The sequence below is a fragment of the Flavobacterium anhuiense genome, assembly GCF_900101855.1.
GTDB classification, from domain to species: domain Bacteria; phylum Bacteroidota; class Bacteroidia; order Flavobacteriales; family Flavobacteriaceae; genus Flavobacterium; species Flavobacterium anhuiense.
In genome coordinates this window covers 980582-1038252 of record NZ_FMVC01000001.1, presented here as the reverse complement: position 1 = coordinate 1038252, position 57671 = coordinate 980582, and the positions used below count along the sequence as shown (strand labels likewise).

Here is a 57671-nt window from a genome sequence, read left to right as displayed (position 1 = left end):
GCGTTTGGTAAGCTGCAATTTTATCTTTTGCATATTCCCCTTTCCAGAAACGACGACGGCATAAACGAACGTACCAGTTACTTAAGTTTTCCTGAACGAAGTCAGAAATTGCTCTTGTCGCTTTTGTTGGCTCATAATCTTCGTAGCATTCGTCAACAAATTTGATTAACGAATGCAATTCAGAAATAATCCACTGGTCGATTTCTGGTCTTTCGTTTAACGGAATTTCAGCTTCAGCATATTTAAATCCGTCGATGTTAGCATATAACGAAAAGAAAGAATAAGTGTTGTATAAAGTTCCGAAGAATTTACGTTTAACCTCAGCAATTCCCTCAAGGTCAAACTTCAAGTTATCCCACGGATTTGCATTCATAATCATATACCAGCGTGTAGCATCTGGACCGTTTTCTGCAATGGTTTTAAACGGGTCTATAGTATTTCCTTTACTCTTAGACATTTTAATTCCATTTTTATCCAAAACAAGACCGTTTGAAACTACGTTTTTGTATGCAATTTTATCAAAAACCAAAGTTCCGATAGCGTGTAAGGTATAAAACCATCCACGAGTTTGATCTACTCCTTCAGCAATGAAATTCGCTGGAAAATCTTTGTTCCCGTCAATTTTATCTTTGTTTTCAAAAGGATAGTGCCATTGCGCATAAGGCATTGCTCCAGAATCGAACCAAACGTCGATTAAATCACTTTCGCGCTTCATTGGTTTTCCAGAAGCAGAAACCAAAGTGATAGCATCAACAACATTTTTATGCAAATCGATTAAATCATAATTTGATTCAGACATATTTCCGATTTCAAATCCTTTAAACGGATTTTCTTTTTGGAAGCCTGCTTCAATCGATTTTTCGATTGCATTGTACAATTCTTCAACAGAACCGATAATAACTTCTTCTGTTTTATCTTCTGTTCTCCAGATTGGCAAAGGAATACCCCAATATCTAGAACGAGATAAGTTCCAATCGTTGGCATTTTTAAGCCAATTTCCAAAACGTCCTTCACCAGTAGATTTAGGTTTCCAATTGATAGTTTCGTTCAGGTCGAACATTCTATCTTTTACGTCGGTTACTTTAATAAACCACGAATCTAACGGATAGTATAATAACGGCTCGTCTGTTCTCCAGCTATGCGGATAACTGTGCACGTATTTTTCAACTTTAAAAGCTTTGTTTTCTTCCTTAAGACGAATAGCGATTTCAACATCTACAGATTTCTCTGGAGCTTGTCCTGCATCGTAATATTCGTTTTTAACATATTTACCAGCTAAATCACCTACATGAGAAGTGAATTTTCCTTGTAAGTCAACCAAAGGCACTGCGGTTCCGTTTTCGTCTAAAACTAACATTGGCGGAACTTCTGGTTTTGCTTCTTTTGCTACTTTAGCATCATCTGCACCAAAAGTCGGCGCTGTATGCACGATTCCTGTCCCGTCTTCTGTTGTAACGAAATCTCCAGAAATTACTCTAAACGCATTTTCAGCATTTTGGTACGGCAATACGTAAGGCAATAATTGTTCGTAACGGATTTCTACTAAATCTGCTCCTTTTGCTTCTGTTAAGATTTTGTATGGAAGTTTTTTGTCGCCGTTTTTTACATTGTCAAAATCAGCGTCATCTTCACTTACGAAATATCCTTTTCCGAATTGTTTTCCAACTAAGTTCTTAGCCAAAATCACATTGATTGGCTCAAAAGTATATTGATTGAAAGTTTTTACTAAAACATAATCGATTTTTGGACCAACTGTCAAAGCTGTATTTGACGGAAGCGTCCAAGGAGTTGTCGTCCAAGCTAAAATGTGGATATCTCCAAATCCTTGTAAAAAGCTCGGAAGCGTTTCTGGCAAAGTTTTGAATTGCGCTACAATCGTAGTATCCGTAACATCTCTATAAGCTCCTGGCTGATTTACTTCGTGAGAAGACAATCCTGTCCCTGCTTTTGGAGAATATGGCTGAATCGTATATCCTTTGTACAACAAACCTTTATCGTAGATTTGTTTCAAAAGCCACCAAACAGACTCCATGTATTTTGGTTTATAAGTCACATACGGATCTTCCATATCAACCCAATACCCCATTTTTTCGGTCAAATCATTCCATACGTCAGTATAACGCATAACGGTTTTTTTACACGCTTCGTTATATTCTTCGATCGAAATTGTTTTACCAATATCTTCTTTTGTAATTCCTAATTCTTTTTCGGTACCTAATTCAACAGGCAGACCGTGAGTATCCCATCCAGCTTTTCTTTTTACCTGAAAACCTTTCTGAGTTTTATATCTGCAAAAAATATCTTTAATCGCTCGTGCCATTACGTGGTGAATACCAGGTAATCCGTTTGCTGAAGGCGGACCTTCAAAAAATACGAAAGGTTCAGCACCTTCTCGAGTGGTTACACTCTTTTCAAATATATTTTCTTTCTTCCAAAAATCAAGAACTTCAGACGCTACAGTTGGTAAGTCAAGTCCTTTGTATTCAGTAAATTTTGTACTCATTTTATCATTTTCTTAAACGAGGTGCGAAAGTAAGAAATTTTGAACTATTGACCGCCAATTTCCTTAAATTTCACAAACTTTTGTTGAGATAATAGATACAAAAACATAAGAATTGGTTACTTTCTGACATTATTCTCATTTTTCTGAGCATAATAAATCAAAAAACAACCAATTCTTAAAATAACTTCCAACAAGCTAAAAGTCTTATTTAAATCCTCCGAAATAAACTTCTTTCATAAAAATTCTATTTCCAAAAACGGGATTTATTTCTACTTTTTCGCGTGTTTCCTGATAAAAAGTTTCGCCATTAAAATCTTCGATTTCATAATTGATCTTATGAGGAATTTTTCCGGAATTTAAAGCTGCTACAGGGCGATAATCTCCAAATAGTTTTCTTTCAAAAAAACTTTTATTGCCATTGTCAAATTCTGTTTTTTCTGTTGAAACTATATTAAAGTTTTCTTTATCAATAAAAACATGATAATCAGTTTTGGGAATTGTTCTGTTTCCCGAACTCAATGTTTTTTCAAAATAATTTAAATGATAACACATTTTTCCCTCGTATATTTCTTCACCCAGAACTTCAAAATTATTCCATAAATCGAGTCTTAAGTCGGTTAGAAAGTTTACCAAATCAACATTTTTAGACAAATTGCTGTAATCGTATGATGTTAATTTTGCCCATTTGGCATTGAGTCCAGTTTCACGATCGTCATGACTCCAAGCTTCTGGTCCGTTTACGATTTCATAATAAGCTTCAGGCATTTTTTTCTTAAGAAGATAATGCGATGTTGTTGCCCATTTTTCTTCTGTCTGCGGAATATTTGTCCCTTCAATTGAAATCTTAGAAAATAGATGTGCTTTTTCTACTTTTTTCAAAGCTTGGCTTCCTCCCAAATTATCAACTACTTTAGCCAAAATATTTGCATTTAATTGATATGGTATAGAATCAAGCAAATTAAGTCTTTGCGTTTTAATCTTTTCCAGATAAGCTTCACGATTAGATTTTTCGATTTCCCATTCTGCATCTTGCTGCTGAATCTTTTCAAAAAATGCTAATCTTTTTTCTTCTTTCTCTTCCGCTATTTTAAGACCTAATTTTTGAAGATCTGCAAAACGTGTAGTGTGGCTTCTTATTTTTTTATCGACAAAAAAGCCATTATTCACTTTTTTAACTATTGAAGATCCTCTTGAATCCTGCTTATCATTCTCAATAAGCAAATTAGCATACAGTAACGCTTTTTCTCTATTTTCAAGTAAATAATAAGTTTCTGCTAAATTGTTTGTAACTATGAAACGAATATTTTCGTTTGCAGGAGAAAGTGGATATTTTACCAATAGACTTTCCAAATATTGCAAATGAGGCGACAAAGTTTTTTCGTCTAAACCTTTTTCAAGTGTCACTTTTTGCATCTGAACTGTAATTTCATTTTCAAATGCCAGCAACTTCTCGTACTCAGGATGCGATTTTGAAGTTACAAATTCAAACTTTATTTTTTCTTCACCGATAGTGTATCTTAATTTATAATTAAGGTAATTTTGTATTGCTTGAACAGAACTGTAAATTACTGTGTCTAATCCTAATTCCGCAACAGTGTAATTACCGTCTCTTTCTGCTTCTGCAATTTTTTTATTATTCATCTCAACGGCAGCCTTCAAATTGTCTTTTTGACTACCTACAGCGATTAAATAGGATTCCACTGTATTAAAATCTTTGGTCAACAGAAGCTTATCTGCGCATTTCGCCTCCATTTTTATTTTTACACTATAATTGGAAAATGCCTGAAACTTCCATCCGTTTTTCTTTTTATCAAAAATACTGTCAATTTTAGTGGCTTTATATTGCGGAAGTTCAATGGTTAAATAAATTCTTAGTTTTCCGTTTGCAGGATCTTTTATGAAGCCTTCTATATTAAAATAGTTTTTTTTCAATATCGGTTCTTCTTGTATTAACTGCTTATCCATTTGATAGAAAGTGGTCTGAGTTAATGCATTATCAAGAATAGGAAATTCTGGGTAGTTAATTACTGGTATGTAGAATTTCTTTTTTTTAGAGCTTATTTTTTCTTGCGCCTGAATTGAAGCAATTACAAGCAAAGCTATAAGGAGTAGTGTTTTTTTCATAGGCAAAAAAAAGCCATCAAAATCAAATCCTGATGGCCTGTATCTTTTTTTATTTTTCTTTTCTATTGAAGATCTGAATTGACTTATCAGAAACATAAAAAATATTCTGAGTCGCAGGATCTACTTCGTAAATTGGCTTGTTGTTGTTGAAGATAATTTTATCAACTTCAACTCCATCAACTTTACTCACTTTTACAAGAATTTTTTCTCCAGAATCTGCCTTTGCAAAGATATAAGAGAAGTCTCTGTTTTGTTTCATTGCATTAAAACGAGAGTTAAATTTAGCCGCTACTACGCCAAGTGCCGCTGCTCCAGCCGCATAAGCTTTTGCTTGATCTTTATTCGTTTTATCTTCTTTCTTTAAAACTGAAGTTCTCATATTTCCATCAGAATCACGGTATGTCATTGTTACTTCAGAGCCTTTAAATTCACTCACACCAGCTCCAACTCCTAAACCAATACTTCCAACAATAGCAGCACTTTTTATAAGACGTCTTGTTCCTTCTCCTGGCTGTGAATAAGTAAGGTGATATTTAACTGTACCATCCATATTAACTCCCATAACTTCAAGTGGACCTGAAAGCACAACACCCCAAGGAAACTGCTCGATACTGTTTAATTCTTTTTCTCTTTTGATATTTACTTTAGCAAAAGGCTCTGGCTTGTCGCTAATGCTAGGATCAAATTTGTATAATTTCTCGTCATTATATACTAAGTAAGAATTTGTAGTTTCATCGTAAGTAGGTAAAACTGGACGATTTTTATCAAAATTGATATTACGTTTCCAAAGTTTAACTCCGGTTTTATAATCTACCATGTTTCCGTAAGTTCCTGTAAGGTACATTACTTTTTCGCCAACTTTCCCTAGGTAGTAAATTGGATCTTCTTTATCATCAGAAATTTCAATGAATTTTTTCCAAAGTTTTTCTCCGTCTTTGTTAATCAACATCATTTCATTTTCTGCAACGTACAAGAAATCTTGATCGATTGGAATTACTCTTTTCAATCCATCTCCACGAGCGTCTTTTTTCCAAATTTTCTCTCCTGTGTTTAAGTCAAAAAAGTTAAATCCGCTGTAGTGCGCAACTAATATTTTTGTTCCCCAATCTTCAAGATAAACCACTCTCTTTGTTTTGATAGATTCTTTCCAGATACTTTTTCCAGTTTCTGTATTTAATACATTTAAATATTGTTTTGTAGAAAAAGTTCCTGTATTATTTACTACAACAATATTTTTATCATTTTGCGTTAAGAAAAATTTAGAATAATCTTCTTCACCTTTCCAGTTTAACTTTCCAGTAGCTCTGTCAAAAGAATACAATTTTCCGTATAATAAATAGTAAATTACAGATCCATGTACTTTTGCTACGTTTGTATTTACTGATTCTTTAAATGAAAAACTAAACAAAGACTTTGCCTTATCAACAGTTGTATTCCATTTTAATTCGCCAGTTGTCATATCCAATAATGCAATTGCCATATCTCCATCTTTTTTCAAAGTAAGCAGATACTCATTTGTTTCAGGAATAAAATCTGACTGTGTAACCCAGAAAGACTCTTTTGCAGAATTATAAACTACTTTACCTGTATCAGTATTGATAATAAGATATTTACTTTCAAGATAAGCTTCTACATATGGACTTCCAGGCACATTAGTTAAAGTACTTTTATCCGCGAAAAGTTTTGTAAGATCAGTATCGCCTGCGATATCCAATACTGATCTGCCTCCAAAATCTTCTTTAGTTAAAGTCCATACAACTTTTTTAGTTTCAGGATCAAGACCTTTAATAGATGCGCCTTCTTTAAAGACAACAATTCCAGTAACTCCATTCTGCACCAAATCTTGGACAGCATTTTCTGTTGTAACTATTTCATCATATTTTCTTTGGGCAATTGATGAAACCGCTACCGACAGAAGCAAAATAATCGAAAATGTAATTTTCTTCATGGTAGATTTTTTTTTAAATTATTGGTTTTAGATATTTATGAGAAATTGCTTTTACTAAAAAATGGGATTTTTTTAGTAAAAATTAACTGAGCAAATATATAAAAATAGGAATGCTATTTATGAAAAAATTTCTTTCAAAATATCTAGCGATTTTGGACGCTTAAAACCCTCTAAATGAGAAGAATAAAAATCAATTAAAACCTTTAGCAAAATTTGTCTCTCACTTACATTGAAGATTTTTTGGCTATTATCAAACTTTAGTTCGATAAGTTTTTTTAACAAAGTGGTTTCGTGCTCCGAAAGAGCGGTAGAATTGTGGAAAACCGTAAAAACACCCTCATTCATTTCAAAAAAAGGAAGGTCAATATCTGAAAGATCAGGATAAAATCCGAGGTATTTTGTGATTTCTAAAAGAAGAATTAAGTGAAAGTTAGAAATTTCGTCATGATGATCCAGCCAAGTCAATGCCGTTTCTAAAAACAAGAAAAGCTGTTCGTTTTTTTCTTCTTCCTGAATAGAATAATGGAGCATTTCTGAAAGAAACATTACCATGGTACTTTTTATAATATCGGTATGAATACTCTGAAACGGAACGGCAGTTTTTATTTCTTTAAAATTTTCAAGTGTTCCTTTATTTTTATGAACGGCTTCAATTTCTAAAATCGAAAAAGGCTGAAAATACGCAATCTTCTGACTGGCTTTTCGGCTCGAAAATGCATCGCGTACAAAATAAGATTTCAGTCCGCTGGAAAGTGTAAAGCATTTTACAATCAAGCTTTTTTCTTGAAATTTTAAAGATGAAATTACTATGGCTTTGGTTTTGACGAGCATTTTTAATTTTAGATTGTAGATTTTAGATTTTAGATTTCTATCCAAAACTAAAAACTGTGACTGTTGCAGAAAACTGCGACTGAATACTAACGAATTATCATTACTTTTTTGACTTTCGTTTCTCCTCCGTCTTCTGCAGAAATAAAAACCATATAAACGCCAGAGGCAACTTTATATTTGCCAAAAGCAGTGGTGTCCCACTCGATTGTTCCGCCTTCCGAAGTTGTTTCGTAAACTAAATTGCCTGCAATATCAGTAATTTTGATATTTGCTTTATCAATTAATCCAGCAACTTTTACTGTTCCATTATAATTTGGACGAACTGGGTTTGGATAAACGTATACATTACTCAAATCATCGTTTGCATCTGTTGCTATTCCGTTAAACGAGACTAATCCTTTATTGGTTGCTATAAAAACTTCTCCGGTTTTAGCATTTATCTTGATATCGTTTACATAATTGCTCGGCAGCGGAGAATTGTTTATAGTAAAATGATATTTGGTTTCCTGACCATTTGGCGAAACCATAAAAACTCCAGAATCTGCAGTTCCAATCCATTTATTGTTTGCTCCATCAACTGCTATTGAAGTAATAAACTGTTCATACAATAATTCCTGTGCCAAATCGTCTTCGGTAATAATGATAGGATTTGCTTTTAATTGATTTTCCGATTGAAAACTGGAGACATTAGACAAAACTCTCAGCCCTTTTGTTGTTCCAATCCAAAGTTGATTTTTTGTGTCTAATGCTAATGTTCTCACATCGGCTATAGGTAGATTGCCAGCATCAACACCAAAAGTCATTTTTTTGAACGTATTAGTGCTTTCATTAAACCCAACGACGCCACTTTTTAGGGTTCCAATCCACTTTACATTATTTCGGTCTATGGCTATACTCGAATAGTTTTCTTCTTCGGCATTGTCTATAATTGAAGTCATGGCATAACTTCCCCATTGTCCATTTGTTTTTAAAACTTTCAGTCCATTTTTAATTCGGCTGTTTGTTACCCAAAGATTTGCAGATTTATCAAATGCTGTTGCATTAATACGAACATCAATATAATTTGGTCCTTCTGTAGTTATAGTTTCTAAACCGCTATTTTTTTCGTTGTATAAAAAATTAGGCACATCATTTTCAACTTTTACCAGACCAGAAAAGAATGAACTCGCATAAACTTGTTTTTCATTATTTGGATTAACAAGAACTCTTGTAATTGATTTTGCGTCATAAACTTCGGAATACGGGATGTTCAGCCAACCAGAAGCATTATACCTGCTAATTCCGTAATTATCTAAAGGATAAGGATTATACGAAACATCATAATCGCCGTAAACTGTCCACAAAACACTAGAACCTGCATCTATTGCAAAAATATTATTTCGAACTGGTCCAGCTGGCGTATTATTCTCAAAAGCGGCTACATTATTAAGAGAAGAAGCAAATAGACCTTTTTCTTTTGTCCCAATAAAAATCTGATTTCCAACAGCGGTTGCACAACTAAAATTCAAAGTATTGTCTAAGACCTGAGAATTTGAAATTTGTCTATTCAACACCATTTGATTATTGTACACATAAACCGTATTGGCAGTTGTAACAAACAAATTATGATTTTTTGCTCTCGTGTCTACAGCAGGCTGAGGCAATTGCAAAAACCCAACAAAAGTATTTGAGTTGAATCTGTGAATATATCCTGAATCATTTATTGCGATAAGCTCAGTATCCAAAGTCTCTACGCTAGACCAATTTCCTCCATTTACAAGCGACCACTGATTGTAATCTATAAGATTAGCATTTGTCTTATCTGCTTTTCTAATCCCACTTGATGTTGCAGCAAAAATAAATCCATTAAACAAAGTGGTTTGTTTTACGCTTATTTCAGCTCCGTTGTCACCAATAAAATAAGTATCGCCAAATTGCGAAGTTTTCAAATTGAATTGCACAATTCCAAAATCACAAGAAACATAAACCAATCCATTATCTTCCATAAAATGATTGATCTTTTTTGTATTTGCGGGCAATTGTTTGTTAATGATATCAACTACTTTTAGAATACTTCCGTCAATATCATTAATCAAAATCATCAAACCATTTTCGTAGCCGATCAATGTTTTTTTGAATATCTCGCTGTAATAAACCGCAGAAATGGTCTGACCAGATAGTCCTTCAACTGTAGTTGTGGTTTTAAGAATATTTGTTGCTGTATTTTTTGAAAACAATGCATTTTCTGAGGCCGCAAATACGCTTGTAGCCGACTCCGAAATATCTTTTATTTCATTAAACGAAAAATATCCCTGCCAAGACAGTTTGCCCTGCGCTCCGCAAAACTGAATGAGAAGTAAAAAGAAACTGCAGAAAAATACTTTTTTCATCATTTAATGTATTCAATTAAGGCAAATATACTACAAACGAGATTTTATTTAATTTTTAGTACAAATAAAATACCCTCGATATCTTATCCAGACAATCGAGGGTATTTCTTATAGTAGTAAGTAAATCTTAAACAACACCTTGTGCAAGCATCGCATCGGCAACTTTTACAAATCCGGCAATGTTGGCTCCTTTTACGTAGTTCACATATCCGTCTTCTTCAGCACCGTATTTTTTACATTGGTTATGAATACCAATCATGATTTCTTTCAATCTCAAGTCTACTTCTTCACTTGTCCAGTTTAGACGAATTGAGTTTTGAGTCATTTCTAATCCAGAAGCGGCAACACCACCAGCGTTTGCAGCTTTTCCTGGAGCGAACAACACTTTATTGTCTAAGAAAAGTTTAATAGCATCTAATGTAGAAGGCATATTTGCAGCTTCAGTTACACATAAAACGCCATTGTCGATTAACTTTTGAGCATCTTCCCCATTCAATTCGTTTTGAGTAGCACATGGAATTGCGATATCTACTTTTACTTCCCAAGGACTTTTTCCTTTATGGAAAACAGCATTCGGATATTTCTCTAAATATCTTTCTGCTTTATTATCGCCAGTAGCTCTCATTTCAAGCATATGATCGATTTTTTCTCCAGAAATTCCTTCTTCATCATAAATGTATCCGTCAGGTCCAGAAATCGTAACTACTTTACCTCCTAATTCATTTACTTTTAAAGCTACTCCCCAAGCTACGTTTCCGAATCCTGAAATCGCTACTCTTTTACCTTTAATCTCGTGTCCGATAGTACGAAGCATTTGATCTGTAAAATAAACTACTCCATATCCTGTAGCTTCTGGTCTGATTAATGAACCTCCGTAAGCTAAACCTTTTCCAGTTAAAACTCCTGTAAATTCATTTCTAATTCTTTTATATTGTCCGAACAAATAACCAATTTCTCTTGCTCCAACACCAATATCTCCAGCTGGAACGTCAAGATCTGGACCAATATGACGGCATAACTCTGTCATGAATGACTGACAGAAACGCATAATTTCTCCATCAGATTTTCCTTCTGGATCAAAATCAGAACCTCCTTTACCTCCACCCATTGGAAGAGTTGTCAAACTGTTCTTGAAAACTTGTTCGAAAGCAAGGAATTTTAAAACTGATAAATTTACTGTATGGTGAAATCTGATTCCTCCTTTATAAGGCCCAATTGCAGAGTTCATTTGAATTCTGAAACCTCTATTGACAATAATTTCTCCTTTATCGTCTACCCATGGAACTCTAAATATTATTGATCTTTCCGGTTCAGCGATTCTTAAAAGGATATTCTTTCCATCATATTTTTTACGCTCAGATATAAACGGAATTACTGTTTCAGCAAATTCTCTAACAGCTTGAAGAAATTCTGGCTCGTTTGGATTTTTTGACTCAATAAGAGCCATAAACTCATTTATTTTTTGTTCCATCTTTGAAATAAATTTTCAGATAATTTAGATTTAATTTTCACTCTTATAAAAATAAGAAACTATGTTTAAGAAAACGTTTTCGTTTTAACTGACAAAGATATAGCAAATAATGATTCGATGTTACATTTTTCACTTTTTTGAATCGATTTGTGTTTTTTGCAAACATTCCAAAAAAAACACATTTTTCATGTAGGTGTTTACATGCAAATCACCTTTCAAAAGTTAGTAAATTAAGTATTTTGTTACTTATTTTTCAATACAGCAATTTAATATTTTGAATCGATTAGGTTTTTTATATATTTGCCGTGATTTGTAAGCCCCTAAAAAATGCCTAAACACCTATTTATCACATTATTTGCCTTCTTCGGCATTTCAACTGCTGTATCAGCACAAGGATTAGCCCAAGAGATCGGAATCTATGCAGGACCAGTAACTTTACAGTCCGATTTTGGAGAAAGAAACAACTTTGATAATAATGTCGGAAACACAGGTTTTGGCATTGGAGTCATGCACTTTATAAACTTTTCTGCCAATAACAATAGAGAAAATTATTTTACAGAACATTTCAAAGTAAGATCTGATCTGTCTTACAGCAGAACTACCCTAAAACACCATGGACAATGGGTGGAACACAAACCTAACGGATTATTTGCAACGCAGTTAAGAAACATGCATGCCAGCTCAAGCATTGTAAGTTTGGGCACACAGCTAGAATTTTCTCCTTTTATGAAAATTCACGATTTCGAAAACTCAGTTGGTAGCTTCAGTCCGTATGGAGCTTTTGGGGTTCAAGTGAGCTATTATTCAGCTAAAGTTGGATCTCGATTAGGCGATATCACACTTCCTGCTAATACTCCAGGAAAATACTTAACCCCATCTGACGGACGTGCACATGGTTTCTCAACTGAAACTGGCGTTGCTTTAGCTGCTACAGCAGCTGTCGGAGTCCACTATAAACTGACTGACATGAGTGATTTGATGTTTGAAACTCGTTTCCATATGTACAGCTCAGACTGGATTGACGGATTGAACCCAAACAAAGATATTTACAAAGAAAACAAATCTAACGACTGGCAGGTTTGGTTTAACTTTGGATACATCTATTATTTGGAATTCTAAAAAAAATCAAATCCCAAAATATAAAAATCCCAAATTCCAAAGTAATCAAAATTGGAATTTGGGATTTTAGTTTTTATTGGAATTTTAAGAAAGTGCTTGTTCCAAATCGGCGATTAAATCTTCTGCATCTTCAATACCAACGCTTAATCGAACCAAATCATCAGTAATACCAACTTCTGCTCTTTTATCTGCAGGAATAGATGCGTGTGTCATTAATGCTGGGTGATTTGCCAATGATTCTACTCCACCTAAAGATTCAGCAAGAGTAAATACTTTCAGTTTTTCTAAAAATGAGATAGAATCTTCTTTTTTACCTGATTTAAAATCGAATGAAACCATTCCGCCAAAAGCTTTCATTTGCTTTTTAGCAATTTCGTGAAAAGGATGATTCTTTAAACCTGGATAATAAACCGTTTTAATCTTTGGATGATTGCTTAAATATTCAACCACTTTTTCTCCATTTTCACAATGTCTTTGAACTCTTAAAGCTAAAGTTTTAATCCCTCTTAAAACCAAAAAACTATCCATTGGTCCAAGAGTTGCTCCAGTTGCAAACTGCTGGAAATGCAATTGATCTCCAAGCGCTGCATCCTTTACAATTAAAGCTCCCGCAATAACATCTGAATGTCCGCCTAAATATTTTGTTGCAGAGTGCATTACAATATCTGCGCCTAAATCCAAAGGTTTTTGTAAATATGGAGTTGCAAAAGTATTATCTACAGCAAGAAGAATTTTTTTCTCTTGAGTAATTTTAGCTATTTCCTGAATATCTGCCAATTTCATTAGCGGATTGGTTGGCGTTTCTACCCAGATCAGTTTCGTATTTTCGTTGATTAAACTTTTCAATTTTTCGATATTCGTCATATCAACAAAATGAAATTTAATACCTGAATCTTTGTAAACACGAGAAAACATTCTGTATGTTCCTCCGTATAAATCATCCATTGCAATGATTTCGTCTCCAGCTTTAAAAGATCTTAAAACACAGTCTGTCGCAGCTAGACCAGAAGAAAATGCCAATCCGCGAGTTCCGTTTTCAATACTTGCCAAAGCATCTTCTAGGGCAGTACGGGTCGGATTTGAAGCTCTACTATATTCGTAATCTGCCAAAGGTTTTCCTGGGCTTGTTTGCACAAATGTTGAAGTCTGATACACTGGCGGCATTACTGCACCTGTACTTGGATCGTGATGCTGTCCTCCGTGTATTACTTTTGTATTGAATTTCATATAGTTATAAATTTAAATTCCTTAATTCTTTTACAAATTTACCGCTTAATTTATTTTATCCTGACACAACTTCTTACCTTTGTAGATAATTAACACTTTTTGATATGAAAAATTACTTATTTATAATCTTTTTGTGTTTGATTTTTACAAGTTGCAAAAAAGAGCTTTCATTTGAAAATGAAACGTTTGAAGAGAAATCTACTATCCCGTGCTCAAATGACTGCCCGAAAATCACGATAGAAGTTCCAATTGCTAAAAATATTAAAGTAACATCAGACAGCATTAATAAAAAAGTCTTTGCTGTTATAAAAGAGATTGTATTTTTCGAAGAAGATTCCGTCAAAGTCGATGATTATAGATCGTTGGCTAAATCTTTTATTGCTTCATACGAAGAAATGCATCAGAAATTCCCAAATGACACTTTTGGTTGGGAAGCAAAAATTATTGGAAATGTCGAATTTGAATCCGATCAGGTATTAAACCTTAAAATTGATCACTATACTTTTACTGGAGGCGCTCACGGATATCAAGGCTATCGATCATTATTATTTGATAAAAAAACTGGAAAGGCAATTTTCAACAAACAATTATTTAAAAACGAAAATGAGTTTAAAGCTTTCGCCGAAAAAACTTTTAGAGCAAAATATAAAATTCCAGAAAAAGCCAATATTAATGCTACTGGTTTGATGTTTGAAAATGATAAATTTCAACTGCCTCAAAATATCTTTTATACCTCTGCAGGTTTACTTTTATATTACAACTCATACGAAGCTGCATCTTACGCAGATGGTCCAAAAGAACTTTTATTCCCATATGAAGAAGTAAAAAAATACTTGAAATATCATTGATTAAGGTGCTAAGTTACTAGGGTTTTATGCCGTTTGTCTAACACAATCTTTGTCGACATACTGGATGTAGATGCACTGCAGTGCGTCTCTACAGAAAAAAAACTTAGAACCTTAGCGTCTCAGCAACTTAGAACCTTTTTCTACTGAACATCATATTTCATTTTGCGCAAAACCCGTAAAGATTCCTTAAACGAAGTATAAACCTGTTTATAAGGTTTCAAAAGTAATTTGGCGTCTATCAATTTTTGTCTGGCATCTTCGAAACCATTCAAATAGCAAATCATAAAAGTGGAAGGCAAATTCTCCAGATCTTTCATTTCACGATCAGATAATGATATCTCTTTCTCCAGTTTTCTTAGCAGAGCTATATTAGAATTATAAATGTGATGCAACATTTTTCTGTTGAATTCTGGTGGCTGAAAAAGCATTTGACGATCAATTTTATAATATCCGTTATCGAAAAAATGAATCGTTTGCTCTTCAAGCGGATAATAACTCGTTTTATCATTCAACCCCAAAGGAACATATTCTGTGATGGTGAAAGTATCATCATTATAATCGATCGTAACAACGTCTTGTGCAGAATAAAAAAGTTTAATCTGTTCGTTTATCAATTCAATATCGACACGCGACAAATACGTTTTTTCACGAAGTTTTTTTGGAACTCCAGCCCAGCATATTACAAACAACTCTTTAAAAACATGATATTTTGGCGACATATCCTTATGCCTGAAATTCATAAAATCGATAACGCCGTCTAAAGTATATTGAATGCTGTTTCGAGAACTATTTTCAATCCCGATTACCGTTTCTGTATTTTGATTGCTTTTTTCGATTTCCTCGTGTTCTTCTAAAGGAATCGAATTGCTGCCGCGTCTTATGAAAATACTGTTGGCCAAAATGGTATGGATTCCTTTTTTAAAGTAAGAGATTTTACTTTTGGGTTTTATGGTGACAAGACCAACTACCTTATCTTTTGGAAGATTGGGAAAAGGGACGTTTTCGTATTGAATTTTCGGTGGATTTTCTAAAAAAGCGTTAACTAGATTCTGAATTCGGCTGTCATCAAAGAAATCATCGCCTACAATTTCATTATCTTGATCTTCTACTCCAACTACGATATAAGAATTATTGTTCGGATTGGAATTGGATAATGCGCAAATGTGCTTTAAAAACTTTCCTTTTCCTTCTCTGGAATGAAGATTCAATTGCCTTTTCTTATCATAAAAACTGCTTTCGTCATTATGAGCGAGGAGATTTTTAATTAAAAGGCGCTTATTAATCATTTTTCTCAGATTATTTAGACTTGCTTAGACTTTTAGACTTCTTAGATTTCAATTATAACCAACTTCGAATCTAAGAAGTCTAAGATAGTCGAAAAATTTTAAGCCAATCTCTTTTTAACAATTGTCGAAGACGCCTGAGCCGTACTCATGACAACCAAATCTGCAATATTTACATGATAAGGTCTTGAAACCACAAAATGAATAATATCGGCAATATCTTCAGCCTGTAATGGATCAAATCCTTTATAAACATTGGCTGCTCTTTCAACGTCACCTTTAAAACGGACTTCGCTGAATTCTGTTGCAACCATTCCTGGATGAATGCCTCCAACTCTAATTCCAAACGGATTCAAATCGATTCGCATTCCTGCTGTAATAGCATCAACAGCATGTTTAGAACCGCAGTATACATTTCCGTTCGGATAAACTTCTTTTGCCGCTGTTGAACCAATATTAATGATATGCCCAGATTGTCTTTCAACCATCTGCGGAATAATTGATTTAGAAACGTATAAAAGTCCTTTTACATTAATATCAATCATCGCATCCCAATCATCTAAATCTCCATTTTGAATCGGATCTAAACCATGTGCATTTCCCGCATTATTAATTAAAACGTCAATTGTCGAAAAATCGTTTGGTAAAGAGCCTATTTTTTCTAAAACTTCTTCTTTATTTCGAACGTCAAATGCTAAAGAATGCACTTCTGTAAAAGCAGAAAGTTCTTTTTGAAGTTCTTCTAAACGGTCTGTACGCCTTCCGCAAAGCACAACTTTATAATTATTTCTTGCTAAAATCTGAGCAGTTGCTTTTCCAATTCCGCTTGTAGCACCAGTAATTAAAACTGTTTTTTTCATTGTAAACTATTTATTTTTTGATACACAATAAAGTAACGTATCAATTTTAGGATTCAATTTTCATGTTTAATACAAACCTAACTATCTTAAGATTTGATTAATTCAACACAAAAATACGGCATAAAAGCACTAAATGAATTTCGATCTGCGTTATTAATTTACTAATTTAAAAAAAAGAGACTTATGAAAACAGTAAACCTCAAATTTAGAATTTTCCTCTTGGCTTCATTATCTGCCCTATTTCTAGCAAGCTGCAGCAGTAGTGATGGTAATGATGGCACACAAACTTCAAAAGTTAGTGTACGAATGACAGATGCACCGGGTGATTATGACCAAGTAAACGTTGAAGTTTTAGACGTTAAAATTAAAAGCAATTCTGAAACTGGCGAAGATGGCTGGGTTAGTATAGGAAACATAAAACCTGGAGTATATAATTTACTAGATTTAACTGGCGGTGTAAATGTGCTTTTAGCAGATAACGAAGTGCCTTCAGGCTATCTAGGTCAAATTAGATTAATTCTTGGAGACAAGAACACTGTTGTTAAAGACGGTGTAACCTATCCTTTAAAAACACCAAGTGCGCAACAATCAGGTTTAAAATTAAAAGTTAACCAAACATTGACAGCTGGTGCAACTTATGACTTTTTATTAGATTTTGATGTAGAGCATTCTGTTGTTGTAGAAGCTGGCGGTTCTGGCAACTTCAATTTACATCCTGTAATCAGAGTATCTACAACTGCAACATCAGGAATAATTAAAGGACTAGTAACGCCTTTCTCTTTCCAGTCTTTAGTATCTGTTCAAGTGGGAGACACAACTGTTTCAGCATATACAGATGAATTAGGAGCGTTTCAGCTAAATGGTATTCCAGCAGGAACTTATTCTGTAACCATTACGCCAGATGCAAGTTCACAATTACCTGCTTTAGTTGTTCCTAATGTGGTGGTGGTAAACGGACAAATCACAAACATGAACACTCTGGTTTTAAAATAAAAACTCTAAACCATAAAAAAAACAGCTATTCTAAAACGCAGAATAGCTGTTTTTTTATGGTTATTCATTTAAGAATTAAAAATGACTTTTAAATCTGTGAATGTCTTTAATCTGTGAAAAAATATTTTAATTCTTATTTTTCCATTCTTCTAAATTCAACACCATATTGAGTGCTGTCCAAGTTTCTCCATCAACTTCCCTTAAATATTTTTTATCGGGATTTAAAGTAAAGCCAACTTTTTCATAACACTTTTGAGCTCCTATATTAAAATCGAAAACATTCAATTCAATGTTTCTTTCTTTCCTGTTTTCAAAAATATATTCTAACAATAAAGTCACCATTTGCTCGCCAATTCCTTTTCCTCTTTGGTTTTTATCCATAATCAAGATTCGTCCTAATTTTGCAAAACCATCGTAAAAATAAATCTCGCAATGTCCAATAGTGTTTCCATTAGAAACATCTGCAACTCTAAAAGCAATTCTATTTTTATCAGAAAGTGTTTTATCTATTTGGCTTTCCGTTAAGGGAAAAGTGAATTCTGGTCCGCCAAATTGCATTAAATCTTTTGCGTTTTTGACAGAATTAATCAATTCAGAATAATCTTTTTTCTCAAATTTTTCTAGGTGTATCATTTTTCAGAATAGTAAATTAAGGCACATCGTCGCCCATGCTTTCTGTCCAAATAGCAAACCAGTCTTCTTTGTCCATTTCTAATTCAACAGCTTTTGATAAAGATTGAATTCGAGCAACGTTAACCGTTCCTGCAATAGGAATAACTTTTGCCGGATGTTTTAAAATCCATGCTAATAAAAGTGTATCTGCTCCTAAATGATATTTTTCTAATAAAGTTGAAAACAGTTTTTTCAAACGGCGTGTCTGTTTGGTATCTTCCCTAAAAACAGTTCCAAGCGGATTCCATGACAATGGACGAATTCCGTTAGTCTGCATATAGTCTAAACTGCCGTCAAGCATTGGCTCGTAATGCGTTGCCGAAAATTGCACTTGATTATAGCTAACTTCTGTTTTCTGGCGAATCAATTCTGTTTGCGAACTGGTAAAGTTTGAAAGACCAAAATCGATAATTTTCCCTTCTCCTTTTAACTTCTCAACTGCTTCTGCAATTTCATCAGCCTGCATTAACGGACTTGGTCTGTGGAGCAAGAAAACATCTACATAATCTGTTTTCAAATTCTTCAAAGAAGTTTCTACAGACTTAATGATATAATCTTTAGAATAATCATAATGTTTAATTTTGTTTTCAGGGCGTTTTTCAGCAATCATCTGAATGCCGCACTTGGTAATTAGTTGTAGTTTTTCACGATCAATTTTACTGGCGTGAAAGGCTTTTCCAAAATCGGCTTCGGTCGTATACGAACCGTAAATATCCGCGTGATCAAAAGTCGTAATTTTGTTTTCGATACTTACCTGTATCATGTTTTCCATTTCTTTGGTTGTAAGGTTTTTATCCCAAACTCCCCAATTCATAGTGCCCGAAATTATAGGCGATAAGACTGTTTTGCTCATAATAATTATGCGTTATTTTTGGTAATAATTATGCTTTAATAAAACATAATCATCAAAGTTCTTAAAAATATAAAAATAGATTCACAATTAGTCCTTAAAATTAGGTCATTGGTCGAAGTTTTAACCATTCTTTAACATCTTACTTCTCAAAAAATATTCAATTTGCACTCTCAAAAATTAGGCGTAAAAATCAAGGTTTTAAAAATATTTATATGGAAGAAAATACAACGACTTTAGACATTAGAGCGATAAATGAAAAAATTGAAAGAGAAAGTGCTTTTATAGACCTTCTTACAATGGAAATGAACAAAGTTATTGTGGGTCAGAAACATATGGTCGAGCGTCTATTGATCGGATTACTTGGACAAGGGCATATTTTATTGGAAGGAGTTCCAGGTCTGGCAAAAACTTTAGCCATCAATACGCTTTCTCAAGCGGTTCAGGGTTCTTTCAGCCGTATCCAGTTTACGCCAGATTTACTGCCTGCCGATGTTATCGGAACCATGATTTACAACATTAAAGCAAACGAGTTTTCAATTAAAAAAGGACCGATTTTCGCCAATTTCGTACTTGCCGATGAGATTAACCGTGCTCCAGCAAAAGTTCAATCAGCACTTTTGGAGGCAATGCAAGAGAAACAAGTTACAATTGGAGATTCTACATTCAAATTAGATCGTCCTTTCTTGGTATTGGCAACGCAAAACCCAGTGGAGCAAGAAGGTACTTATGCACTTCCTGAAGCGCAAGTTGACCGTTTCATGCTAAAAACTGTTATTGATTACCCAAAAATTGATGAAGAGCGTTTTGTTATTCGTCAAAACTTAAAAGGATCTTTCGAAAAAGTAAATCCAGTGGTTTCTGTTGACCAGATTTTACGTGCGCAAGAAGCGGTTCGTGAAGTTTATATGGACGAAAAAATCGAGAAATACATCTTAGATATTATTTTCGCAACACGTTACCCAGAAAAATACAAATTAGCCGATTTAAAACCGCTTATCAGTTTTGGAGCTTCTCCTCGTGGAAGTATCAATTTGGCTAATGCTGCTAAATGTTATGCTTTCATCAAACGTCGCGGTTATGTAATTCCAGAAGACGTTCGTGCAGTTGTTCACGATGTGCTACGCCACAGAGTTGGAATCACTTACGAAGCAGAAGCAGAAAACATTACTTCTGTAGACATTATCAACAAAATCGTTAACGAGATTGAAGTACCTTAAAAAGTTGATGGTTGATAGTTTTTTGTTGATGGTTTATGCGCCATCAACCAACAACCCTAAACCATAAACCAAACAAAAAATGGATACAAAAGAGCTTTTAAAAAAAGTACGGAAAATAGAAATCAAGACCAAAAGATTGAGTAATCACATCTTTTCGGGAGAATACCACTCTTCATTTAAAGGACGAGGAATGACGTTTAGCGAGGTGCGTCAATACCAATACGGAGATGATATTCGTAACATCGATTGGAATGTAACCGCACGCTATAATGAAGCTCACGTTAAAGTATTTGAGGAAGAACGCGAATTGACCATGGTTTTAATGGTTGATATTTCGGGTTCGGAATCTTTTGGTTCTAAAAATCAATTTAAGAAAGACGTCGTAACCGAAATTGCGGCGACGATGGCTTTTTCGGCTACACAGAATAATGATAAAATTGGTTTAATACTATTTTCTGACACTGTCGAATTATATATTCCTCCCAAAAAAGGACGTTCGCACGTATTGCGTATCATTCGCGAATTGATTGAATTTGAACCAAAAAGCCATAAAACCGATATTGCTCAGGCATTAAAATTCTTATCTGGAACTCAGAAAAAGAAAGCCATCATTTTTATGATTTCTGATTTCATGTCTGATTCTTACGAACATACTTTAAAAATCGCTTCAAAAAAACATGACATTACAGGTGTTCGTGTGTATGACATTCGCGAAGAAAAAATTCCAAATTTAGGAATGGTAAACATGCTAGATGCTGAAACTGGAAAAATTCAATTGGTTGATACAAGTTCTAAGGCCGTTCGTATGAATTACGAGAAGCATTATCAAGAGAAACTAAATTACTTTAAAGATACTTTTCGTAAATCTGGAGCAGGAATTGTAAATACCAGAGTAGACGAAAATTACGTTACTAAACTATTAGGCTATTTCAAATCACGATAAATATAATTTTAGATTGCAGATTTTAGATTTTAGATTTTTTAAAATTGAGAATTTAAATTCTGATAAATTAATGCCATTAAGCAATCATTTTAGACTAAAATCTGAAATCCAAATCAAATGAAATTTAAACTTTATATATTTTTATTTTTACTTACTTCTACTGTTTTTGCTCAAAAACAGGTAGAAACTAGTATTGATACCACCAAAAACAAAATTGGTGCTGAGTTCAAGCTGACACTTAAAACGGTTGTGACTTCAACAGCAAAAGTTGAATTTCCGAAACTTAAAAATATTGGTCCGTTAGAAGTTATTCAATCGTATCCGATAGATACGGTAAAGAAAGATGCTACTAATTACGAACTCATAAAAAAATATGGTTTAACACAATTTGATTCTGGACATTATACAATTCCAAGCGTTAAGATTTTAATCGATAAAAAACCTTTTTATAGCGACTCTATTAAAGTTGAAGTTGCCAACGTAAAAGTCGACACTTTACAGCAGAAAATGTATGATATCAAAGATATTACTTCGGCTGATGAAGGAACGGGAAATTGGTGGATGTATGTTTTAATTGCTTTAGCTATTATCGGAATTGGAGTTTTCGTTTATTGGTATGTTAAAAAACGCCAGCTCAAAAAAATCGAAGAGGAAGTTTATAAAACGCCAATTGAAAAAGCGACTAGTTTATTAAATAACCTAGAACAGAAAGAACTCGTTCAAAAAGGTGAAATTAAAGAATACTATAGCGAATTGACTGATATCGCCAGAAATTATATTGAAGAAGCCATTCATATTCCAGCAATGGAAAGCACCACTTCTGAATTGATTCAGGCTATCAGAATAGCATCGACTCAAAAGAAAATGACCCTTACACCAGAAACGGTTGAAAATCTGGAACGCGTTTTACGTCAAGCCGATTTGGTAAAATTTGCGAAATCAAAACCGCTTGATTTTGAAATTACTGAAGATAGAAATAAAATTCAAAAAGTAATTTTGACACTTGACAAAGCTATTCCGACAGAAGTTCCTGAGGATATAGAAGATCAATTATTAAACGAAGCGCAAAGACAAAAACAAATTCAGGCACAGCTTAAAAAACAGCGCAATGCAAGAATTGGTTATGCAGTTGGAGCTGTCATACTTTTATTGTTTGCTACAACAACTTTCTTTATTGTTACCAAAGGCTTCAATTATGTAAAAGACAACATAATTGGTCATCCTTCGAAAGAATTATTAGAAGGCGAATGGGTAAAAAGTGCTTATGGTAATCCAGCTGTTCTTATTGAAACTCCAAAGGTTTTAAAAAGAATGGACGCGCAAAAAGTACTTCCAAAAGAAGCGATGGCACTTATCAAGGAAATGCAGCTTTTTGCATACGGAAGCATGATTGACAATTTCTATGTAACTGTTTCTACATCTAAATTTAAACAGCCAACCGATATAGATTTAAGCAAAACCCTTGAAGGAACTCTTAAAATCATTGAAGCTCAAGGCGGACAAAATATTATTGTAAAACAAGAAGATTTTCAGACAAACGAAGGCATTCAGGGAATAAAAGGTTATGGAACAATGACTGTTTTGAATCCGGCAACCAAAACGAGTACAAAAGCATATTATGAATTGTTACTTTTCAAACAGGATCAAGGTTTACAGCAAATCATGATTTTACACGAAGAAGGCGATACTTATGCAAACGAGATTACAACTCGAATCTTAAATTCTGTTGAACTTCAAAGAGCAAACAACTAATGGGCAAGATCACTTTTTTAAATCCAGAATTTCTTTGGTTGTTTCTATTAATTCCGATTGCGATAATATGGTTTTTCTGGAAACGCAATCAGCAGTCAGCTACCTTAAAAATGAGTTCGACGGCAGGTTTCCAAAAGAGCGAATCGTTTTGGACAAAGTTCAAACCTGCTCTTTACGTTTTTAGAATTTTGGCTTTGAGTTCGCTAATTATAGCATTGGCTAGACCAAGAACAGTAGACATCAGCAACCAGACAAAAACCACAAAAGGAATTGATATTGTCATGGCAATTGACGTTTCTGGTTCTATGCTGGCAAAAGATTTAAAGCCAAACCGTATGGAAGCTTTAAAAAGAGTTGCTGCAGATTTCGTTGAAGAAAGACCAAATGATAGAATCGGATTGGTTTTGTATGCTTCTGAAGCATATACCAAAACTCCAGTTACAAGTGACAAGGCAATTGTTCTTGAGGCCATAAAAGGCATTAAATATGATAATGTTTTGCAAGACGGAACAGGAATTGGAATGGGATTGGCAACAGCTGTAAATCGTCTGAAAGACAGTAAAGCAAAAAGCCGCGTTATCATTTTGCTTACCGATGGTGTTAATAATGCTGGTTTTATTGAACCAGAAACAGCATCTGATATTGCAAAACAATACGGAATTAAAGTCTACACAATTGGTCTTGGAACAAACGGAATGGCAGAATCTCCATACGCCTACGCTCCAAATGGCGGTTTCTTATTCAAAATGCAGAAAGTTGAAATCGATGAAAAGCTAATGAGAAGCATCGCCAGAAAAACTGATGGAACTTATTTTAGAGCAACAAGCAATGCTAAATTAGCAGAAATATATAACTCAATCAATAAACTGGAAACGACAGAAATTCAGGAATTGAAATTCTACGATTATGACGAAAAATATAGGTTTTTTGTTTTATTTGCAGGCTTTTTATTATTGCTAGAAGTTGGATTAAGAAATACGGTTTACAGAAGCTTTATTTAATATTTTAGTCGCAGTCACAGTTTACAGTTAATAGCTGAAAACTGCGACCGAAAACTGCGGCTGAGAACTAGAATTAAAAAATGGAATTAGACGAAAAAAAATATTTATATCTCTTAATACTAATCCCGATTGTGGTGTGTATTTTTCTTTTCAACATGTATTGGAAAAGAAGAACACAGCGTGAATTTGGTGATTTGGAAATGGTAAAAAGATTGAGTCCTGAAAAATCAGTTTTTAAACCTGTTTTAAAAATCGTAGTGATTCTTCTGGCACTTACTTGCTTGATTATCGGTTTGGTAAATCCGAAGATCGGAACCAAAATGGAAACCGTAAAACGAGAAGGTATTGATATTGTTTTCGCTGTCGACGTTTCTAAAAGTATGCTGGCAGAAGACGTTGTTCCTAGCCGTTTAGAAAAAAGTAAACAACTGGTTTCTCAGATTATCAATAATCTTGGAAGCGATAGAATCGGAATCGTAGCTTACGCAGGAAGCGCATTCCCTGTTTTGCCAATTACATCAGATTACAGCGTTGCAAAAATGTTTTTACAAAGCATGAGTCCAGGAATGGTTTCATCTCAAGGAACATCTTTGGACGAAGCGATTAAATTGTCTTCGACTTATTTTGATGAAAAAAGCAAAACCAGCAAATTATTAATCCTAATCTCTGACGGTGAAGACCATTCTGAAGGCGCAACGGCAGCGGCAGAAGAAGCCAATAAATTGGGAATGAAAATTATCACAATTGGTGTAGGGACAGAAAAAGGAGGAACTATTCCGTTAAAAGAAAATGGCGTTGTAAGAGGCTATCAGAAAGATCTAAACGGAGAAACTGTAATAACCAAATTAAATCAAGAAGGTTTAAAAACAATTGCAAAAGCAACAAAAGGCGGTTACGTTTACGGCGGAAGCACAAAAGAGGTTTTAGAATATGTAAAAAATGCTTTAAACAATATTCAAAAAACTGAATTTGAAGCTACACAAATGGCCGAATTTCAATCGCAGTTTCAATGGTTTATCGGATTTGCATTTTTATTGCTTTTCCTAGACATTTTCTTGTTGGAAAGAAAAACAAGCTGGATCAAAGAATTGGATTTATTTAATGAAAAGAAATAAAAAAGTCAGCCACTAATTACTCGAATTTACACGAATGACAATTATTTAATTTGTGAAATTCAAAAATAATGATAAAAAAAAAATTAGTGCCAATTAGCGAAATTCGTGGCGAAAAAAAATAAAACTAGAATGAAAAATTTACTTCTTTATATTTTACTAACCGTTTCTTTTGCAGTTACTGCACAAGAAAAAGACAAATCATTGCCTGTTGGGAATGAAGAATATAAGCAGAATAAATTTACTGATGCTGAGGCAAACTATAGAATTTCGGAATCAAAATTTCCCAAGAAATCAGCAGCGGCCTATAATTTAGGAAATACCATTTATAGACAAAATCAGATTTCAGAAGCTAAATTTGCTTATGCGAAAGCGATAAAAAATGCCAAAACAAGACCTGAAAAACATAAGGCTTATCATAATCTTGGAAATACTTTCATGAAAGAGAAAGATTATACTCAGGCAGTTGAAGCATACAAACAAGCACTTCGTAATGACCCAACCGATGAAGAAACACGTTACAACTATGCTTACGCTAAACAAAAACTAAAAGAAAATCCTCCGAAAAACGATCAGAACAAGGATAAAAACAAGGACAAAGACAAGGATAAGGATAAAAATAAAGACAAGAACAAAGACAACAATAAAGACAAAGACAAGGATAAAGATAAGAAAGACGACAAAGGCGATCAGGACAAAGACAAAAAAGACGGTAAAAATGATCCTAAGCAAGATGATAAATCTGACAACCAAGGACAGCCAAAACCACAGCCTGGAGGAATATCAAAAGAGCGTGTTCAGAATTTATTAGATGCGGTAAATAATGAAGAAAAGAAAATTCAGGACAAAGTAAATGCTCAGAAAGTAAAAGCAAATCCTAAGAAAACAGAAAAAGACTGGTAGGATTTTGAGTTTAATCGTTTAATTGTTTATTTGTTTAATCAGATATACAGTTAAACGATTAACGGTTAAACAGTTTAACAGCTAAATAAACAACGACTAAAACAAGGAATGAAAAGATATTTAATTCTATTTCTACTCACTTTTCAAGGATTGATGGCTCAGGTGCAATTTGAAGCCAGAGTCAGCAAGAATACACTTGGACTAAACGAAAGACTTCGCATTGATTTCATTATGAATGTTGACGGAGATAATTTCGAACAGCCTTCTTTTGATGGATTTAAAATGGTTGCCGGACCAAGCCAGCAGATTAGCCAGTCTTGGATTAATGGCCGAAGCTCTTTTCAAAAAATATATTCTTATATCATACAGCCTGAGCGAAAAGGATCAATTACAATCAAACAGGCTGCAATAGAATTTAATGGTCAGATTTACAAAACAAATCCGATAAAAGTTACTGTAACCAATGCAGTTGCTCAGGAAAGAGATCCTAATGATAGACCACAAGGATCTGGAAATGAATTGCTCAATCTAGTTGCCGAAATCTCAAAAACAAATCCTTACCTAAACGAACCGATTACAGTCGTTTATAAATTGTATTTTAATAATATTGGTGTTACCGGTTTTAAAGAACTGGCAAAACCGAAATACAATGATTTCTGGAATCAGAACATTGATATCAAACAACTTTCTGTACAACAAGGATCTTATCAAGGGCAACAAGCTTATTATGTAATCTTGAAAAAAGTGATTTTATATCCGCAGAAATCAGGAAGGCTTACTATTGAACCTCTTTCTCTAGATATTGGTGTACAATTGCCAACAAATCGCCGTGATATGTTTGGTCAAATGATCATTACAGAAGACAATAAAGTAGTTTCTGCTGGAGCAAAAACAATTAATGTAAGGCCACTTCCTGAAAGCAGCAAACCAGAAGGATTTACTGGTGCTGTCGGAAAATTTAATTTCACTGTTACTCCATCAAAAACCACACTTAAAAATGGTGAAGGTCTTGACTTAATTGTGAGTGCTCAGGGAACTGGAAACATGAAGTTATTTACTCTTCCAAAACCAGTTGTTCCAAACGCATTAGAGATGTACGATCCGGTTCACGATGAACAAGTGACCAATTCGCTGAACGGTATGTCTGGAAGAATCACAGACAAATACACTATTGTTCCTCAATACAGAGGAAAATATGCAATTAAACCAATGCAGTTTTCGTATTTTGATTTGAGTACTGGCACTTATAAAACCATAACTTCAAAAGAAATTATGATTGATGTTTTGGACGGACCAACACCTGCCGAAGTAAATACAGGAACGACAGCTAAAAATGTTGTGGCCAAAGCAGATGAATTCAAGAACATTAAATCTAAAACAGCATTAATTCCGATTGAGAAAAAAGATTTTTATGACTCAAATCTGTATTTAGGATTATTGTTTGCTCCATTTATCATTATTCCGATTATCATTTTAGCTAGAAAGAAAAAAGAAGCTATGGATAATGATGTTACTGGAAACAGAATTAGAATGAACAATAAGCTTGCTAAGAAATATTTATCACAAGCCAAGAAATATCTTAACAATAAAGAGCCTTTCTATATCGCATTAGAAAAAGCAATGCACAATTTCTTGAAAGCAAAATTGCATATCGAAACTTCAGAAATGAGCAAAGACAATATTAGAGAATTGCTATTGTCTAGAAATGCAAATGCAGAAACGGTTCAGAACTTTATTGCTTTGACTGAAAACTGCGAATTTGCACGTTATGCACCAGCATCGAGCGCTTCGATTCAGCAGGATTATGATAAGGCCGTTATGATTATTTCTGAATTAGAAAAACAGATTGTTTAAACGTAATAAAACAAACCTAACAGGTTTTAAAAACCTGTTAGGTTTAAACAAAATAAGATGAAAAACATACTATATCTCTTTTTATTCATCTCGCAGGTTTTCTTTGCGCAGGGTCGCTTTGAATCGGCTAATGCTTTGTACCAAAAAGGGCAATATAAAGAAGCGGCACAGGTTTATGAGAACATTATAAAAGAAGATAAACTGCAATCTGCCGAATTGTATTTCAATTTAGGAAATTGTTATTACAAACTAAATCAGGTTGCGCCTTCGATTTATAATTATGAGAAAGCTTTGGTTCTTAAACCAAACGATCCAGAGACTTTAAACAATCTAAAATTTGCCAAAAAACTGACTATCGATGAAATCAAAGAAGTTCCTAAAGTAGGTTTTGCAAAACTGATCCAGAACTTTACTTCTATTTTTGATTATAATACTTGGGCTAAGATTTCTGTTGCGCTTGGCTTTGTATTTTTATTGAGTTTTATTGGGTATTACTTTTCAAATGCCACACTCGCAAAAAGAATTTATTTTGTTGGAATGTTTATTATTCTCGTTGCATTTGCGTTAAGCATTTCGGCTGGAATGTCTGAAAAAAGTCATTTTGAAAACGATCGTGTTGCTATTGTATTTTCTGAGTTAAGCCAAGTTCGACGCGAGCCTCAAAAATCTTCAAATGGTATTATCTTATTGCATGAAGGAGCAAAAGTTTATGTGTTAGAAAGTATTTCAGGCTGGAAAAAAATCGAATTGACAGACGGAACTCAAGGCTGGATAGATTCTTCAACTATTAAAGAAGTAAAATAAGGTTTTAAAATATTCAAATAAAAAATTCCAAATTCCAATTTTAAGTTGGAGTTTGGAATTTTTCTTTTTTCGAATTTTAAATTAATTCACCGCATCGACCAATCGTACAAACTCAGATCTATAGCCTTCTTCGTCATTTGATAAACCAGATTTTGCCAATCTTTTAATATCCGAACTTGAACTGCTGGCAATATATTTGGAATCTCTGAGTTTTAATCCGAACCAAGAAACGGCAGTTGTAAATTTGAAATCTGCAGAACTGTTTTCCAAGTCTGTTTTCTTATCTGCAATTATATTTACAATTTCAATACTATTATTGCCATCAGGTTTTTTATATCTAAATTTTACTGTAGCCAATTCATCGCTATGATTTTCAGCAACTTTTGGCGTTTTAGTATATTTTAAATCTGAAGGGACATAATCACTCTCTACACCTACCGGAACTATTTCATACAAAGCCGTAACCGAATGTCCGCTACCTAATTCGCCCGCATCAATTTTATCATTTTTAAAATCTTCTGCATTCAGTTTTCGGTTTTCATAACCAATCAATCGATATGCTTGAACATGATTTGGATTAAACTCAATTTGGATTTTTACATCTTTTGCGATAGCAAACATAGAACCTTTAAATTCTTTTCCAAGAAAACGATTCGCTTCCTGAATGTTATCGATATAAGCATAATTTCCATTTCCTTTGTCGGCCAAGATTTCCATTTTACTGTCTTTGTAATTCCCCATTCCAAATCCAAGAACGGTTAAGAAAACTCCAGATTCTCTTTTTTGTTCAATCAATTTCAGCATATCATCATCAGAAGAAGCACCAACATTAAAATCTCCATCAGTGGCTATCACTACTCGATTATTGCCGCCTTTAATAAAATTTTGTTGTGCCAGCTTATAAGCCAATTCGATTCCTTCTCCTCCTGCCGTGCTTCCACCTGCGTGCAAATCGTCAAAAGCATCCATAATTTCATCTTTATTATCTCCCGAAGTTGGCTCTAAAACTACTCCCGCAGATCCTGCATAAACGACAATTGAAACTTTATCAATGCTTCGAAGTTCTTTCACCAAAATTTTCATAGATTCTTTCAGCAAAGGCAGTTTGTTTGGTTCATCCATCGAACCCGAAACATCCACTAGAAAAACTAAATTAGTTGCTGGTAAATTTGCCATTGGAACATTCTTTCCCTGCAGACCAATTTTTAGCAATCTGCTATTTTTATTCCACGGACAATCGCTGTATTCTGTATTTATAGAAAACGGATGCTGACCATCTGGCTGCGGATATTTGTATTTAAAAAAGTTGATCATTTCTTCAACACGAACAGCATCTTTTGGAACTTTCTGCCCTTCGTTTATAAATCTGCGGATATTAGTATACGATGCGTTATCAACATCGATAGAAAAAGTAGAAAGTGGTTCTTTCAGCGGAGATTCAAACGGATTTTCTTCTAATGCCGCATAACTTTCTGTATTGGTTTCAGGAATATAATTTTCCTCTTCAATTAAATCGGTCGTAGCTGCAACTGCAGTAGAATCTGCGGTTTCCACAGTCTCATAATCAGCTTTCTTACAGCCGAAAATAGTAAGTACAAGGAATGCCATCATAAAGAAATTAAGATTTCTCATAAAGTAAGTTTTAAAAAAATTAATAAAAGGTTATAGGCTTCAAATAAGGACTAGCATTCCGGATTTACTAGAGGCGATTATTTGCAATTTTTCGAGTATCAAAATCGTGCCAAATTTTTTACAAATATTTTTCTTACGTGAAAATAAAATGAGAAACTCTTATTTTTAAAGGGATATCGTGTGGAATATTTTTTTGAATGTGAAGATTTTTTTGCCACAGATTAAAGGATTAATCTTTTGGAATCATTTTAATCTGTGGCATTAAATTTTGAACGTTCCGTTGTGAAATTAAAATGTATAAATTTTCTCTGGCGTAACGCAATAATCCAATTTAATATCCGATTCAAAAACGTCATCAATTTGGTTTACCGATTCAAAAAAAGAAAGTCCAATTTTTATGGTTGCGGTTTTGCATTCGGCAAGAAATTTATCGTAGAAACCCTTTCCATAACCAATTCGGTTTCCATAAACATCAAAAGCCAAAAGTGGCACAAAAACCACTTCAACTTTTGAAGATGGAACTTCAATTCCGTCAATGGGTTCAGGAATATTGTATTCGTTCTTTTTGATTTTGGTGTTATCTGTTAAAAGAAAATGAGTCATTTTTCTGGTTTCAAAATCACTTTTCGAAATCAAGACTTCTTTGTCTTTTCCAGAAAGCAAGTGCAGAATATATTCGGTATTTACTTCTTTATGCTCTTCAATCGGAAGAAAAACATGATAATACGTTTTATTCCAGATCGGCATTTGAATTAATTGATTGGCAATTGCAAGGCTCTTCTCTTCTATTTCATCAAAAGAAAGTGCTTTACGAAGATTTTTATATTCTATGCGAAGTTCTTTTTTACTCGTCGGCATTATCGTCTGGGGTTTTAGATAAATGATAAATGGCATCGCCCTCATAAACAATTGGCGAATGATTGGCATTGATTACATAACCATCATGCGGTGCTTTTACTTTTTGCTCAAACTTCCCAAACGGATCTGTAATAATGGCTAAGATAGTTCCTTTGGTTACAAATTTTCCAACCAAATTAAAATCATGAAGCAGTCCAGAACATTTTGCACGTAGCCAAACCGATTGTTTAATATAAATTGAAGGAGTTAATGCGGGTTCCATAATTTGTTTAGAATCCAACATTCCTAAATAGTGAAGCAAACGTTTGGTTCCTAATACGCCTTGGTTTGCAATTTCGTTATTGATATCTAGTGATTTTCCGCCTTCAAAAAGCAGCATTTTGACATTGGCACTCTCAGAAGTTTTCCTAAAAGAGCCATTTATATTTTTAGAATACAGCGTAAATGGTGCATTAAAAATATCGGCGAGAACTTTCAGTTCAGGATTATTTTCGGTAATTCTAATCTGCGGCGCATTAAAACGGCTTGCTCCACCCGCATGAAAATCGACAGCATAATCTAAAATCGGTAAAATCTCTTCGACAATATGATAGGCAAATCGGCTGGCAAGCGAACCTTTTTTACTTCCGGGAAAAACACGATTCAAGTCACGCCCGTCTGGAAATTCTCTCGATTTGTTGACAAAACCGTACATATTGATTACCGGAATACAGATTATTGTACCGCAAGCCGGTCTGTTTATTTTTTTACTAATGATCTGACGAACAATTTCGACACCGTTAATTTCGTCACCATGTATTCCTGCTGAAAACAATATTGTTGGGCCTTCATGTTTAGAACGGCGCACAATTACAGGAATATTCAACTTAGTTGTAGTATGAAGCCGAGCAATTTCGACATTTATGGTTCTATGTTCTCCTGGCAAAATCGATTCGCCAAAAATGACCAATGGAGCACTATTTTTCATGTGAATTATAAAATCTAAATATAGAAATTATTCTTTTGATTTTGTAAATTTGAAACTAATTCAATGTTAAGCTTGTTTCAGAAATCGGAATGGTTTTTGAAAAGCTTTTCGAACATCTTCAGAAACAGAATAGAATGCAAAAACCGTCCTTAGATCTTCAAATTTTAACCTTGCCTGATAATCCGGGCGTATATCAATATTATGATAAAGACGGGAAAATCTTGTATGTCGGAAAAGCTAAAAATTTAAAAAAAAGGGTTTCATCCTATTTCAATAAAATTCACGATACTGCCAAAACAAATGTATTGGTAAAAAAAATCGTTACTATAAAACATATCGTAGTTCCAACGGAAACCGATGCGCTTTTATTAGAAAACAATTTAATTAAAACGCTTCAGCCGCGATACAACGTTTTATTAAGAGATGATAAAACGTATCCGTGGATTTGCATCAAAAAAGAACCATTTTCTAGAATATTTTCTACTCGAAGAATGGTTAAAGACGGCTCTGAATATTTTGGCCCATACACTAATTTCAAAACTGTACATACGATTTTAGATTTAATCAAAGAATTGTATCCGCTTAGAACTTGCAACTACGATTTGAGCGAATCGAATATTAATTCTGGAAAATTTAAAGTTTGTTTAGAATATCATATTGGCAATTGCAAAGGCCCATGCGAAGGTTTGGAACCTTTGGAAGAATACCAAAAACAAGTCAATGCGATTCGCGAAATCCTGAAAGGAAACTTCAAAGAAAGTTTAAAAGATTTCAAGAAACTGATGAACAATTATGCGCAGAACTTGCAGTTTGAAGAAGCGCAGAAAATTAAAGAAAAGATTGAAGTTTTGGAAAATTATCAATCTAGATCTACTATTATAAATCCGAAGATCACCAATATCGATGTTTTCTCGATTGTTTCTGACGAAAGTGCCGCTTATGTCAATTTCCTTCAGATTTCACATGGTTCTATTATTCGTTCGCACACTTTAGAAATGAAGAAAAAACTCGATGAAAGCGATGAAGAATTACTGGAATTGGCAATTGTAGAACTTCGTGAGCGTTTTCAATTATTATCCAAAGAAATTATTGTTCCTTTTGAATTGGATTTAGGCGAAAATATCAAGACAACTGTTCCACAACTTGGGGATAAAAAACAGATTCTGGATTTGTCGATTCGAAATGCCAAATTCTATCGCATCGAACAATTAAAACAATTGCAGATTGTAGATCCAGATCGTCACGTAAACCGAATTATGGCGCAGATGCAGAAAGATTTGCGTCTTCCGTCTGAACCAAGACATATAGAATGTTTTGATAACTCGAATATTCAGGGAACAAATCCAGTTGCGGCTTGTGTCGTTTTTAAAGACGGAAAACCGAGCAAAAAAGATTATCGCCATTTTAATGTCAAAACCGTTGAAGGGCCAAACGACTTTGCTTCGATGACCGAAATTGTGTATCGCCGTTACAAAAGAGTATTAGAAGAAAACGAACCTTTGCCACAATTGATAATAATTGACGGTGGAAAAGGACAGCTCTCAGCAGCTTTAAAAAGCATTGACGATTTAGGATTACGCGGAAAAGTAGCCATTATCGGAATCGCAAAACGTCTGGAAGAACTTTTCTATCCTGGCGATTCAATTCCGTTATATTTGGACAAAAAATCAGAAACATTAAAAGTTATTCAGCATTTAAGAAATGAGGCGCATAGATTCGGGATTACATTTCATAGAGACAAAAGAAGCAAATCGGCCCTTAATTCTTCTGTTGAAAGTATTCCAGGAATCGGTGAAAAAACCATGACTACATTAATACAACATTTCAAAAGTGTTAAAAGATTGAAATTAGCTACAGAAAAAGAAATTTCAGCCGTTGTAGGTGTTTCTAAAGCCAAAAAAATTGTCGACTTTTACAAAACCAACTAGAGTTTTTATGCGTTCATTCCAACTGTACATTTCAAAAAATTGGTTTAAAGGAGTTTCCTCGCGCGCATTCTCATTTGTCGTATTGCTGTTATTTTTGTTTTCGCAAGAAGCTTTTTCACAGGAAATTAAAAAAGACAGTGTTAAAAGACCCAAAATTGGTTTGGTTTTAAGCGGCGGCGGAGCCAAAGGTTTTGCTCATATCGGAGTTTTAAAAGTTTTGGAAGAAGCCGGAATCAAAATTGATTATATCGGCGGAACCAGTATGGGTTCTGTAATTGGCGGACTTTATGCTTCTGGTTACAACGCTTCACAGATTGATTCGATTTTTAAAAAAACCAATTTTGACGAATTAATTAACGATTATATTCCGCGTTCATCCAAAAACTTTTATGGCAAAAAGAATGACGAATTGTATGCCGTTGTTTTGCCATTTAGCAATTTCAGAATCGGCATTCCTGAAGCGCTTTCAAAAGGAATGTACAATTATAATTTATTGAGCAGTTTAACTAGAAACGTACGCCATGTTCGTGATTTCAACAAACTGCCTACTCCCTTTCTATGTATCGGAACCAATATTGAAACAGGTGAAGAAGTTTTATTAAACAAAGGAAATCTTGTTCAGGCTATGATGGCAAGCGCTGCTTTTCCTTCTTTATTTACTCCAGTAGAAATTGACGGAAATCTTCTTGTTGATGGCGGTGTTGTAAACAATTACCCTATACAAGAAGTTCGCAATCTTGGTGCAGATATTATTATTGGTGTCGACGTTCAGGACGATTTGCTGAAAAGAAAAAACCTGAAAAATGCCACGAGAATTTTGGTTCAGATTACCAATCTGCAATCCATCGAAAAAATGAAAAGTAAGGTAAAAGACACCGATGTTTACATCAAACCTGATATTCGCGATTTTGGTGTTATTTCATTTGACCGAGGAGAAGAAATCATCAGAAAAGGAGAAGAAGCGGCTTTTGCGGTTTATGAAAAACTCAAAACATTGACAGACGAAAACAACTTTTATAAAAAACCAAAATTAAAAGTTGCAACAGATACGCTTCATATTCAAGACATAAATACTGATAAATTAGAAAATTATACCAAAGAATATATTCGCGGCAAACTTCGTTTCAAGCCAGGAAGCACTATAACTTATGACGTTCTTAAAGCTGGAATTAACAACTTAAATGCTACACAAAACTTTAGCACAATCTCCTATTGCCTTCAGCCAAATGGCGATAAAGACAATTTGGATTTGGTTTTAAGAGAAAATCCAACTCAGACGTATCTAAAACTTGGACTTCATTATGATGGACTTTACAAAAGTGCTGTTTTATTAAATCTTACTCATAAAAAGACTTTCTTAAAAAATGATGTTACTTCTCTAGATATCATTCTGGGTGATAATTTCAGATATGATTTTAACTATTATGTCGAAAATGGCTTTAACATCAGTTTTGGTTTCCGTTCTAGATTGAATCAATTTAACCGAAATGTAACTACCAGTTTAAGTGGCGTTCTGAAAGAAACACCAAATGTCAATCTCATTAATGTTGACTTTATGGACATAAGCAATCAGGCTTATTTTCAGACTATTTTTGTGCAGAAATTTTTAATGGGCGGTGGTTTAGAATATAAATATCTAAAAATCAATTCGCCTACGCTTGCCAATGAAGATAACATAATTGAGAAAAGCAATTATTTTAGCGCTTTTGCTTATTTAAAATACGATTCGTTAGATGAAAAATATTACCCAAGCTCTGGATTATATTTTTCTACAGATGTGCAGACCTATATGGCATCATCGGATTATACCAAACAATTTAAACCTTTTTCCATTGCAAAAGCCGAGGTTTCAATTGTGAGACCGTTATTCAGAAAAGCAACCATAAAATTTGGAGCCGATGCTGGATTTAATATTGGCAGCGATAGTGTTCCGTTTTTTGATTTTATTTTGGGAGGTTATGGATACAACAAAATAAATAACTTCAATTATTTCTACGGATATGATTTTCTAAGTATTGCCGGCAACAGCTACATTAAATCTGATATTAATATTGATTATGAAATCTTCAAAAAAAACCATATCAATGTATCAGCTAATTTTGCCAACTTAGGAGATGATATTTTCTCTTCTGTTGATTGGGTTTCTATGCCAAAATATACAGGATACGCAATTGGTTATGGTTTAGAAACCATAATTGGACCAATTGAAGTAAAACAATCTTGGTCTCCAGAAATGTCAAAAAGCTTCACGTGGTTTAGTATCGGGTTTCAATTTTAGTAGTATAATCGAGAATACTTCAATAAATTCTGCCTATTTTTTTACATCATAAAATTTAAATCAAAAAAATTAAGTTATTTTATAGTTATAAATAATATAATTTTTATTTTTACTCCGAAAAAATTACGACATTTGTTATAATGAAAACAAATTGGACAGGTTTATTAGAGTATCTTCAATTCCTCATCAAGAGAAATCCTGAGTAATGGCTCTATCGAATTGAAATAATCAGTCAATATCAAAAATTGAACTGGTTGTTTATCTCTGCAATTCAAATTTTCGAATTATCTAATTTTACTAATTATCTAATTGAAAAAGCCATGCCACTATATCATAAACTTGGGGATTTTCCTCAAAAGCGACACACCCAATTCGAAAAGCCAAGTGGAGGTTTTTATTACGAACAATTGTTTGGAACCGAAGGTTTTCATGGACATTCGTCATTGTCTTATCATGTACACAGACCAACGCAGGTTAAAGAAATTTTAAACTCTTATTCGGTTGAACCTAAAATTGCAATCGGAAAAAACATAAAATCATTACTTTTTAAAGGTTTTGAATTGAAACCTGAGAATGATTTTCTAGACAGCCGAAAAGCTATGTTGGTCAATAAAGACTGCATTATTGGTTTGGCTGCGCCGAAAGAATCGCTTCGAAATTATTTCTACAAAAATGCCGACGCTGATGAAATGCTTTTCATCCACAGAGGGAAAGGAAAATTAAGAACCATGTTAGGGAATATCCCGTTTGAATATGGCGATTATTTAATTATTCCACGCGGCATTATTTATCAAATCGAATTCGAAACAGAAGATAACCGATTATTTTACGTAGAATCTTATTCTCCTTTTTATACCCCCAAACGTTATAAAAACCAATCTGGCCAACATTTAGAACATTCTCCATTTTGCGAGCGTGATTTTATTCTGCCAAGCGAATTGGAAACACATGACGAAAAAGGTGATTTTTTAATTAAAATCAAAAAAGAAGGAATGATTCACGAAGTGGTTTATGCCACACATCCGTTTGACGTTGTAGGCTGGGACGGCTACAATTTCCCGTACGGATTTTCAATTCACAATTTCGAGCCTATAACGGGACGTGTTCACCAACCGCCACCAGTACATCAAACTTTTGAAACAGCAGCTTTCGTTGTTTGTTCATTCTGCCCTAGACTTTACGATTATCACCCAAAAGCGATTCCGGCGCCATACAATCATAGCAATATAGATTCTGACGAAGTCCTATATTATGTTGATGGTGATTTTATGAGCCGAAATAATATTGAGCAAGGGCATATCACGTTACACCCCAAAGGAATTCCACACGGTCCAGCGCCTGGCGCAATGGAACGCAGTATTGGTCACAAAGAAACTCAAGAATTAGCCGTTATGGTGGATACTTTCCGTCCGTTAATGGTTACTGAAGAAGCTATGGGATTGGATGACGGGAAATATTACAAATCTTGGACGGAGTAACTAATCGAGTTTAACCGCAAAGTTCGCAAAGGATTTTTCGCAAAGTTCACAAAGATTCTAAGTAAGTTTTACCAAACCAAGTTCGCAAAGCTTTGCGTTCTTAGCGATTTTATAAAATCTAAATCAAAAAAATCTTTGCGCTCTTTGCAGTAAAAAAAAATCAAACACAACACTAACACTTCGGTTTTCGATCAATTAAACGATTAACCGATTAAACAAATAAACAAAATGAGCAAAGAAGTAAAATCAGTAGAATACGGATTAGAGAAAATATTTGAAGGAGCACAAGATTTCCTTCCATTATTAGGAACAGATTATGTAGAGTTTTATGTAGGGAATGCAAAACAAGCTGCACATTATTATAAATCTGCATTTGGATATCAATCATTGGCTTATGCCGGATTAGAAACTGGAGTAAGAGACAGAGCATCTTATGTTTTAAAACAAGACAAAATCAGAATTGTTTTAACAACGCCATTAACAGCGGATTCTCCAATTAACGAACATTTGAAAAAACATGGTGACGGAGTAAAAGTTGCTGCCCTTTGGGTTGAAGATGCAACAAAATCTTACGAAGAAACGATGAAACGTGGAGCACGCTCTTTTATGGAACCAACTGTAGAAGAAGATGAATTTGGTCAAGTGGTACGTTCTGGAATTTACACTTATGGAGAAACCGTTCACATTTTCGTTGAAAGAAAAAATTACAACGGAGTTTTCCTTCCTGGTTATAGAGAATGGAAATCTGACTTTAATCCAGAACCAACAGGATTAAAATACATCGACCACATGGTGGGAAATGTAGGTTGGAATGAAATGAATACTTGGGTAAAATTCTACGAAGAAGTTATGGGATTTGTGAATTTCTTATCTTTTGACGACAAACAAATCACCACAGAATATTCTGCATTGATGAGTAAAGTAATGTCAAACGGAAATGGGAGAATTAAATTCCCAATCAACGAACCAGCAGAAGGAAAGAAAAAATCTCAAATTGAAGAGTATTTAGATTTCTACGGTGGACCTGGAATTCAGCACATTGCCATTGCTACAGACGATATCATCAAAACAGTATCACAACTGAGAGCACGCGGCGTTGAGTTTTTATCGGCCCCTCCTCATACTTATTATGAAGCAATCCCAGAAAGATTAGGTGTTCATATGGATATGATGAAAGAAGATTTAAATGAAATCGAAAAATTGGCGATCATGGTTGATGCCGATGAAGATGGTTACTTATTACAGATTTTTACCAAGCCAGTTCAAGACAGACCTACACTTTTCTTCGAAATTATCCAGAGAATGGGTGCAAAAGGATTTGGTGCAGGTAACTTTAAAGCTCTGTTTGAGTCAATTGAGAGAGAACAAGAATTGAGAGGAACTTTGTAAAAACGCATTTTTTTTGCATTTAAACGCGGATTTCTCTAAAAAACGATGCTTTTTTTGCAAATGTTATGTTAAACTTGACTTTGGCTATTTGAAATCTGAACTTTCTATCTATCTTTGCACTCGCAAATCAGGAAGGGGTGGTTTCCTTCCGAATTGATATAAATTTCATAATTTATAGTTTTTTGGTTAGTTAATAGCATAAAAACTCAGTCATCTTTGACTGAGTTTTTTTGTTTTGGTACATTTGGAATAGAATTTGCATTTGTCTACCTTTATAATAAAACGTAAAGAATGTACTATGAAAAAGCTCATCCTCACTATATTATCACTAACAATACTGTCTTTCGCGCCTCAAAAAGAAGACGCTTTCGATACTGGAGAATATTTTAAATTTAGAATACATTATGGAATTGTAAATGCTGGATACGCCACTCTTGAAGTTAAAGATGCCACCATCAATAATAAAAAGGTATACCACTCTGTTGGAAAAGGTTACACAACTGGAATGTCAAAATTTTTCTTCAAAGTAGAAGATTTGTATGAAAGTTATTTTGACAAAGAAACAGGAAAACCATACCGATATGTTAGAAAAATTGATGAAGGGGGTTATACCAAAAATCAAGAAGGTTTTTTCAATCAAAATGAAAATAGAGTTTTAGTAAAAGACTATAAGCGTAAATCTGAAAAAACAATCGTTGTTACAGAAAGCGTTCAAGATATTGTTTCTGCATTTTATTACCTGAGAAACCATCCCAACATTGACAAACTTAAATCAGGCGAATCCATTACAATCGACATGTTTTTTGATGATGAAATCACAAAATTTAAGTTAAAATATATAGGTCGTCAAGATATTACGACTAAATTTGGAACCGTTTCTACAATGGTCTTCAAACCGTCGGTACAGACTGGAAGAGTATTTAAAGAAAAAGAGAGCTTAACACTCTGGATAACAGACGACGTAAACAAAGTTCCGATTAGAATTAAAGCAGATTTGGCCGTAGGATCTCTTAAAGCCGATCTCGATGAATATAAAGGACTGAAAAGTCCACTTAAAGCAAAAAAATAATGAACCCTACAGATCATTCTGAAGCAATTTTAAAAGAAATTGGCCTTAAATTTCAAGCCATAAATCAAAAAACTGATGTTCAGTTAGAAGGATTGCTTTGGGCCAAACCAATTACTTATTGGGATTACATTCAAACAGACGCTCTATTAAATTTACAAATACAACGCACCACACTTCCTGACGAAATGGTTTTTATCATGTACCATCAGGTAAATGAATTAATTTTTAAAATGATATTGTGGGAAATTGATCAGATTGCCGAAACGGAAAACATTCAGGTTGATTTTTTCAGCGAAAGATTATCAAGAATTACAAGATACTTTGATATGCTTACCAATTCGTTCAGCATTATGGAAAACGGAATGGAAGTAGATCAATACATGAAATTCAGAAACACGCTCACTCCTGCAAGCGGATTTCAAAGTGCACAATACAGAATGATCGAATTTGCTTCGACAGACGTTATCAATTTGACAGACCGCAGATACAAAGCAAACTTTGATGAAAATACCGATTTGGAAACCAGCTTTGAACACCTTTATTGGCAAGCAGCCGGAAAAGATTATCACACTGGCGAAAAATCATATTTGTTAAATGAATTTGAAAAGAAATACAAAGAACAGTTTTTGAGACAAATGGCTTCTTTCAAAACAAAAAACCTTTGGCAAAAATTCATCCAATTACCAATTCAAGATCAGCAAAATCCAGAACTAATCGCTGCAATGCGCCATTACGATAAAACGGTAAACATTACTTGGGTAATGCAGCATCTTAACACTGCAAGAAAATACATCTTAGAAAGCGGAAAAGGCAATGGAGAAGCTACAGGAGGAAGCGACTGGCAAAAATATATGCACCCAAAATACCAAAGACGCATCTTTTTTCCTAAATTGTGGACCGAAGAAGAATTGTCCAATTGGGGAAATGAAACTGAAGTTTAATTTCACCACAAAAAATTTATAAAGTTTGAAAAAAGCAGTCGTAATTTTAATTGTCTTGTTTTCTATTTTTTCATGTAAAAAAGAAGAAGAAAAAGTAGAAGCAAAAATTACTAAACCAGCAACCAAAAAAATAGAATTCGGTTTTAATTACGCAGACTTTAATGTTGTTAATGACACTATTTCAAAAGGAGATTCTTTTGGCTCAATTATGCAAAGCCAAAACATTGGAGACAAAAAAGTAAATGAAATTGTAGAACAGGTAAAAGATTCTTTCAATGTCAGAAACATTCGTTACGGAAAACCTTTCACTTTACTTCGTTCTAAAAACAAAACCAATAATCTTCAAGTTTTTATTTATCAGCCAGATGCCTTAAGTTATTATGTTGTCGATTTACGAGATAGCATTGCAAAAGCATATAAAAAAATAAAACCAGTTACTTTAAAACGAAAAATGATTGGTGGCGTTTTAAAAAGCTCTCTTTCTGAAACTTTAGGAAATGAAAGTGTTGAAACCGCTTTGGCTAGCAGAATTACAAAAGTATTTTCTTGGTCTATTGACTTCTTCAAACTAAAAAAAGGCGATCGCTACGGATTAATTTTCACAGAGCGATTCATTAACGGAAAAACCTATGATGGCGTTGAAGATCTTGAAGCTGCATTTTTTGAATATAAAGGAAAAATAATTTATGCTTTTCCTTTTGAAAAAGATACCACTTCTGGAAAGATTGAATATTATGACGATGAGGGAAAAACACTTAAAAACTTCTTCCTAAAAACGCCAATTAAATTCAGCCGAATCACTTCAAGATTCACCATGAACAGATACCATCCTGTACAGCATACTTGGAAAGCACATAAAGGAACCGATTATGCAGCTCCAACTGGAACGCCAATTTCAACCACCGCATCAGGAGTTGTAGAAGCTACCGGATATACTGCAGGAAACGGAAACTTTGTAAAAGTAAAACATAACGGAACCTACTCTACTCAATATTTACATATGTCTAAAATCCTAGTTCGTCGCGGACAACGCGTTACGCAAGGACAGACAATTGGCTTGGTTGGAAGTACAGGTTTAGCTTCTGGTCCACACGTTTGCTATCGTTTCTGGAAAAATGGCGTACAAGTAGATGCGCTTCGATTAAATCTTCCAACAGGAGAATCTTTGACTGGGAATGACAGAACTCGCTTTATGACACAGATTGAGCCTCTAAAAAGAGAATTGGACAGTATTGGTAATTTGTAAATAATCTTTTTGAATCGAAAATCATGAAAAATGAACGCCTCAAAACCATGTATCATGAAACTTTTTCTGGTTTAAAATTATTTTACAGAGATACAAATCTTCCTGAAAATTTAATTTTGAATTATAAAGTCGGACAGATCATTCAAGAAAAAGGATTTACTGATATGAGTTCGATTGGTGGAGGAATTTCAGGAAATCTGAGATATTTGATTGCCAGTGCGCATGCCAAAGATTTGTCAAAATTTAATCCTGATTCGGCAAAAATTGGACATTATCTTTTAGACTCGATTGCTTATTTCAAAGTATTGGACATTCAGAAAATCGGTGATAAAACACAAATTTTTCTTCTGAATATTCCAGACAATTCGATTTCACTTTTCAAAAATTCATCTTCAAACTTAGAAGAAGAAATTATCGAAAAAGCTCAAAAACGCTTTCGCGAAAAAATTGATCTTGACTTAATTCCAGAATTACAAACTGAGAACTGGAAAGAAAGAACCAAATTTCCGCTTGGAATGGATGAAAACGGTCAATTATTTTTTGATGATTCTAAAATTAAAACAGAATCGCCAAAAAGAATTGATGTTGATGTCTCTAAAAAAATTATAGAAATCAATAAAAAGCCTTGGTGGAAGTTTTGGTAAAAAAATATTTAGTCAAAAGCTTCTATCAAACCTAATACATGCAAAAATCCTTTCTAATACTTTTATCTCTATTCGCTATTGGGTGTTCCAATCCAAAGGTTTTTGTTTTAAATGAAAAAGAAGAAAGCAGATATTTTGTTCAGAAACTAGTTAACACTGCCTTCGAAAATGATTTAATTGGAGAATCGCCTTTGATTGTAGTTAACGGAACTTCATTTAAATACAACAAAAAACAAGACACGATCTTATTGCCACTAAAAAAGCTCGATATTATCACTTTAGACTTTTTAAACAAAAACAGCAGCCGTATCATTTACAATGAAAAAGAAAATGATGGCGCGATAATCATAACTTCAAAAATTCAAAAGTAAACTCATAAAACGTTTTCGTAACTTATTGTTATATAATCGCAAACCGCTCCCCTTTTAAAAGTTATTTCAGTATTTTTGTGTTTCAGAAAACAAACTCAATTATAGATAAAAATGGCTTTAAACACAACAAACCCAACCGGGACTGAAGCGTGGAAAAATCTACAGAACCACTATAACGCAATTCACGAAACCACAATACAAGAATTGTTTCAACAAGATAGTGCACGTGCTGAAAAATTCAACTTGCAATGGAATGATTTTTTAGTAGATTACTCAAAAAATAATATTAGTCAAGAAACGGTTTCTCTTTTATTGGAATTAGCAAATTCGATCGGACTGAAAGATGCAATTGCACAATATTTTGGAGGAGAATTAATCAATCAGACAGAAAACCGTGCCGTTTTACACACTGCATTACGTGCTCCAGAATCAGCTGTAATTAAGGTTGATGGAGAAAATGTAATTCCTGAAGTTTACGAAGTAAAAAATAAAATCAAAAACTTTACTCAAGAAGTAATTTCTGGAGAAAGGAAAGGATATACCGGAAAAGCTTTTACTGATATTGTAAATATCGGAATTGGCGGTTCTGACCTTGGTCCTGTTATGGCTGTTGAAGCTTTACAGTTTTACAAAAATCACTTAAACACTTATTTCGTTTCGAATGTTGACGGTGACCACGTAAACGAAATCATCAAAAAACTAAATCCAGAAACAACACTTTTTGTAATTGTTTCTAAAACTTTTACTACTCAAGAAACACTTTCAAATTCTGAGACAATTAAAGAATGGTTTTTAAAATCGGCTTCTCAAGAAGATATCGCTAAACATTTCGTAGCAGTTTCTACAAACATTCAAAAAGTAACAGAATTCGGAATTAATCCAAGTAACGTTTTCCCAATGTGGGACTGGGTTGGAGGAAGATTTTCTCTTTGGAGCGCTGTTGGTTTAAGCATTGCATTGGCAGTTGGTTTTGACAACTACAATGACTTACTGAAAGGAGCAAATGAAATGGATGAGCATTTCAAATCAGCAGAATTTGATGAAAACATTCCAGTTATTTTAGCTTTGTTAAGTGTTTGGTACAATAATTTTTATGGTGCCGAAAGTGAAGCTTTGATTCCGTACACGCAATATTTATCAAAATTAGCTCCGTATTTACAACAAGCTTTTATGGAAAGTAACGGGAAAAGCGTTGGCCGTGACGGAAAACCTGTTAACTACCAAACTGGAACAATTATTTGGGGAGAACCAGGGACAAACTCACAACACGCTTTCTTCCAGTTAATTCATCAAGGAACAAAAAGAATCCCAACAGACTTCATTGGATTCGTAAAACCACTTTACGGAAACGAAGATCATCATAATAAATTAATGTCTAACTTTTTTGCTCAGACTGAAGCTTTAATGAATGGAAAAACAGAAGCACAAGTTCAGGCAGAATTTGACAAGCAAGGATTAGCAGCCGAAAAAGCTTCTTATTTATTGCCTTTTAAAGTTTTCACTGGAAACAAACCAACGAATACTATTTTGATTCAAAAACTTACACCAAAAAGTTTAGGTTCTTTAATTGCATTATATGAACATAAAATTTTTGTTCAAGGAGTTATTTGGAACATTTTCAGTTTTGACCAATGGGGAGTTGAGTTAGGTAAACAATTGGCAAATTCTATCTTAGACGAGATCAATTCTAAGACCGTTAAGAATCACGATAGTTCAACTTCATTTTTGTTAAATCATTTCTTAAAAAATAAATAGAATACTTTTTTTAAATATTCTCTAACTTTTAAAACGTCCTAATTTTTAGTAAAATTAGGACGTTTTTTATATAAAAGACCGACAAAAAGCAGAATTATCCGCCAATTTGCCTATTCCCACTTACGGCACTACTAGAATAATTACATTTTTAACAAAAAAGCTTCACATAAATTCAAGAAAACAATATTTTTTTTAAACAAAAAAGAAAAATTCATTTTAATACGCAGCACAAAAGACAAAACTGTTTTTTCTTAACATTTCGATAACATTATCTGAGTTATTTGTTATAATTTTGCCAAAAACAATAAACTCAATAACAAAATGAAGAAAATGAAAAATTGGTTACTGACTGGACTATTTTTTATGATAGTTTCGACCGTATTTTCTCAAGGAAAAGTTACTGGTAAAATTACCGACGGAACAGGCGGGTTACCAGGAGCAAATGTAGTGATCAAAGGATCTACTATAGCAACTTCAACAGATTTTGATGGTAAATTTACACTTACATCGCCATCAAGCACAGGAGAGATTGTAATCTCTTTTTTAGGTTATGACAACCAAACTGTAAAATTTACAGTAGCAAATGGTGCAACTACAAACTTAGGAACTATCACTTTGGTTTCTAACTCAAACGAATTGAGCGAGATTGTAGTTAAAAGTACAACAGTAGATATTGCAAAAGACAGAAAAACTCCTGTTGCCGTTTCTACAATTAAAGCAGCTGAAATTCAGGCAAAATTAGGAAACCAAGAACTTCCTGAAATGCTAAAAAGTACTCCATCTGTTTACGTAACTAAATCTGGCGGTGGATTTGGAGATTCAAGAATTACGGTTCGTGGATTTAGCCAAAACAACGTAGCGGTAATGGTTAACGGTATGCCAGTTAACGACATGGAAAATGGTTCTGTTTACTGGAGTAACTGGGCTGGTTTATCTGACGTTACTTCTTTCATTCAAGTACAAAGAGGTTTAGGATCTTCAAAATTAGCTATTGCTTCTGTTGGGGGTACTATGAACTACGTAACTAAATCTTCAGATTTGAAACAAGGTGGTACAGTTGGTACTTCTTTTGGTAATGACAATTTCTTCAAATCTAATGTTGCTTACAACACTGGAAAATTAGATAGCGGTTTCTCTGCTTCTGTTTTATACAGCCACTCTCAAGGTGACGGATATGTTGACGGAACTCAATTTAACGGAGACAATTACTACGTAGCTCTTGGTTATACTACAAAAAACAACAAACACGATTTCCAATTTACAGTTACTGGTGCTCCACAATGGCACGACCAAAGAAATACATTTATCACAATAGCGCAGTATCAAAAATACGGTACAGAATCTGATCCAAACATTAAATATAACTCTGACTGGGGTTATAAAGATGGTCAAGCTTTCAACATGACAAGAAACTACTACCACAAACCAGTTGTTTCGTTGAACTATGATTTCCAAATTAACGAAACTTCAAAATTATCTACTGTAGCTTACGCTTCTTTCGGACGTGGAGGAGGTTCTAGAGGAGCTGGAGGTATTAGAGGTTTTAACTACGCTAATAACGCATTCAGAACTGCAGACGGTTTAGTTGATTTTGACAAAATTGTTGCTTATAACTCTGGACAAACTGTAAACATCAACGGAACTAATTACACTCGTACAACTAACGGTACAACTGGAGAATTCCAAAATAGTTCTTCTACAGGAAGTTTAACAAACTCTACAACTGGTATTTCTCAAATTTCATCTGTTAACTCTCACAACTGGTATGGAGCGATTGTTAACTTCAACAAAAAATTCTCTGATAACTTAACTTGGGATCTTGGAATTGATGTTAGAGGATACAAAGGTCTTCACTACCAAAACGTAAACAACTTATTAGGAGCAGATTCATACATTGATAATTTTGATGTTAACAATCCTAATAGAACTTTATACAGTACATACTCTACTTACGCTCCTTGGAATGTATTTAAAGACACTGACAAAGAAGAGAAAATCAACTTCAACAATGATGGTGATGTAAGATGGTACGGTGGATTTACTCAATTAGAGTATACTTCAGACAAATTTACTGCATTCGTACAAGGTGCACTTTCTCAACAAGGATTTAAGAGAGTTGATTATTTCAAATACCTTTCTTCAAACCCATTATCTAGTACAGATTACGAAAACATCTTAGGTGGTAACGTAAAAGGTGGTGTTAACTACAACATCAATGAGCACCACAATGTTTTTGTTAACTCAGGATATTATTCAAAACAACCATTTTTTAATGCAGTTTACCCAAACAATGCTTCAATTGTAAATGGTAACTTAACAAACGAAAAAATCTTCGGTATTGAAGCTGGTTACGGTTTACGTACAAGCAAATTCTCTGCAAACTTAAACTTATACCGTACTTCTTGGAAAGACAGATACCAAAGACAATCTGACGGAGCTACTGATAACCCTGGAGGTTACTATGATTTCGCTGGAATTACAGAAATCCACTCAGGTATCGAAATTGATGCTACTGCAAAAGTACTTGACAATCTTACTATAACTGGAATGTTATCTATTGGAGATTGGCAATATGACGGAACAAGTACAAGTAACCGTTACGATTCTGGAAACAATCCTATTGGTGGAGGAACTCCTACCACATTATACCTTGACGGTGTAAGAGTTGGAGACGCTGCTCAAACAACTGCTGCTTTAGGAGCAACTTACGAAATTTTACCTCGCTTCACTATTGATGCAAACTACAACTATGTGGACAAATTGTATGCTGCTATCTCTCCAGGAAACTTCACTAAAGAAGATAACAGAGGAGCATTACAATTGCCTTCTTACGGAACTGCTGATGCTGGTTTATCATACAAATTGTTAGTAGGTAAAAACAAAAGCAACTCTGTAGGTTTCAGATTAAACGTAAACAACGTTTTTGATTACACTTACATTGCTGAAGCAAAAACAAATATTTTTGCTGCTGATGTTCCTACGGTTCCAACATACAAAGGCATTGCTACTACAAACCAAGTATACTTTGGTTTTGGTAGAACTTGGAACTTCGCACTACGTTACGATTTCTAAAATTTAGAATCTAAATAAATAATAAAAACGGCATTGACTTTTAAGTTTAATGCCGTTTTTTTATAGCCTTTTTTGTTATATTTGTTTTGAACAAAAAACACAGTTTATGTATAATTTTCTACAAAAATTCCACTCTGGCTGGGCATACTTAGCATTACTTCTTTTAGTTGTTGCAGTGGTTAATGCCATCATTGGAGTAACTTCAAAAAAAGAGTTTACAGCTAAAGATCGTAAAATCGCTTTATTTGCTTTAATTGGTACACACACTCAATTATTGATTGGTTTAATCTTATATTTTGTCTCTCCTCTTGGAAAAGACGCTTTCGGACAAATGTCTAATGCAGAATTAAGATTAACTTCATTAGAGCACCCTCTAATTAATATTATTGCTATCATCCTAATTACTATCGGATGGTCTAAACATAAAAAATTAGCTAATAGCGAAGCTAAATTTAAAACCTTTGCTATTTTTTACACATTAGGATTATTGCTTATTTTAAGTAGAATTCCGTGGAACCTTTGGTTCTAAAAAATACCAAATAAAAGCCCTTTATCAGGGCTTTTTTTATCTCGGCATATTATTTGTACAAACTCCCCCCAAGTCTGAAAAAAAATAACCCATGAGAAATAAAACAAACATTTTATTCGCCACAATCGCTTTAACCCTAATTAGCGGCTTTACTTACATGATAAGCCAGACCAAACCTACAACAGAACCTAAAATTATTCAAGATACTGTTAAGAATGTAAAACCTGTTATTGTTCCTTTGCCGGACTCAGTTTTTACAGACAAAGGTTTAAAACTTAGACCATACAAAAAAAACGCTCATGCCTCCTACTATGCAGATCGTTTTAATGGAAAAAGGACTGCTAACGGAAGTCGATTTAACAACAACAATTATACTGCTGCTCACAAAAAACTTCCTTTTGGAACTAGAGTAAAAGTAACAAATGAAGCCAATGGTAAATTTGTAATAGTAAAAATTACCGATCGTGGTCCATTTGTCAAAACTCGCGAAATTGATCTGTCTAAAAGAGCTTTTATGGATATTACAAAAAATAAAGGTGCCGGAGCAATGAAGGTTACCATCGAAACCATAATCGAATAAAAAAATATCCCGCTTAAAGCGGGATATTTTTTTTAAACTAATTTTCTTAGTGCCATTACAACTCCAGTATGAAGTCCTTCATGATAATTATTAAAATCTAAAGCACCTTGAATATGACGAAGTGTAAATCCCATACTTGTAGTGTATTCATGATAATCAACAAATAAACCGCTTTCAAAATCATTCTTCGTTTTTTCTAATGTTGTTGAAAGCAAGATTCTGATCTCATCAACCTCAGCTTGAGAAACATCTCCTTCTGGTTTGGTTCCTTTTCTGTATTTATTAATGAACTCTTCAGAAACCATTGTTGGAAGACCAGATAATTTATAAACCAAAAGCTGCTGTGAAGAAACGCAATGGCCAATATTCCAAATAATATTATTGCTGAAACCATCTGGAATTTTGTTTAATTGCTCTAATGAATGATTATCTAAAATTTTCAAAAGAACTTCTCTTATTGTTTTTTGTACATCAAAAACTGAACTCATAATTTTATTTTTTTTCTAAAATTAGTCATTTTTAAGTTTCAAATGGATTTTCTTTGCATTCTAACAAATCCATAAAAAAATGAACAAAATATATTATTTATCGTCTTGTGATACCTGCAGAAAAATCATCAAAAGTTTACCTGAAAACAATTTAGTTTTTCAAGATATTAAACAAGATCCAATTACTGAAGAACAATTGGAAGAAATGCACAAACTTTCTGGAAGCTACGAAGCATTATTTAGCAAAAAAGCACAGTTATACAAGTCAATGGGACTCAAAGATCAATCTTTAACAGAAGCCGATTTCAAAAAATACATTTTGGAACATTACACTTTCTTAAGCCGTCCCGTTTTTATTATAGATGGTAAAATTTACATCGGCAATAGCCAAAAAAATGTAGCCGAAGTGATAAATGCTTTGAGCTAAAAAGCTATTTTCTTTTCTGTTAAACTGAAAACTGTGACTGAACACTAATTTCCAACCAAATAGAGCAAACTTTTATTTATCTTTGCGCCTTTATACTCAATTATATGATACAATCTATGACAGGGTTTGGCAAAGCTTCTTTGCAATTGCCTACAAAAAAAATTACCGTTGAAGTAAAATCCCTAAACAGTAAAGGTTTAGATTTGAATGTAAGAATGCCATCAGTTTACCGCGAATTGGAACTTGGTTTACGAACTCTCATTTCGACCAAACTGGAAAGAGGTAAAATTGATTTTGCAATTTATGTAGAAAGCACTGCAGAGCAGACTTCAACCAAAGTAAATGTACCTGTTGTAAAAAATTATATCGCACAATTAAAAGAAGTAAATCCCGATGCTGACGAAACTGAATTAATGAAAATGGCTGTTCGTATGCCAGATACATTAAAAACAGAACGCGAAGAAATTGATGAAAATGATTGGGAGCAAATTCAGGTAATTATTGACGAAGCACTTCAAAACATCTTAAATTTCAGAAAAGATGAAGGAGAAGCACTTGAAAAAGAATTCAATTTCCGAATTGGAAACATTCGCCAATATATGAATGATACATTGGCACTTGATCCAGAGCGTATACAAGCTATAAAAGATCGTTTGCAAACTGCAATTTCAGAATTGCAAGTTAATGTTGATGAAAATCGTTTTGAGCAGGAATTAATCTATTATTTAGAAAAATTAGATATTACAGAAGAGAAAGTACGTTTAGGAAATCATTTAGATTACTTTTTGGAAACTTTAAATGGTTCTGAAGCCAACGGAAGAAAACTTGGTTTTATCACTCAGGAAATGGGTCGTGAAATCAATACCATGGGTTCTAAATCGAATCATGCTCAAATGCAGAAATTGGTCGTGATGATGAAAGATGAATTAGAGAAAATCAAGGAGCAAGTATTGAATGTTCTGTAAAACCCATAAGCTTAAGCTATAAGCAATAAGCTAAAAACAAAATCAATTAAAGCCTAAGGCCTTCTGCCTAAAGCTTAAAGCATACACAATGAACAAAGGAAAATTAATTGTTTTTTCGGCACCCTCAGGCTCAGGAAAAACAACTATCGTAAAACATTTATTAGGACAAGAAGATTTAAATCTTGAATTTTCGATTTCGGCAGCATCGCGTGCACCACGCGGTGAAGAAGTACACGGAAAGGATTATTATTTCATTTCGCTAGAAGAATTCAAAAAGCACATTAAAGCTGAGGATTTCTTAGAATGGGAAGAAGTTTACCGCGACAACTTCTATGGCACTTTAAAATCGGAGATTGAAAGAATCTGGGCTTTGGGAAAAAATGTCATTTTTGACATTGACGTGGTTGGCGGTCTTCGCATTAAACATAAATTTCCAGAAGAAACTTTAGCTGTTTTTGTTAAACCTCCAAGTGTTGACGAATTAAAACGCCGATTAAAACAACGTTCTACAGAAAGTGAAGACAAAATTAATATGCGTATTGCAAAAGCTTCGGTTGAATTGGCAACTGCTCCTCAATTTGACACCATTATTAAAAACTACGATTTAGATACTGCTAAAGAAGAAGCATATCAATTAGTGAAAGAGTTCGTAAATAAGTAATTTTATTACGCAAAGATTCGCAAAGACAAACACGGAGATTCGCAAAAGGTTTTTAAACTTTGCGAATCTTTGTGCTATCTTAGCGACTCTCTGCGAAACTATACAAAATGAAAATAGGTCTTTACTTCGGAACATATAACCCTATACATGTTGGTCATTTGATCATTGCTAATCATATGGCTGAGTTTGCCGATTTAGATCAGATTTGGATGGTTGTTACGCCACATAATCCGTTAAAAAAGAAAGCGACTTTATTAGACGACCAGCAACGACTTCAAATGGTTTATCTGGCAACAGAAGATTATCCGAAAATAAAACCATCGGATATTGAATTTAAATTGCCTCAGCCAAGCTATACGGTGATTACACTCGCTCATTTACAAGAGAAATATCCAAATCATGAATTTTCTTTAATTATGGGCGAAGACAATTTGAAAACGCTTCACAAATGGAGAAATTATGAAGTGATTCTTGAAAATCATGATATCTATGTATATCCAAGACTCGAGGCCAAGGGACGAACAGGCGAAGCAATTTCTGATGAACCTGAAAATGTCGAATTAAAATCGCATCCCAAAATTCATGTAATTGATGCCCCAATTGTAGAAATTTCTTCTACTTTTATCAGAAACAGCATTAAAGAAGGTAAAAATATTCAGCCGTTATTACCTCCAAAGGTTTGGGAATATATCGATCATAATAATTTTTATAAGAAGTAAAAAAAGCCTGAACTTACATTCAGGCTTTCATTTTATTCAGCGGTTAGAGTTATTTCACTTCAGTTCCCTCAAACTTTACTCTAGGATCATTTACATTTACCAATTCATCTAGTTCATAAATATTCTTATAACCGTATCCGTAAAGATTGATATGCGTCGGAATGTTTAGCGCCAACATAACTGGTTTTCTATTGGATAATATTTGTGTTTCTAGAGAAGCGGCAGGTTTAGCCATTTTAGAAGCAAAATCTATCGGATCTCCATTAAAATTATTATTGCAGTAAATCAATATTTTTGTATTGGTATCAGGAATTAACTTTAAAAGATTCTCCTGTGTGAAATCGGTAAAATCTAGATGAATGGCTCCTTTAAGATGCTTTCTGTTAAAACGGAAATCAGAACGTGTGTCTAAGATAACCGTATTCTCGCCTTTTGCCATTTCCAAAAAAACATCTAAACTAACCAAACGTTCAGCACGGTTCTTTTCTAAATTTACGACAAGATTTTTAAAATCATCATAATCAACCAATGCTTTAGGATAATTCTCTTTGTTTGCCATTTTTTTTGATTTATTTGATACCTGCGAAATAACATTATTGGTTATAAAACAGCATCCGACTAAAGCAATAAGTGTTGTTATTTTCATAGTTTATTCTTTTAAGATGTTATTAATCTGTTTTTATAACTCAAATTTATATTACGCATCAATCATTATATCTGCACTTACTCTTGCTCTAATTTCACTTAGCGATTGATCAACCAAAAGTTTTCCATCTCTAAAAACTTCTTTCAATTCACCCTGTTTTTCTTCTTCCCAAGAAACATTATCAGTTAAGTGATACTTTCCGTCAATTAAATCAATTTTCATTAATCCTTTAGCTGATTTTTTCGTTCCGTCATCTGTAATTGGATCTTTGAAGATTGCTCTTCCCTCTACGTTTACTTCTCCGTAAGTCGCTTTCATTGCAAATCCGAAAGTATCTCTAGTGTTGTATTGATAAGTGAAAGATCCAATTCCAAGAACAACATTTGTAGAAGCAAATCCTTTTTCTTTTAATCTTTCGCAAATTTGAGTGGCTCTTGCTACGGTAATACTGTCTCCGTAAATCGCTCCGATTTGTGGAACCAATTCTTTGAATCCTTTAGCATTTGTTGTACCGCCAAAAACATCCCAAAGCAATTCGATAACTCCTTTTTTCTCCTGTTCTGTTTTTCCGTTTGGATTTCCGCAGATAATATCAACTGGATCACCGCTATCAGGACGAATTACAACTTTACCTTCTCTTGAAACAATATCTTCTCTCAATCTTGGCAAATAATCGGTTAAAACTTTCCATAAATCCCAAGTATCAGAAACAATAGAAACAATTCCTTTTGGATATACTTCTGTAATTAATCTTTTGAAAGTTTCATACTCACCTTCTGTCGTTCCCATACACATTACAGAATGCTCTGTTGCGGCTACTGAACCCGCCACTAATTCTTGATCTGAATCGGCTTTGTAATATTCTTCTAAGAAATCAATCGCTGGAATAGTATCAGAACCTGTGAAACTCAACAAGTGTCCAGATGCTGAAGTTAAAGCCGCTTCAATTCCGCCCATTCCTCTCATTGAGAAATCGTGTGCCTGCCAGTCTACAAATTCTGGAACAGATGAAGTCAGATCTGCATATTTATCTAAAACTTTTCTATACTCTTTTGCAATTGTAGCAGAGTTACAAGGAAGCCAGATCACTGCAGAAAGCAAAGTTTCGAAATAATTCGTCAGCCAGAAAAATTCTGGAATTGTATTATACATCGTAAACATTGGCACTCTCAACGGAACGCTTGCACCTTCTGGCAAAGCTTTAAAGACCATCGGAATATATCCTAAATTGTGTAAATCTTCAATATGTTTAATTCCAACTTGGTTTTCACCTAAATAGTTATTGATTCTACGCGCGTACTTTGCAACAACTTCTTCTTTTGATTTTTTAAAGAAATACTCTTCAAAATCATGAATAATATATTTTTTGATGAAATACTGCAATCCGAAAAATACAACCTCATCCAATCCTTCAATTCTAGATTTACGAGGTGTCCAGTTAGAATATACTAATGTTGTTCCGTTTGGATATTGTCTTCTGTGGTCAACTTTGTAACCATCGGTTAATAATAGTGGGTTCATATATTTTCTATTTATATTTTTTGTGATAATCGTTCTGCTAAATCTTTAATATCATTGGATCGAACTAAATTGTCAATCCATTTTTGTGGCATATTTTCAATTTCGTAATAAATTCCTGCTAATCCGCCCGCAATCGCGCCTGTTGTATCAGTATCTTCGCCTAAATTAACGGCTTTCAAAACAGTTTCTTCATAAGAATCGGAATTTAAAAAACACCAAAAGCTCGCTTCTAAACTATGAAGAACATAACCCGAGGAATGAATTTCGTTTTCTGGATATGCAGCAATATCATTTTTCAAAATCCTTTCAAACAATCCAATTTCAATCGGATTAAATTCTTTGCTTTCTAGAAATTTTGCAACAACATTTTGCATTTCTTTATAAGCTTCGAATTTATCTTTATCTTTTAGAATCTCCAAACAATACACAACATAAATAAAACAGGCAAATACCGATCTGAAATGTGCGTGTGTTATTGATGAAACTTCTTTTACTTTTTTATAAATAACTTCAATATCTTTTTCTTTCTGAAGATAAAAAACTAATGGCAAAATACGCATTAAAGATCCGTTTCCGTTATCGCTTTCAGAAAATCCTCCGCATAAATCTGGCTGATGGCCTTTCACTATATTATGAATCGCATGAGTAGTCGCTATTCCAATATCAAAAACTCGTCCATGGGGTGTCCACAAATCTGCGGAATACCACTTCACAAAATTCTTAGCGATATCATTTAAATCATAATCTGTACACAAACTTTCTGCTAGACAAAAAGCAAGTGAGCTATCATCACTCCAGGTTCCAATTGGCTGATGATGTGTTCCAAAACCAAACATTTCAGTAACTGGATTTTGTTTTAAATAAGCTCTTGATTTAAATTCAACTGGAACTCCTAATGCATCTCCAACTGCCAATCCAAACAAACCTGATTCTATTTTATTTTTCATTTTTACTTATTTCTTCCTTTTTCATTAGGATAAAATGTCCGTACGACGTCACTTTGCCAAAAAACTTTCGTTTCAACATCCAGACAAGTTAATTTACCATAAAAACCCGCTCCAGTATCAATATTCCAGACATTGCAACCTTGCATCGGAATTTCGACATTATAATGAAGTGTTGGTGTGTGACCAATATAAATTTCATTAAAAAGCAGTAATCGTTTTGGATATGTAAGTGAATCTTTCTGGATTCTTTTGTCCATTGTCAAAGCCATTTCCCACAACGTTCTATCCCACGAATAATTGGTTTTGTAATGTTCTTTTTCTGGACCATGCATAGATGAAAAACCAGCGTGAATGAAAAGATTGTTATGCTCATCTACGAAATAATCTTTCATTTGATTAAAAAATTCGAGATGTTTCTGTTTTTCTGAAAAATCAATATTCTGATAACTTTCTATTGTCGATTTTCCTCCATGCAAAAACCAAATATCATTTATGACATCATTTTCTAACCATTCTTGACACCAAGCATCATGATTTCCTTTTATAAAAATGCATTCCTGTTTTTGAGATAAATCAATAAGAAAATCAATTAACTGTTTAGATTCGCTCCAGCCATCAACATAATCTCCCAGAAAAATAAATCGGTCGTTTTCTGAATAATCTGTTCTTTCCAATAACTGAATTAAAGCTTTTAATCCGCCGTGAATATCTCCAAAAACTAGGGTTCTTTTCATTAATTGTTATTGTCTTTCAGTTTATACATAACATCACTCCTTAAAACATACTTTATTCCCGAAATCAAAGCTGCTCCTTCATGACGCTGACTGTGTTCAAAAATAAGCGCTGTTCCTGTTCTAGGCGTAATAATTTCTCCTGAAGCAAATTTGGTTTCTCCACCTTCATATCCCTCATTCAAATAAATCATGAAAGTATAATAGCTAGATTCTGAGTCATTTCGTTTAAAACTGCCGTCACGATGCATTTTAAATCGCTGACTAGGATTGTATTTATAAAATCGAAACATTTCATTTAAGCCCGAAGCTATACTGTTTTCCATTTCAGGTTTGATAAAAGGTTCTAATTTTTGCCACAGTAAAGAAGCATACGCATGATCCTCGTACATAATACGCTCGTTATTTCGAACCATTTTCATCATTTTTTGTGCGCCGTCAACATTAACTTCCGCTTCTTCAAAGCCCATTTGTTCACTTTGTTCTATCAGTTGATTACATTCCTCAACTGTGAGAAAATTATCAATCGTATAAATTTCCAATCCTTCATTAATAATATTTAGCATAACAAATACATTTATGATTACTAAAAAGTTCTTTTCCCGATTAACTAAACTTGTTATTCAGAGACTTATCCAATTTTATTAGAAAATCTTTTCCGAATTTATCATTCTCTAATTCTTCGTAAAGAAATGATGGCAGCGTCTTCTCACAATTTTGCTTCTGACTTAAAATTGCCATAGACAATGCTGCAACTGTATCAGTATCTCCGCCATAACCTATTCCTATTTTTAGCAATCCTTCATAGAAACAGCTTCGGAAACCATTTTAATTACAGCTTGTGTTGTTGGATATCCGTGCATATCGATTGGAGAAGTAATTCTATAGTTTTCACTTTCTTTTAAAGTCGCGTTCAGAAAATCTATTAGAGTAGATCCATCTCCCAGATTATACTTGAAATAATGAACAGCCAACGCTATACGTTTAGCACAACTTATTCCTTCAACTGTATTATGGGAAGTTTTCGCCTGAATCTCACAAAACTCAAGTATTTGTTTGATATCTTTTAAATGTCCAATTGAATATGCTCTCATCGCAGAGCCATTTCCGCTGCTACCATTATCAATTATTTTGATAAAATC

49 protein-coding genes (2 of these 49 running past the window's edge) are annotated in these 57671 nt (G+C 33.9%); 28 read left to right on the top strand and 21 right to left on the bottom strand.

What is annotated here, in order from left to right; translation table 11 throughout:
* The 6 genes from ileS to gdhA form a co-directional block, all read right to left on the bottom strand.
* Nucleotides 1-2503 carry the 5' portion of an isoleucine--tRNA ligase gene (gene ileS, locus BLP44_RS04405; protein ID WP_091129723.1) on the bottom strand. It extends 899 nt beyond the left edge of the window, so the window shows 2503 of its 3402 coding nt (coding positions 1-2503); its start codon is at nucleotides 2501-2503; its stop codon lies off the left edge, out of view.
* A 204-nt stretch (nucleotides 2504-2707) separates the two neighbouring features.
* On the bottom strand, nucleotides 2708-4627 hold the full coding sequence (locus BLP44_RS04400; RefSeq protein WP_170830210.1) for a hypothetical protein: 1920 nt from the start codon (nucleotides 4625-4627) through the stop codon (nucleotides 2708-2710).
* Nucleotides 4628-4676: 49 nt separating this feature from the next.
* On the bottom strand, nucleotides 4677-6575 hold the full coding sequence (locus BLP44_RS04395) for an outer membrane protein assembly factor BamB family protein (RefSeq protein WP_008465302.1): 1899 nt from the start codon (nucleotides 6573-6575) through the stop codon (nucleotides 4677-4679).
* A 117-nt stretch (nucleotides 6576-6692) separates the two neighbouring features.
* Nucleotides 6693-7406: a DNA repair protein RecO gene (recO, locus tag BLP44_RS04390; protein ID WP_091129823.1), complete on the bottom strand. Its 714-nt coding sequence runs from the start codon at nucleotides 7404-7406 to the stop codon at nucleotides 6693-6695.
* 86 nt (nucleotides 7407-7492) lie between these two features.
* The gene (porZ, locus tag BLP44_RS04385; protein ID WP_091129720.1) at nucleotides 7493-9775 is read right to left on the bottom strand and encodes a type IX secretion system anionic LPS delivery protein PorZ; all 2283 of its coding nucleotides are present in this window, start codon (nucleotides 9773-9775) and stop codon (nucleotides 7493-7495) included.
* Nucleotides 9776-9902: 127 nt separating this feature from the next.
* On the bottom strand, nucleotides 9903-11246 hold the full coding sequence (gene gdhA / locus BLP44_RS04380) for an NADP-specific glutamate dehydrogenase (protein ID WP_008465309.1): 1344 nt from the start codon (nucleotides 11244-11246) through the stop codon (nucleotides 9903-9905).
* A 327-nt stretch (nucleotides 11247-11573) separates the two neighbouring features.
* Here gdhA and BLP44_RS04375 point away from each other — a divergent pair, with 327 nt between their 5' ends.
* Nucleotides 11574-12365 carry a THC0290_0291 family protein gene (locus tag BLP44_RS04375; RefSeq protein ID WP_091129716.1) on the top strand — a complete coding sequence of 264 codons (792 nt, stop codon included), beginning with the start codon at nucleotides 11574-11576 and terminating at the stop codon, nucleotides 12363-12365.
* Between the two features lie 84 nt (nucleotides 12366-12449).
* Here BLP44_RS04375 and BLP44_RS04370 read toward each other — a convergent pair whose 3' ends face one another.
* Complete coding sequence (locus tag BLP44_RS04370) at nucleotides 12450-13592, bottom strand: cystathionine gamma-synthase (RefSeq protein WP_066033362.1); 1143 nt, start codon at nucleotides 13590-13592, stop codon at nucleotides 12450-12452.
* A 104-nt stretch (nucleotides 13593-13696) separates the two neighbouring features.
* On the opposite strand from BLP44_RS04370, the gene BLP44_RS04365 reads away from it, so the two are divergent.
* The gene (locus BLP44_RS04365; protein ID WP_091129712.1) at nucleotides 13697-14440 is read left to right on the top strand and encodes a DUF3298 and DUF4163 domain-containing protein; all 744 of its coding nucleotides are present in this window, start codon (nucleotides 13697-13699) and stop codon (nucleotides 14438-14440) included.
* Between the two features lie 140 nt (nucleotides 14441-14580).
* Here the strand turns inward: BLP44_RS04365 and BLP44_RS04360 are convergent, their stop codons facing one another.
* The gene (locus BLP44_RS04360) at nucleotides 14581-15726 is read right to left on the bottom strand and encodes an ATP-binding protein (RefSeq protein ID WP_008465317.1); all 1146 of its coding nucleotides are present in this window, start codon (nucleotides 15724-15726) and stop codon (nucleotides 14581-14583) included.
* 98 nt (nucleotides 15727-15824) lie between these two features.
* On the bottom strand, nucleotides 15825-16583 hold the full coding sequence (locus BLP44_RS04355) for an SDR family NAD(P)-dependent oxidoreductase (RefSeq protein WP_091129708.1): 759 nt from the start codon (nucleotides 16581-16583) through the stop codon (nucleotides 15825-15827).
* A 183-nt stretch (nucleotides 16584-16766) separates the two neighbouring features.
* Between BLP44_RS04355 and BLP44_RS04350 the strand changes: the two genes are divergently transcribed.
* Nucleotides 16767-17576, top strand: coding sequence for a DUF4382 domain-containing protein (locus tag BLP44_RS04350; RefSeq protein ID WP_091129704.1), 810 nt, complete (start codon nucleotides 16767-16769; stop codon nucleotides 17574-17576).
* Between the two features lie 126 nt (nucleotides 17577-17702).
* Here BLP44_RS04350 and BLP44_RS04345 read toward each other — a convergent pair whose 3' ends face one another.
* Nucleotides 17703-18209, bottom strand: a complete 507-nt coding sequence (locus tag BLP44_RS04345; protein ID WP_091129702.1) for a GNAT family N-acetyltransferase — start codon at nucleotides 18207-18209, stop codon at nucleotides 17703-17705.
* A 16-nt stretch (nucleotides 18210-18225) separates the two neighbouring features.
* Nucleotides 18226-19101 carry an aldo/keto reductase gene (locus BLP44_RS04340; RefSeq protein WP_008465325.1) on the bottom strand — a complete coding sequence of 292 codons (876 nt, stop codon included), beginning with the start codon at nucleotides 19099-19101 and terminating at the stop codon, nucleotides 18226-18228.
* A 212-nt stretch (nucleotides 19102-19313) separates the two neighbouring features.
* Between BLP44_RS04340 and BLP44_RS04335 the strand changes: the two genes are divergently transcribed.
* The 8 genes from BLP44_RS04335 (at nucleotide 19314) to BLP44_RS04300 (ending at nucleotide 28687) form a co-directional block, all read left to right on the top strand.
* Nucleotides 19314-20318, top strand: a complete 1005-nt coding sequence (locus BLP44_RS04335; protein WP_008465328.1) for an AAA family ATPase — start codon at nucleotides 19314-19316, stop codon at nucleotides 20316-20318.
* 79 nt (nucleotides 20319-20397) lie between these two features.
* Nucleotides 20398-21261, top strand: a complete 864-nt coding sequence (locus BLP44_RS04330; protein ID WP_091129698.1) for a DUF58 domain-containing protein — start codon at nucleotides 20398-20400, stop codon at nucleotides 21259-21261.
* 117 nt (nucleotides 21262-21378) lie between these two features.
* The gene (locus BLP44_RS04325; protein ID WP_091129695.1) at nucleotides 21379-23013 is read left to right on the top strand and encodes a hypothetical protein; all 1635 of its coding nucleotides are present in this window, start codon (nucleotides 21379-21381) and stop codon (nucleotides 23011-23013) included.
* On the top strand, nucleotides 23013-24014 hold the full coding sequence (locus BLP44_RS04320) for a vWA domain-containing protein (protein WP_008465333.1): 1002 nt from the start codon (nucleotides 23013-23015) through the stop codon (nucleotides 24012-24014). Before BLP44_RS04325 ends, BLP44_RS04320 begins: the two co-directional genes overlap by 1 nt.
* Before the next feature lie 80 nt (nucleotides 24015-24094).
* Entirely contained in the window at nucleotides 24095-25129 is a 1035-nt protein-coding gene (locus tag BLP44_RS04315) for a vWA domain-containing protein (RefSeq protein ID WP_091129692.1), read from the top strand.
* Between the two features lie 129 nt (nucleotides 25130-25258).
* Nucleotides 25259-26029, top strand: a complete 771-nt coding sequence (locus BLP44_RS04310; protein ID WP_091129689.1) for a tetratricopeptide repeat protein — start codon at nucleotides 25259-25261, stop codon at nucleotides 26027-26029.
* A gap of 108 nt (nucleotides 26030-26137) precedes the next feature.
* Nucleotides 26138-27883 (top strand): BatD family protein, encoded by a 1746-nt coding sequence (locus BLP44_RS04305; RefSeq protein ID WP_091129686.1) that lies wholly within the window; start codon nucleotides 26138-26140, stop codon nucleotides 27881-27883.
* A gap of 57 nt (nucleotides 27884-27940) precedes the next feature.
* Complete coding sequence (locus BLP44_RS04300; protein WP_091129682.1) at nucleotides 27941-28687, top strand: tetratricopeptide repeat protein; 747 nt, start codon at nucleotides 27941-27943, stop codon at nucleotides 28685-28687.
* Nucleotides 28688-28768: 81 nt separating this feature from the next.
* On the opposite strand, the gene BLP44_RS04295 is transcribed toward BLP44_RS04300, so the two are convergent.
* The 3 genes from BLP44_RS04295 to BLP44_RS04285 all read right to left on the bottom strand — a co-directional run bounded on the left by BLP44_RS04295 (nucleotide 28769) and on the right by BLP44_RS04285 (nucleotide 32144).
* The gene (locus tag BLP44_RS04295; protein ID WP_091129678.1) at nucleotides 28769-30319 is read right to left on the bottom strand and encodes a vWA domain-containing protein; all 1551 of its coding nucleotides are present in this window, start codon (nucleotides 30317-30319) and stop codon (nucleotides 28769-28771) included.
* Nucleotides 30320-30607: 288 nt separating this feature from the next.
* The gene (locus tag BLP44_RS04290; RefSeq protein WP_091129675.1) at nucleotides 30608-31177 is read right to left on the bottom strand and encodes a 5-formyltetrahydrofolate cyclo-ligase; all 570 of its coding nucleotides are present in this window, start codon (nucleotides 31175-31177) and stop codon (nucleotides 30608-30610) included.
* Nucleotides 31164-32144: a succinylglutamate desuccinylase/aspartoacylase family protein gene (locus BLP44_RS04285; protein ID WP_008465348.1), complete on the bottom strand. Its 981-nt coding sequence runs from the start codon at nucleotides 32142-32144 to the stop codon at nucleotides 31164-31166. Before BLP44_RS04285 ends, BLP44_RS04290 begins: the two co-directional genes overlap by 14 nt.
* 134 nt (nucleotides 32145-32278) lie before the next feature.
* Between BLP44_RS04285 and uvrC the strand changes: the two genes are divergently transcribed.
* From uvrC to BLP44_RS04220, 13 genes are all read left to right on the top strand, one after another.
* Entirely contained in the window at nucleotides 32279-34072 is a 1794-nt protein-coding gene (uvrC, locus tag BLP44_RS04280) for an excinuclease ABC subunit UvrC (protein ID WP_008465350.1), read from the top strand.
* 7 nt (nucleotides 34073-34079) lie between these two features.
* Entirely contained in the window at nucleotides 34080-36350 is a 2271-nt protein-coding gene (locus BLP44_RS04275) for a patatin-like phospholipase family protein (RefSeq protein ID WP_091129672.1), read from the top strand.
* 320 nt (nucleotides 36351-36670) lie between these two features.
* Nucleotides 36671-37828, top strand: a complete 1158-nt coding sequence (locus BLP44_RS04270; protein WP_091129820.1) for a homogentisate 1,2-dioxygenase — start codon at nucleotides 36671-36673, stop codon at nucleotides 37826-37828.
* Between the two features lie 228 nt (nucleotides 37829-38056).
* Nucleotides 38057-39217 carry a 4-hydroxyphenylpyruvate dioxygenase gene (gene hppD / locus BLP44_RS04265; protein ID WP_008465353.1) on the top strand — a complete coding sequence of 387 codons (1161 nt, stop codon included), beginning with the start codon at nucleotides 38057-38059 and terminating at the stop codon, nucleotides 39215-39217.
* Nucleotides 39218-39515: 298 nt separating this feature from the next.
* Nucleotides 39516-40286, top strand: coding sequence for a DUF3108 domain-containing protein (locus BLP44_RS04260; RefSeq protein ID WP_008465354.1), 771 nt, complete (start codon nucleotides 39516-39518; stop codon nucleotides 40284-40286).
* Entirely contained in the window at nucleotides 40286-41227 is a 942-nt protein-coding gene (locus tag BLP44_RS04255) for a tryptophan 2,3-dioxygenase family protein (protein ID WP_091129668.1), read from the top strand. The genes BLP44_RS04260 and BLP44_RS04255 overlap by 1 nt, the downstream gene beginning before the upstream one ends.
* A gap of 25 nt (nucleotides 41228-41252) precedes the next feature.
* Entirely contained in the window at nucleotides 41253-42473 is a 1221-nt protein-coding gene (locus BLP44_RS04250) for a peptidoglycan DD-metalloendopeptidase family protein (RefSeq protein WP_066033349.1), read from the top strand.
* A 23-nt stretch (nucleotides 42474-42496) separates the two neighbouring features.
* Nucleotides 42497-43117: a hypothetical protein gene (locus BLP44_RS04245; RefSeq protein ID WP_091129665.1), complete on the top strand. Its 621-nt coding sequence runs from the start codon at nucleotides 42497-42499 to the stop codon at nucleotides 43115-43117.
* Nucleotides 43118-43155: 38 nt separating this feature from the next.
* A complete protein-coding gene (locus BLP44_RS04240; RefSeq protein WP_091129661.1) occupies nucleotides 43156-43488 on the top strand; it encodes a hypothetical protein in 333 nt (110 codons plus the stop codon).
* Between the two features lie 111 nt (nucleotides 43489-43599).
* Nucleotides 43600-45243 (top strand): glucose-6-phosphate isomerase, encoded by a 1644-nt coding sequence (gene pgi / locus BLP44_RS04235; protein WP_091129658.1) that lies wholly within the window; start codon nucleotides 43600-43602, stop codon nucleotides 45241-45243.
* Nucleotides 45244-45564: 321 nt separating this feature from the next.
* The gene (locus tag BLP44_RS04230) at nucleotides 45565-48315 is read left to right on the top strand and encodes a TonB-dependent receptor (protein WP_091129656.1); all 2751 of its coding nucleotides are present in this window, start codon (nucleotides 45565-45567) and stop codon (nucleotides 48313-48315) included.
* Between the two features lie 106 nt (nucleotides 48316-48421).
* On the top strand, nucleotides 48422-48844 hold the full coding sequence (locus BLP44_RS04225; protein WP_091129653.1) for a hypothetical protein: 423 nt from the start codon (nucleotides 48422-48424) through the stop codon (nucleotides 48842-48844).
* A gap of 91 nt (nucleotides 48845-48935) precedes the next feature.
* Nucleotides 48936-49424 carry a septal ring lytic transglycosylase RlpA family protein gene (locus BLP44_RS04220; protein ID WP_066033344.1) on the top strand — a complete coding sequence of 163 codons (489 nt, stop codon included), beginning with the start codon at nucleotides 48936-48938 and terminating at the stop codon, nucleotides 49422-49424.
* A 32-nt stretch (nucleotides 49425-49456) separates the two neighbouring features.
* On the opposite strand, the gene BLP44_RS04215 is transcribed toward BLP44_RS04220, so the two are convergent.
* Nucleotides 49457-49912, bottom strand: a complete 456-nt coding sequence (locus BLP44_RS04215) for a DinB family protein (RefSeq protein WP_066033343.1) — start codon at nucleotides 49910-49912, stop codon at nucleotides 49457-49459.
* Between the two features lie 79 nt (nucleotides 49913-49991).
* Between BLP44_RS04215 and BLP44_RS04210 the strand changes: the two genes are divergently transcribed.
* From BLP44_RS04210 to nadD, 4 genes are all read left to right on the top strand, one after another.
* Nucleotides 49992-50339 (top strand): arsenate reductase family protein, encoded by a 348-nt coding sequence (locus tag BLP44_RS04210; protein WP_091129650.1) that lies wholly within the window; start codon nucleotides 49992-49994, stop codon nucleotides 50337-50339.
* Nucleotides 50340-50443: 104 nt separating this feature from the next.
* Nucleotides 50444-51304, top strand: a complete 861-nt coding sequence (locus tag BLP44_RS04205; RefSeq protein WP_008465368.1) for a YicC/YloC family endoribonuclease — start codon at nucleotides 50444-50446, stop codon at nucleotides 51302-51304.
* 88 nt (nucleotides 51305-51392) lie between these two features.
* Nucleotides 51393-51965 carry a guanylate kinase gene (gene gmk, locus BLP44_RS04200; protein ID WP_008465369.1) on the top strand — a complete coding sequence of 191 codons (573 nt, stop codon included), beginning with the start codon at nucleotides 51393-51395 and terminating at the stop codon, nucleotides 51963-51965.
* Between the two features lie 107 nt (nucleotides 51966-52072).
* Nucleotides 52073-52684 (top strand): nicotinate (nicotinamide) nucleotide adenylyltransferase, encoded by a 612-nt coding sequence (gene nadD / locus BLP44_RS04195; protein ID WP_091129646.1) that lies wholly within the window; start codon nucleotides 52073-52075, stop codon nucleotides 52682-52684.
* Nucleotides 52685-52733: 49 nt separating this feature from the next.
* Here the strand turns inward: nadD and BLP44_RS04190 are convergent, their stop codons facing one another.
* From BLP44_RS04190 to BLP44_RS04165, 6 genes are all read right to left on the bottom strand, one after another.
* Nucleotides 52734-53330 (bottom strand): rhodanese-like domain-containing protein, encoded by a 597-nt coding sequence (locus BLP44_RS04190; protein ID WP_091129642.1) that lies wholly within the window; start codon nucleotides 53328-53330, stop codon nucleotides 52734-52736.
* A gap of 51 nt (nucleotides 53331-53381) precedes the next feature.
* A complete protein-coding gene (locus BLP44_RS04185) occupies nucleotides 53382-54851 on the bottom strand; it encodes a nicotinate phosphoribosyltransferase (RefSeq protein ID WP_091129638.1) in 1470 nt (489 codons plus the stop codon).
* Nucleotides 54852-54862: 11 nt separating this feature from the next.
* Nucleotides 54863-55798: an ADP-ribosylglycohydrolase family protein gene (locus tag BLP44_RS04180; protein ID WP_091129635.1), complete on the bottom strand. Its 936-nt coding sequence runs from the start codon at nucleotides 55796-55798 to the stop codon at nucleotides 54863-54865.
* Nucleotides 55799-55800: 2 nt separating this feature from the next.
* Nucleotides 55801-56532, bottom strand: coding sequence for a metallophosphoesterase family protein (locus BLP44_RS04175; protein WP_091129631.1), 732 nt, complete (start codon nucleotides 56530-56532; stop codon nucleotides 55801-55803).
* A complete protein-coding gene (locus BLP44_RS04170; protein ID WP_091129627.1) occupies nucleotides 56532-57095 on the bottom strand; it encodes a 2OG-Fe(II) oxygenase in 564 nt (187 codons plus the stop codon). Before BLP44_RS04170 ends, BLP44_RS04175 begins: the two co-directional genes overlap by 1 nt.
* 225 nt (nucleotides 57096-57320) lie before the next feature.
* Nucleotides 57321-57671, bottom strand: the 3' portion of a protein-coding gene (locus tag BLP44_RS04165; protein WP_240628163.1) for an ADP-ribosylglycohydrolase family protein. It continues 303 nt past the right edge of the window; the window shows 351 of its 654 coding nt (coding positions 304-654); the start codon falls outside the window, past its right edge; it ends in the stop codon at nucleotides 57321-57323.

Coding starts and splice junctions, on each gene's coding strand:
- BLP44_RS04350 (WP_091129704.1), top strand. CDS start 16,767: ATGAAAACAGTAAACCTCAAATTTAGAATTTTCCTCTTGGCTTCATTA.
- BLP44_RS04340 (WP_008465325.1), bottom strand. CDS start 19,101: ATGAGCAAAACAGTCTTATCGCCTATAATTTCGGGCACTATGAATTGG.
- BLP44_RS04180 (WP_091129635.1), bottom strand. CDS start 55,798: ATGAAAAATAAAATAGAATCAGGTTTGTTTGGATTGGCAGTTGGAGAT.
- recO (WP_091129823.1), bottom strand. CDS start 7,406: ATGCTCGTCAAAACCAAAGCCATAGTAATTTCATCTTTAAAATTTCAA.
- BLP44_RS04395 (WP_008465302.1), bottom strand. CDS start 6,575: ATGAAGAAAATTACATTTTCGATTATTTTGCTTCTGTCGGTAGCGGTT.
- gmk (WP_008465369.1), top strand. CDS start 51,393: ATGAACAAAGGAAAATTAATTGTTTTTTCGGCACCCTCAGGCTCAGGA.
- BLP44_RS04260 (WP_008465354.1), top strand. CDS start 39,516: ATGAAAAAGCTCATCCTCACTATATTATCACTAACAATACTGTCTTTC.
- BLP44_RS04300 (WP_091129682.1), top strand. CDS start 27,941: ATGAAAAACATACTATATCTCTTTTTATTCATCTCGCAGGTTTTCTTT.
- BLP44_RS04175 (WP_091129631.1), bottom strand. CDS start 56,532: ATGAAAAGAACCCTAGTTTTTGGAGATATTCACGGCGGATTAAAAGCT.
- BLP44_RS04225 (WP_091129653.1), top strand. CDS start 48,422: ATGTATAATTTTCTACAAAAATTCCACTCTGGCTGGGCATACTTAGCA.
- BLP44_RS04285 (WP_008465348.1), bottom strand. CDS start 32,144: ATGAAAAATAGTGCTCCATTGGTCATTTTTGGCGAATCGATTTTGCCA.
- BLP44_RS04360 (WP_008465317.1), bottom strand. CDS start 15,726: ATGATTAATAAGCGCCTTTTAATTAAAAATCTCCTCGCTCATAATGAC.
- BLP44_RS04325 (WP_091129695.1), top strand. CDS start 21,379: ATGAAATTTAAACTTTATATATTTTTATTTTTACTTACTTCTACTGTT.
- BLP44_RS04290 (WP_091129675.1), bottom strand. CDS start 31,177: ATGCCGACGAGTAAAAAAGAACTTCGCATAGAATATAAAAATCTTCGT.
- pgi (WP_091129658.1), top strand. CDS start 43,600: ATGGCTTTAAACACAACAAACCCAACCGGGACTGAAGCGTGGAAAAAT.
- uvrC (WP_008465350.1), top strand. CDS start 32,279: ATGCAAAAACCGTCCTTAGATCTTCAAATTTTAACCTTGCCTGATAAT.
- BLP44_RS04270 (WP_091129820.1), top strand. CDS start 36,671: ATGCCACTATATCATAAACTTGGGGATTTTCCTCAAAAGCGACACACC.
- BLP44_RS04230 (WP_091129656.1), top strand. CDS start 45,565: ATGAAGAAAATGAAAAATTGGTTACTGACTGGACTATTTTTTATGATA.
- BLP44_RS04295 (WP_091129678.1), bottom strand. CDS start 30,319: ATGAGAAATCTTAATTTCTTTATGATGGCATTCCTTGTACTTACTATT.
- BLP44_RS04335 (WP_008465328.1), top strand. CDS start 19,314: ATGGAAGAAAATACAACGACTTTAGACATTAGAGCGATAAATGAAAAA.
- BLP44_RS04220 (WP_066033344.1), top strand. CDS start 48,936: ATGAGAAATAAAACAAACATTTTATTCGCCACAATCGCTTTAACCCTA.
- BLP44_RS04185 (WP_091129638.1), bottom strand. CDS start 54,851: ATGAACCCACTATTATTAACCGATGGTTACAAAGTTGACCACAGAAGA.
- BLP44_RS04365 (WP_091129712.1), top strand. CDS start 13,697: ATGAAAAATTACTTATTTATAATCTTTTTGTGTTTGATTTTTACAAGT.
- BLP44_RS04275 (WP_091129672.1), top strand. CDS start 34,080: ATGCGTTCATTCCAACTGTACATTTCAAAAAATTGGTTTAAAGGAGTT.
- porZ (WP_091129720.1), bottom strand. CDS start 9,775: ATGAAAAAAGTATTTTTCTGCAGTTTCTTTTTACTTCTCATTCAGTTT.
- BLP44_RS04355 (WP_091129708.1), bottom strand. CDS start 16,583: ATGAAAAAAACAGTTTTAATTACTGGTGCTACAAGCGGAATTGGAAAA.
- BLP44_RS04375 (WP_091129716.1), top strand. CDS start 11,574: ATGCCTAAACACCTATTTATCACATTATTTGCCTTCTTCGGCATTTCA.
- BLP44_RS04400 (WP_170830210.1), bottom strand. CDS start 4,627: ATGAAAAAAACACTACTCCTTATAGCTTTGCTTGTAATTGCTTCAATT.
- BLP44_RS04330 (WP_091129698.1), top strand. CDS start 20,398: ATGGATACAAAAGAGCTTTTAAAAAAAGTACGGAAAATAGAAATCAAG.
- BLP44_RS04215 (WP_066033343.1), bottom strand. CDS start 49,912: ATGAGTTCAGTTTTTGATGTACAAAAAACAATAAGAGAAGTTCTTTTG.
- BLP44_RS04240 (WP_091129661.1), top strand. CDS start 43,156: ATGCAAAAATCCTTTCTAATACTTTTATCTCTATTCGCTATTGGGTGT.
- BLP44_RS04245 (WP_091129665.1), top strand. CDS start 42,497: ATGAAAAATGAACGCCTCAAAACCATGTATCATGAAACTTTTTCTGGT.
- BLP44_RS04210 (WP_091129650.1), top strand. CDS start 49,992: ATGAACAAAATATATTATTTATCGTCTTGTGATACCTGCAGAAAAATC.
- BLP44_RS04255 (WP_091129668.1), top strand. CDS start 40,286: ATGAACCCTACAGATCATTCTGAAGCAATTTTAAAAGAAATTGGCCTT.
- BLP44_RS04305 (WP_091129686.1), top strand. CDS start 26,138: ATGAAAAGATATTTAATTCTATTTCTACTCACTTTTCAAGGATTGATG.
- nadD (WP_091129646.1), top strand. CDS start 52,073: ATGAAAATAGGTCTTTACTTCGGAACATATAACCCTATACATGTTGGT.
- gdhA (WP_008465309.1), bottom strand. CDS start 11,246: ATGGAACAAAAAATAAATGAGTTTATGGCTCTTATTGAGTCAAAAAAT.
- BLP44_RS04315 (WP_091129692.1), top strand. CDS start 24,095: ATGGAATTAGACGAAAAAAAATATTTATATCTCTTAATACTAATCCCG.
- BLP44_RS04310 (WP_091129689.1), top strand. CDS start 25,259: ATGAAAAATTTACTTCTTTATATTTTACTAACCGTTTCTTTTGCAGTT.
- hppD (WP_008465353.1), top strand. CDS start 38,057: ATGAGCAAAGAAGTAAAATCAGTAGAATACGGATTAGAGAAAATATTT.
- BLP44_RS04170 (WP_091129627.1), bottom strand. CDS start 57,095: ATGCTAAATATTATTAATGAAGGATTGGAAATTTATACGATTGATAAT.
- BLP44_RS04205 (WP_008465368.1), top strand. CDS start 50,444: ATGATACAATCTATGACAGGGTTTGGCAAAGCTTCTTTGCAATTGCCT.
- BLP44_RS04345 (WP_091129702.1), bottom strand. CDS start 18,209: ATGATACACCTAGAAAAATTTGAGAAAAAAGATTATTCTGAATTGATT.
- BLP44_RS04190 (WP_091129642.1), bottom strand. CDS start 53,330: ATGAAAATAACAACACTTATTGCTTTAGTCGGATGCTGTTTTATAACC.
- BLP44_RS04370 (WP_066033362.1), bottom strand. CDS start 13,592: ATGAAATTCAATACAAAAGTAATACACGGAGGACAGCATCACGATCCA.
- BLP44_RS04320 (WP_008465333.1), top strand. CDS start 23,013: ATGGGCAAGATCACTTTTTTAAATCCAGAATTTCTTTGGTTGTTTCTA.